Origin of the sequence: Diaphorobacter limosus (assembly GCF_033100095.1) — a bacterium.
Lineage (GTDB): Bacteria > Pseudomonadota > Gammaproteobacteria > Burkholderiales > Burkholderiaceae_C > Alicycliphilus > Alicycliphilus limosus.
The window spans coordinates 32,501-89,905 of the sequence record NZ_CP136921.1 but is presented as its reverse complement, the minus strand read 5'-3'; the positions used below and the strand labels follow the sequence as shown (position 1 = coordinate 89,905).

50 protein-coding genes, 6 tRNA genes, 2 rRNA genes and 1 pseudogene (2 of these 59 only partly in view) are annotated in these 57,405 nt (G+C 64.7%); 31 read left to right on the top strand and 28 right to left on the bottom strand.

Translation table 11 applies throughout. The features are described 5' to 3' along the window. The 11 genes from P4826_RS00465 to P4826_RS00415 all read left to right on the top strand — a co-directional run. Positions 1–523: the end of an efflux RND transporter permease subunit gene (locus P4826_RS00465; protein WP_201395721.1), read on the top strand. 2,597 nt of this gene lie to the left of the window's left edge; only the last 523 of its 3,120 coding nucleotides appear in the window; its start codon lies off the left edge, out of view; the stop codon is at positions 521–523. 52 nt (positions 524–575) lie between these two features. Next, a complete protein-coding gene (locus tag P4826_RS00460; RefSeq protein ID WP_317703676.1) occupies positions 576–1,472 on the top strand; it encodes a LysR family transcriptional regulator in 897 nt (298 codons plus the stop codon). Next, positions 1,472–1,732 (top strand): EexN family lipoprotein, encoded by a 261-nt coding sequence (locus P4826_RS00455; protein ID WP_146913441.1) that lies wholly within the window; start codon positions 1,472–1,474, stop codon positions 1,730–1,732. Before P4826_RS00460 ends, P4826_RS00455 begins: the two co-directional genes overlap by 1 nt. A 223-nt stretch (positions 1,733–1,955) precedes the next feature. Beyond that, a complete protein-coding gene (locus P4826_RS00450; protein WP_201395723.1) occupies positions 1,956–3,953 on the top strand; it encodes a conjugal transfer protein TraG in 1,998 nt (665 codons plus the stop codon). Continuing rightward, positions 3,950–4,426 carry a ribbon-helix-helix protein, CopG family gene (locus P4826_RS00445; protein ID WP_201395724.1) on the top strand — a complete coding sequence of 159 codons (477 nt, stop codon included), beginning with the start codon at positions 3,950–3,952 and terminating at the stop codon, positions 4,424–4,426. Before P4826_RS00450 ends, P4826_RS00445 begins: the two co-directional genes overlap by 4 nt. Beyond that, on the top strand, positions 4,423–5,619 hold the full coding sequence (gene trbJ, locus P4826_RS00440) for a P-type conjugative transfer protein TrbJ (protein WP_317702090.1): 1,197 nt from the start codon (positions 4,423–4,425) through the stop codon (positions 5,617–5,619). Before P4826_RS00445 ends, trbJ begins: the two co-directional genes overlap by 4 nt. 11 nt (positions 5,620–5,630) lie before the next feature. Next, positions 5,631–6,998, top strand: coding sequence for a P-type conjugative transfer protein TrbL (gene trbL / locus P4826_RS00435; RefSeq protein WP_201395730.1), 1,368 nt, complete (start codon positions 5,631–5,633; stop codon positions 6,996–6,998). Positions 6,999–7,028: 30 nt separating this feature from the next. Next, the gene (trbF, locus tag P4826_RS00430) at positions 7,029–7,733 is read left to right on the top strand and encodes a conjugal transfer protein TrbF (RefSeq protein WP_317702089.1); all 705 of its coding nucleotides are present in this window, start codon (positions 7,029–7,031) and stop codon (positions 7,731–7,733) included. Next, a complete protein-coding gene (gene trbG / locus P4826_RS00425; RefSeq protein ID WP_317702088.1) occupies positions 7,730–8,734 on the top strand; it encodes a P-type conjugative transfer protein TrbG in 1,005 nt (334 codons plus the stop codon). Before trbF ends, trbG begins: the two co-directional genes overlap by 4 nt. Positions 8,735–8,736: 2 nt before the next feature. Beyond that, positions 8,737–10,002 carry a TraB/TrbI/VirB10 family type IV secretion system protein gene (locus tag P4826_RS00420; RefSeq protein WP_317702087.1) on the top strand — a complete coding sequence of 422 codons (1,266 nt, stop codon included), beginning with the start codon at positions 8,737–8,739 and terminating at the stop codon, positions 10,000–10,002. Continuing rightward, positions 9,999–10,241, top strand: coding sequence for a DUF2274 domain-containing protein (locus tag P4826_RS00415; RefSeq protein ID WP_019372997.1), 243 nt, complete (start codon positions 9,999–10,001; stop codon positions 10,239–10,241). The genes P4826_RS00420 and P4826_RS00415 overlap by 4 nt, the downstream gene beginning before the upstream one ends. Before the next feature lie 661 nt (positions 10,242–10,902). Here P4826_RS00415 and P4826_RS00410 read toward each other — a convergent pair. From P4826_RS00410 to P4826_RS00365, 10 genes are all read right to left on the bottom strand, one after another. After that, positions 10,903–10,978: transfer RNA gene (locus P4826_RS00410), tRNA-Gly, on the bottom strand. Between the two features lie 165 nt (positions 10,979–11,143). Beyond that, a tRNA-Cys gene (locus P4826_RS00405) sits at positions 11,144–11,217 on the bottom strand. Positions 11,218–11,275: 58 nt separating this feature from the next. Next, positions 11,276–11,351: transfer RNA gene (locus P4826_RS00400), tRNA-Gly, on the bottom strand. A gap of 97 nt (positions 11,352–11,448) precedes the next feature. After that, entirely contained in the window at positions 11,449–13,875 is a 2,427-nt protein-coding gene (gene lon, locus P4826_RS00395; RefSeq protein WP_317702086.1) for an endopeptidase La, read from the bottom strand. A gap of 120 nt (positions 13,876–13,995) precedes the next feature. Further along, a complete protein-coding gene (gene clpX / locus P4826_RS00390) occupies positions 13,996–15,261 on the bottom strand; it encodes an ATP-dependent Clp protease ATP-binding subunit ClpX (protein ID WP_317702085.1) in 1,266 nt (421 codons plus the stop codon). Between the two features lie 100 nt (positions 15,262–15,361). Beyond that, positions 15,362–15,970, bottom strand: a complete 609-nt coding sequence (gene clpP, locus P4826_RS00385; protein WP_317702084.1) for an ATP-dependent Clp endopeptidase proteolytic subunit ClpP — start codon at positions 15,968–15,970, stop codon at positions 15,362–15,364. A 122-nt stretch (positions 15,971–16,092) separates the two neighbouring features. Further along, a complete protein-coding gene (gene tig / locus P4826_RS00380) occupies positions 16,093–17,406 on the bottom strand; it encodes a trigger factor (RefSeq protein ID WP_317702083.1) in 1,314 nt (437 codons plus the stop codon). Positions 17,407–17,476: 70 nt separating this feature from the next. Further along, positions 17,477–17,563 (bottom strand) — tRNA-Leu (locus P4826_RS00375). A 106-nt stretch (positions 17,564–17,669) separates the two neighbouring features. Next, positions 17,670–20,807: an efflux RND transporter permease subunit gene (locus P4826_RS00370; RefSeq protein WP_317702082.1), complete on the bottom strand. Its 3,138-nt coding sequence runs from the start codon at positions 20,805–20,807 to the stop codon at positions 17,670–17,672. Between the two features lie 9 nt (positions 20,808–20,816). Next, positions 20,817–22,010 carry an efflux RND transporter periplasmic adaptor subunit gene (locus P4826_RS00365; protein ID WP_317702081.1) on the bottom strand — a complete coding sequence of 398 codons (1,194 nt, stop codon included), beginning with the start codon at positions 22,008–22,010 and terminating at the stop codon, positions 20,817–20,819. 91 nt (positions 22,011–22,101) lie between these two features. Here P4826_RS00365 and hpnC point away from each other — a divergent pair, with 91 nt between their 5' ends. From hpnC to P4826_RS00340, 5 genes are read left to right on the top strand one after another with little or no spacing between them, the layout of a single operon-like run. Further along, a complete protein-coding gene (gene hpnC / locus P4826_RS00360) occupies positions 22,102–22,989 on the top strand; it encodes a squalene synthase HpnC (RefSeq protein WP_317702080.1) in 888 nt (295 codons plus the stop codon). Then, positions 22,990–23,916: a prenyltransferase gene (locus P4826_RS00355; protein WP_317702079.1), complete on the top strand. Its 927-nt coding sequence runs from the start codon at positions 22,990–22,992 to the stop codon at positions 23,914–23,916. Positions 23,917–23,965: 49 nt separating this feature from the next. After that, entirely contained in the window at positions 23,966–24,808 is an 843-nt protein-coding gene (gene hpnD, locus P4826_RS00350) for a presqualene diphosphate synthase HpnD (RefSeq protein WP_317702078.1), read from the top strand. Next, the gene (gene hpnE / locus P4826_RS00345; RefSeq protein WP_317702077.1) at positions 24,805–26,088 is read left to right on the top strand and encodes a hydroxysqualene dehydroxylase HpnE; all 1,284 of its coding nucleotides are present in this window, start codon (positions 24,805–24,807) and stop codon (positions 26,086–26,088) included. The genes hpnD and hpnE overlap by 4 nt, the downstream gene beginning before the upstream one ends. Positions 26,089–26,090: 2 nt before the next feature. Further along, positions 26,091–28,094 (top strand): DUF3482 domain-containing protein, encoded by a 2,004-nt coding sequence (locus P4826_RS00340; protein ID WP_317702076.1) that lies wholly within the window; start codon positions 26,091–26,093, stop codon positions 28,092–28,094. Between the two features lie 82 nt (positions 28,095–28,176). On the opposite strand, the gene P4826_RS00335 is transcribed toward P4826_RS00340, so the two are convergent. Continuing rightward, complete coding sequence (locus P4826_RS00335; RefSeq protein WP_317702075.1) at positions 28,177–29,469, bottom strand: YihY family inner membrane protein; 1,293 nt, start codon at positions 29,467–29,469, stop codon at positions 28,177–28,179. Positions 29,470–29,490: 21 nt separating this feature from the next. Between P4826_RS00335 and P4826_RS00330 the strand changes: the two genes are divergently transcribed. From P4826_RS00330 to P4826_RS00295, 8 genes are all read left to right on the top strand, one after another. Continuing rightward, positions 29,491–29,919, top strand: coding sequence for a DUF2069 domain-containing protein (locus P4826_RS00330; RefSeq protein WP_317702074.1), 429 nt, complete (start codon positions 29,491–29,493; stop codon positions 29,917–29,919). Beyond that, positions 29,916–31,355 carry an FAD-binding oxidoreductase gene (locus tag P4826_RS00325; protein WP_317702073.1) on the top strand — a complete coding sequence of 480 codons (1,440 nt, stop codon included), beginning with the start codon at positions 29,916–29,918 and terminating at the stop codon, positions 31,353–31,355. The genes P4826_RS00330 and P4826_RS00325 overlap by 4 nt, the downstream gene beginning before the upstream one ends. 192 nt (positions 31,356–31,547) lie before the next feature. Then, on the top strand, positions 31,548–32,381 hold the full coding sequence (locus P4826_RS00320) for a thymidylate synthase (RefSeq protein WP_317702072.1): 834 nt from the start codon (positions 31,548–31,550) through the stop codon (positions 32,379–32,381). Between the two features lie 25 nt (positions 32,382–32,406). Continuing rightward, entirely contained in the window at positions 32,407–32,757 is a 351-nt protein-coding gene (locus P4826_RS00315) for a hypothetical protein (RefSeq protein ID WP_317702071.1), read from the top strand. Positions 32,758–33,135: 378 nt separating this feature from the next. Further along, on the top strand, positions 33,136–33,462 hold the full coding sequence (locus P4826_RS00310; RefSeq protein ID WP_317702070.1) for a hypothetical protein: 327 nt from the start codon (positions 33,136–33,138) through the stop codon (positions 33,460–33,462). 36 nt (positions 33,463–33,498) lie between these two features. Then, entirely contained in the window at positions 33,499–33,828 is a 330-nt protein-coding gene (locus P4826_RS00305; RefSeq protein ID WP_317702069.1) for a toxin-antitoxin system TumE family protein, read from the top strand. Next, positions 33,825–34,226: an HVO_A0114 family putative DNA-binding protein gene (locus P4826_RS00300; RefSeq protein WP_317702068.1), complete on the top strand. Its 402-nt coding sequence runs from the start codon at positions 33,825–33,827 to the stop codon at positions 34,224–34,226. The genes P4826_RS00305 and P4826_RS00300 overlap by 4 nt, the downstream gene beginning before the upstream one ends. Positions 34,227–34,400: 174 nt before the next feature. Next, positions 34,401–35,342, top strand: a complete 942-nt coding sequence (locus tag P4826_RS00295; protein ID WP_317702067.1) for an IS1595 family transposase — start codon at positions 34,401–34,403, stop codon at positions 35,340–35,342. Between the two features lie 120 nt (positions 35,343–35,462). Here P4826_RS00295 and P4826_RS19690 read toward each other — a convergent pair. Further along, a pseudogene (locus P4826_RS19690) lies at positions 35,463–35,678 on the bottom strand (HepT-like ribonuclease domain-containing protein); the annotation flags it as partial. A gap of 47 nt (positions 35,679–35,725) precedes the next feature. Then, complete coding sequence (locus P4826_RS00285) at positions 35,726–36,016, bottom strand: nucleotidyltransferase family protein (RefSeq protein WP_317702066.1); 291 nt, start codon at positions 36,014–36,016, stop codon at positions 35,726–35,728. 243 nt (positions 36,017–36,259) lie between these two features. Between P4826_RS00285 and fusA the strand changes: the two genes are divergently transcribed. From fusA to P4826_RS00270, 3 genes are read left to right on the top strand one after another with little or no spacing between them, the layout of a single operon-like run. Beyond that, positions 36,260–38,308, top strand: a complete 2,049-nt coding sequence (gene fusA, locus P4826_RS00280; protein WP_317702065.1) for an elongation factor G — start codon at positions 36,260–36,262, stop codon at positions 38,306–38,308. Between the two features lie 33 nt (positions 38,309–38,341). Then, on the top strand, positions 38,342–38,836 hold the full coding sequence (locus P4826_RS00275; protein ID WP_317702064.1) for a dihydrofolate reductase: 495 nt from the start codon (positions 38,342–38,344) through the stop codon (positions 38,834–38,836). Between the two features lie 13 nt (positions 38,837–38,849). Further along, positions 38,850–39,077 carry a hypothetical protein gene (locus P4826_RS00270; RefSeq protein WP_317702063.1) on the top strand — a complete coding sequence of 76 codons (228 nt, stop codon included), beginning with the start codon at positions 38,850–38,852 and terminating at the stop codon, positions 39,075–39,077. A gap of 4 nt (positions 39,078–39,081) precedes the next feature. Here the strand turns inward: P4826_RS00270 and lipA are convergent, their stop codons facing one another. Then, on the bottom strand, positions 39,082–40,131 hold the full coding sequence (lipA, locus tag P4826_RS00265) for a lipoyl synthase (protein ID WP_317702062.1): 1,050 nt from the start codon (positions 40,129–40,131) through the stop codon (positions 39,082–39,084). 284 nt (positions 40,132–40,415) lie between these two features. Between lipA and P4826_RS00260 the strand changes: the two genes are divergently transcribed. The 4 genes from P4826_RS00260 to xth all read left to right on the top strand — a co-directional run bounded on the left by P4826_RS00260 (position 40,416) and on the right by xth (position 43,406). Further along, complete coding sequence (locus P4826_RS00260; protein ID WP_317702061.1) at positions 40,416–41,738, top strand: NAD(P)/FAD-dependent oxidoreductase; 1,323 nt, start codon at positions 40,416–40,418, stop codon at positions 41,736–41,738. Between the two features lie 13 nt (positions 41,739–41,751). Continuing rightward, the gene (locus P4826_RS00255) at positions 41,752–42,108 is read left to right on the top strand and encodes a DUF5368 domain-containing protein (protein WP_317702060.1); all 357 of its coding nucleotides are present in this window, start codon (positions 41,752–41,754) and stop codon (positions 42,106–42,108) included. A gap of 36 nt (positions 42,109–42,144) precedes the next feature. Continuing rightward, complete coding sequence (locus P4826_RS00250; RefSeq protein WP_317702059.1) at positions 42,145–42,519, top strand: DsrE family protein; 375 nt, start codon at positions 42,145–42,147, stop codon at positions 42,517–42,519. 110 nt (positions 42,520–42,629) lie between these two features. Continuing rightward, complete coding sequence (gene xth, locus P4826_RS00245; RefSeq protein WP_317702058.1) at positions 42,630–43,406, top strand: exodeoxyribonuclease III; 777 nt, start codon at positions 42,630–42,632, stop codon at positions 43,404–43,406. A 72-nt stretch (positions 43,407–43,478) separates the two neighbouring features. Here xth and ntrC read toward each other — a convergent pair whose 3' ends face one another. The 14 genes from ntrC to P4826_RS00175 form a co-directional block, all read right to left on the bottom strand. Then, positions 43,479–44,921, bottom strand: a complete 1,443-nt coding sequence (gene ntrC, locus P4826_RS00240; protein ID WP_317702057.1) for a nitrogen regulation protein NR(I) — start codon at positions 44,919–44,921, stop codon at positions 43,479–43,481. Between the two features lie 22 nt (positions 44,922–44,943). Beyond that, positions 44,944–45,966: a nitrogen regulation protein NR(II) gene (glnL, locus tag P4826_RS00235; protein WP_317703675.1), complete on the bottom strand. Its 1,023-nt coding sequence runs from the start codon at positions 45,964–45,966 to the stop codon at positions 44,944–44,946. A 63-nt stretch (positions 45,967–46,029) separates the two neighbouring features. Further along, on the bottom strand, positions 46,030–46,533 hold the full coding sequence (locus P4826_RS00230) for a hypothetical protein (RefSeq protein WP_317702056.1): 504 nt from the start codon (positions 46,531–46,533) through the stop codon (positions 46,030–46,032). A 206-nt stretch (positions 46,534–46,739) separates the two neighbouring features. Then, positions 46,740–48,155 (bottom strand): type I glutamate--ammonia ligase, encoded by a 1,416-nt coding sequence (glnA, locus tag P4826_RS00225; protein ID WP_317702055.1) that lies wholly within the window; start codon positions 48,153–48,155, stop codon positions 46,740–46,742. 106 nt (positions 48,156–48,261) lie between these two features. Continuing rightward, positions 48,262–49,083 carry a competence/damage-inducible protein A gene (locus P4826_RS00220; protein WP_317702054.1) on the bottom strand — a complete coding sequence of 274 codons (822 nt, stop codon included), beginning with the start codon at positions 49,081–49,083 and terminating at the stop codon, positions 48,262–48,264. Further along, a complete protein-coding gene (locus tag P4826_RS00215; RefSeq protein WP_425605194.1) occupies positions 49,080–49,988 on the bottom strand; it encodes an EI24 domain-containing protein in 909 nt (302 codons plus the stop codon). Before P4826_RS00215 ends, P4826_RS00220 begins: the two co-directional genes overlap by 4 nt. A gap of 15 nt (positions 49,989–50,003) precedes the next feature. Beyond that, positions 50,004–51,008 (bottom strand): sterol desaturase family protein, encoded by a 1,005-nt coding sequence (locus tag P4826_RS00210; RefSeq protein WP_317703674.1) that lies wholly within the window; start codon positions 51,006–51,008, stop codon positions 50,004–50,006. A gap of 10 nt (positions 51,009–51,018) precedes the next feature. Beyond that, complete coding sequence (locus tag P4826_RS00205) at positions 51,019–51,876, bottom strand: polysaccharide deacetylase family protein (RefSeq protein ID WP_317702052.1); 858 nt, start codon at positions 51,874–51,876, stop codon at positions 51,019–51,021. Beyond that, complete coding sequence (locus P4826_RS00200) at positions 51,863–52,810, bottom strand: YncE family protein (RefSeq protein ID WP_317703673.1); 948 nt, start codon at positions 52,808–52,810, stop codon at positions 51,863–51,865. The genes P4826_RS00205 and P4826_RS00200 overlap by 14 nt, the downstream gene beginning before the upstream one ends. Before the next feature lie 162 nt (positions 52,811–52,972). After that, on the bottom strand, positions 52,973–53,710 hold the full coding sequence (locus P4826_RS00195) for a 16S rRNA pseudouridine(516) synthase (RefSeq protein WP_317702051.1): 738 nt from the start codon (positions 53,708–53,710) through the stop codon (positions 52,973–52,975). 73 nt (positions 53,711–53,783) lie between these two features. Then, positions 53,784–53,896: ribosomal RNA gene (gene rrf / locus P4826_RS00190) — 5S ribosomal RNA — on the bottom strand. A gap of 126 nt (positions 53,897–54,022) precedes the next feature. Beyond that, positions 54,023–56,897, bottom strand: a 23S ribosomal RNA gene (locus P4826_RS00185). 342 nt (positions 56,898–57,239) lie between these two features. Beyond that, a tRNA-Ala gene (locus P4826_RS00180) sits at positions 57,240–57,315 on the bottom strand. Positions 57,316–57,345: 30 nt separating this feature from the next. Further along, a tRNA-Ile gene (locus P4826_RS00175) sits at positions 57,346–57,405 on the bottom strand; it runs 17 nt beyond the window's last position.

The window sequence follows — 57,405 nt, the reverse complement described above, 5'->3', positions numbered from 1 at the left end:
GGCCAATGCGCGCCTGAAGGTCGTGGTGCCGGCCACCTTATTGATCATCTTCATCCTGCTGTACCTGACCTTCGGGCGCGTGGACGAGGCGAGCTTGATCATGGCCACCTTACCGTTTGCTCTCACAGGGGGTATCTGGTTCCTGTATCTGCTGAACTACAACCTGTCCATCGCCACAGGGGTCGGGTTCATCGCGCTGGCGGGTGTAGCGGCGGAGTTCGGCGTGGTCATGCTTATTTATCTGAAGCACGCCCTGGAGGAACGCTGCCCTGATGGCCGCAGGCCGACGCTGCCAGAACTGCTGGACGCGATTCGGGAAGGCGCCGTGCTGCGCGTGCGACCCAAGGCCATGACCGTAGCGGTCATCCTGGCGGGCCTGGTGCCCATCGTCTGGAGTAGTGGCACGGGCTCGGAGGTCATGAGCCGCATTGCGGCGCCTATGCTCGGAGGCATGGTGACGGCACCATTGCTGTCCTTGTTCGTGATTCCCGCTGTATATGTGTTGATGCGCAAGCCGCGCTAGCTTGAAATACCAGCAGGATTGATTCATGTAATTACGCCACCTTCGCTGCTTTATCGCAGTCGCAGAGGAACTTCACTTTGCTCGCGCGGCCGAGAAATTGCATATCGAGCAATCACCGTTGTCGCGCGCAATCAAGGAGCTGGAAGAAGAACTGGGCGTGATGCTGTTCGCCCGCACTACGCGCAGCACTCGGCTGACTCGCGCTGGAAGGTTGTTCCTGGAGCATGTGCAGCGTGTCTTCACCGCTTTGGAGCAGGCGCGCGACAGTGTGCAAGCCGCAGCCAACGGGTTCGACGGTCAGTTACGTATCGCCTTGTCCGACGGCATCACTCCTTCACGTCTTCCGGCCTTGCTCGCGCGCAGCCGCGAAGAAGACCCGGAGGTGGAAATCCGGCTGTTCGAGGTGCCTTTGGCCCAGCAGATCAAGGGGTTGCATGACGACCTGTACGACGCCGGATTCTCGATGGCCGAGGATGCGGGCGATGGCATCCTTGTAGAACCAGCCTGGGACGATCAGCTGATGGTGGCGGTGCCGGCACGCCACCCCGTATTGGCCTTCAAACGTATCCCTTTGGATGAGGTTCTGCGCTACCCATTGGCATTGGGTGATCCGGCAAGCTGCGAAGGGCACGCGCGCCAGGTGGATCGCTTCCTGCGCCAGCAGACAGCGCAGGAGCCGCTGATCGCGCAACGGGTGGCGACGTTCGAGGTCATGATGACGCTGGTTTCCGCTGGGCTGGCCCTGGGGCTGGCAGGCGCTGCGCACATTGCATCCAGCCGCGAACTGAACGTGGTGGCCCGCCCCTTGGCAGGCAGGCCACCGATGTTGACTACTTACCTGCTGCGTCGGGATACTGAACCGACTCAGGTGCTGGCGCGCTTCATCGAGCGGTTTCAGCTTATCGGCTCGACAGGCGGTGATGCGGCCACCATTCGGGGAGGTGTGTGATGCGTGATTCAGTGATGCTTGCGGCATTCGCCGCCATTGTTCTTGTCGCCTGCGGTAAACCCGAGTCAGCCGCGATGGAAACTGTGGAATCGCTGGCTGCCAATCCAGAGCGCCTCAAGACGCTGCGCGAGCAGTGCAGGCTGGAGAGGGCCAAGATGGGTGATGAGCTGTGCAATCGTGTCTCGGAGGCGACGCGAAAACGCTTCTACGGGAATGGCAACGTACCCTACACACCGCCGAAAGAACCACCCAAGTTCTAACTGCCCAATTGCCGATCGTGACCGGTGGGCCACGCACCATTCGCTTTTTGCTTGACACGCCGCAATGCGCCCGCGCTTGCGGCGGTTTTACGTGCTGCGCCCCGGCGCGAATTCTTGCTTTTTTCTCGACCGTTCTCACGATAACAGTCTTTGACCGGCACTCCCTGCGGCACTGATCCTGATGCCTGCGGCACGTCGTTGTGTCGTAAATGGAGGCAGGGGCATGCAAGGGACGAATGTGCTGTTCGGTCAGATCGCCGTCGTGTTCGGCATCGTGATCGCTGGCGTGTGGGCAGCCACACAATGGACGGCAGCGGCCCTGGGCTATCAGCTACGCCTTGGCTCGCCTTGGTTCGATTTCTTCAGCACGCCGGTCTATCACCCTTGGCGGTTGTTCGAGTGGTGGTTCCTCTTCGACGCCTACGCGCCGCGCGTCTTTGACACGGGCGGCGCCATCGCGGGTGGCAGCGGCTTGCTGGGGGTGGTGGTCGCCATCGGCATGTCGATCTGGCGCTCGCGGCAGTCGCGTTTGGTCACGACCTACGGATCGGCCCGCTGGGCGAGTGCGCAAGACGTTCGCAAGGCCGGCCTCACGCAGTCGACCGGCGTGTTCCTTGGCCAGCACGATCGCCAGTATCTGCGCCATGAAGGCCCGGAACACGTCCTGACCTTTGCGCCCACGCGCAGCGGCAAAGGCGTCGGTCTGGTTGTGCCGACGCTTCTGTCCTGGCCCGCGTCCGCCGTCATCCACGACATCAAGGGCGAGAACTGGAGCATCACCGCCGGCTGGCGCTCGCGTTTCTCGCACTGCCTGCTGTTCAACCCCACAGACAGCCGGTCGGCCGCCTACAACCCGCTGCTGGAGGTGCGGCGCGGCGCGCATGAAGTGCGCGATGTGCAGAACATCGCGGACATCCTGGTCGATCCCGAGGGCGCGCTGGAGAAGCGCAACCACTGGGAAAAGACCTCGCACGCGCTGCTGGTCGGGGCCATCCTGCACGTGCTCTACGCGGGCGAAGACAAGACGCTGCGCGGCGTGGCGAACTTCCTGTCCGATCCGGCCAGTCCCTTCGAGCTGACCCTGCACCGCATGATGACCACACACCACCTGGGCGATGGGCCGCATCCGGTGGTGGCCTCGGCGGCGCGCGAAGTGCTCAACAAGAGCGACAACGAGCGTTCCGGCGTGCTGTCCACGGCCATGTCGTTCCTCGGCCTGTACCGCGACCCCACGGTGGCGGAAGTCACTTCGTGCTGCGACTGGCGCATCGCCGACCTGATCGCGGCCGAATCCCCCGTATCGCTGTATCTCGTGGTGCCGCCTTCGGACATCTCGCGGACAAAGCCGCTCATTCGCCTGATCCTCAACCAGATCGGGCGGCGCCTCACCGAATCGCTCGACGGCTCCGACGGCATCAAACGCCGCCACAAGCTGCTGCTGATGCTCGACGAGTTCCCGGCACTCGGACGTCTGGACTTCTTCGAGACGGCGCTGGCCTTCATGGCCGGCTACGGCATCCGCAGCTTCCTCATCGCGCAGTCGCTCAACCAGATCGACAAGGCCTACGGCCAGAACCACTCCATCCTCGACAACTGCCATGTCCGGGTGACGTTCGCCACCAACGACGAACGCACCGCCAAACGGATTTCCGAGACGCTGGGCACCGCGACCGAACTGCGCGCGCAGCGCAACTACGCGGGCCACCGACTGGCGCCGTGGCTGGGGCACCTCATGGTGTCGCGCCAGGAAACGGCCCGTCCGCTGCTGACGCCGGGCGAAGTGATGCAGCTTCCGCCGGATGAATCGGTGGTGATGGTGTCCAGCCTGCCACCGATCAAGGCCAAGAAGCTGCGCTACTACACGGACGCCAATTTCAAGTGTCGCGTGTTGCCGCCGCCTTCGCTTGCGGATGGGCACTACGCCGACGTGCCTCCCTCGCGGCTCGACGACTGGAGCGGGCTGGCGCTTCCCGCCGTGCCGGTCGCACCTGTTGCCGATGCCGCCGAAGGCTTCGCTGCCGCATCCGACGGCGGCCCACGCCGTCAGCCCGAGCTAACTGAGGCCGTCGCCTACGACCCCGGGCTGGCCGCTCCCTCCACCGACCTCGCGCTGCTCGACGACGACGACCTACTACTTCCCCTTCCTCGCCAGCTTGATCCGGCCATGCAGCGCACGGCCCGGCTGGCTTCCCTCGACCCCAACGACGGAATCGAGCTATGAGCCAGCACCGCCTGAATCTTTTTATTCAACCTGAGCACGCCAGGCGTCTGGACGAACTGGCCGCCAAGAAAGGCGTGTCCAAGTCGTCCATCGTCGCAGCGGCACTCGCATCGTGGCTGTCGCCCGATGCCGCCGACCAGCGCGAGGCGGCGATTGCCAAGCGGCTGGATCGTCTCTCGCGCCAGGCTGAGCGCCTGGAGCGCGACCAGAACATCCAGATCGAAACGCTGGCGCTGTTCATCCGCTACTACCTGACCGTGAGCACGCCGGTTCCCGAGGCGCATCAAGAGGCCGCCCGCGCCCAGGGCAAGGCGCGGTTCGAGCAGTTCGTGGAGCAGTTGGGTCGCCACCTGCTGCGCGGGCGCAGCCTGGTGCGCGACGTGGTGGAGGAGCTGCACCCCCAAGTTCACGAGTTCGGGATGCGGATGGAGGACGCGGCGGCGGTTGCGCAGGCGCGGGAGCGTGCGTCATGAGCGCCCGCATTCCCATTGAAGGGCAGTCCATGACCGCCACCTCGCTCAACCGCCGCATCCAGATGCTGCGCACGGCGATGGGGCCGCTGATCGCCGCTGCACTTGAAGACCCGGACGTGGTGGAGGTGATGCTGAATCCCGATCGCACCCTTTGGGTGGATCGGCTTTCCTCGGGCCGTGCGCCGATGGGCGTGGAACTGTCCGAAGCGGACGGCGAGCGAATCATCCGTCTTGTGGCCGCCCACGTCGGCGCAGAGGTGCATCGCGGGCAACCACTGTTGTCCGCTGAATTGCCAGAAACCGGCGAACGCTTCGAGGGCATCTTGCCGCCTGCCGCTCCGGGGCCGGCCTTCGCCTTGCGCAAGCGCGCCGTGGGCGTGATCCCACTCTCGCGCTACATCGAAGACGGCATGATGACGGCTGAACAGGCGGGCTTTCAGGTGCGGGCCGTGCGCGAGCGCCAGAACATCCTGATTGCCGGCGCGACAAGCAGTGGCAAGACCACGCTCGTCAATGCGCTGCTGGCGGAGATTGCCGCCACGGGCGACCGCGTGCTGGTGCTCGAAGACACGGTGGAGTTGCAGTGCGCGGCCCGCGACCATGTGCCACTGCGCACGCGCCGGGGCGTCGTGTCCATGCAGGAGCTGGTGCGCTCCTCCAACCTGGCCAGCCTGCCGTTCAGCGTAGTGAGCCGCCTGCGCAGTAATCTGGCGCTGACCCAGCGGCTGATCGAGCAGGCCAAGGGGCTGGCTTACGACGTGGCGAATCTGGACAAGGAGTTCAAGCGCCTGTATCCCGAGCAGTACGCCGCCACGGTGAGCGGCAATCAGATGTACCTCGATGCGCAGGAGCGTTGGAAGAACACGCTCAATGGTCTGCGAACCACCATGCAGATGCAGGCTCAGGCGTCGCAGAACCTGAGTGACGACGAAAGCGTGCTGGCTGACCTCGTGGGTAAGAGCCAGTCGGCCGAGGGCGCGCTGCAAGCGATGCAGGCCATGAACCAGCTGCTGGCCTTGCAGGCCAAGCAGTCGATCCAGACACAACGGTTGCAGATCACGCAGGACCGGGCGGCCTCGCTGGAACTGGCGCGGCAGGCGGCGGCTGCGGAACGCGGGCGTGAGGTGCGGCGACGTTTTCTTGGCACGGGCACGCCGTACACGCCGCAGACCGTCAACTTCTACGGCAACTGACGAGCCGGGTCATGAATGACGTGACGGTCATCGACCGATTTCTCGACACGTTCTCGCGCTACATCGACTCGGGTTTCGGTCTGCTGCAGGGGGAGGTGGCTTTCCTCACGGCGACGCTGATCGTCATTGACATGACGCTGGTGGGCTTGTTCTGGGCCATGGGTCATGCCAGCGGCCAGGGTGAGGACGTCATGGCCAAGCTGATCCGCAAGGTGCTCTACGTGGGCGCCTTCGCTTACATCATCGGAAACTTCAATACCCTGGCGGGCATCGTGTTCCGGTCGTTTGCTGGGCTGGGACTGACGGCCAGCGGTTCGACCCTGAGCATGGGTCGCTTCCTGCAACCGGGGTGGCTCGCAAAGACAGGGCTGGATGCGGCAGCGCCCATCCTTCAGCAGATCGGTGATCTGGCAGGCTTCCCCGAGGTGTTCGTCCACCTCGACATGATCGTGGTGCTGTTCTTCGCTTGGCTGGTGGTCATCGTCAGTTTCTTCGTGCTGGCGGTGCAGCTCTTCATCACGCTGATCGAGTTCAAGCTGACCACGCTGGCCGGGTTCGTGCTGGTTCCGTTTGCGCTGTGGAACAAGACTGCGTTCCTGGCCGAGAAGGTACTGGGCAATGTGGTGTCGGCGGGCATCAAGGTGCTGGTGTTGGCCGTCATTGTGGGCATCAGCTCGGGGCTGTTCGCCGAATTCAGGATTCCGCCTGGCTCCGAACCTTCCATCGACCGGGCGCTGGTCATCATGCTGGCCTCGCTGTCCATGCTGGCCCTGGGCATCTTTGGGCCGGGCATTGCCACCGGACTGGTGTCGGGCGCGCCACAGCTTGGCGCTGGCGCGATGGCCGGGGCCGCGCTGGGTGCGGCCGGCGCTGCCGTTGCCGTGGGTGCTGCGGCCACGGGCGTCGGCGGTGCGGTAGCCGCCGGGGCACGCATGGCGCCCGCAGCCGCCAGGCTGGCTGGTAGCGGCGCGCGGGTCGCCGCTGGAGCCGCCAGCAGCGCGCGGTCGGCGTTCCAGGCCAGCTCCGCATCCGCCGGCGGCGGCCTCAAGGGCGCCGCCGCTGGTGTAGGCAATGTTGCCAAGACCGGCGCGCAGGCGGCCGGGCAGAAGGTGGCCTATGGGGCGCGCTCGATGAAGGAGCGTGTCGCTGCCGCCTTCCGGCCCGATGAAGCTGCCTCGGCACCCGGGGCTGGTGCCGAGGCGCAGGGCGCCAGCAATGCCACCGCTTCATCCCCATCCACCGAGCAACCCGCCTGGGCCAAACGTCTGCATCGCCGTCAGCAACTCGCCCATGCCGCGACCACTGCCGCCCACACGCTGCGCGGGGGCGATGGCGGCGGCTCGGGACAAGGGCCGAGCTTGCGTAGTCCAGATGAATGAAGCGATTCCTGATCCTCAAGGAGAACCCCCATGCGATTCAAACGACCGCAGGTGCGCTACGCCGATACGCCGCAGCCTGCCACCCCGTACCAATCCGCGGCGCAAGTCTGGGACGAGCGCATCGGTTCGACCCGCGTGCAGGCCAGAAACTGGCGTTTCATGGCCTTTGGCTGCCTCACGCTGGCGGTGTTGATGGCGGGCGGCCTGGTCTGGCGCTCGGCCCAGTCCATTGTCACGCCTTATGTCATCGAGGTGGATAACGCGGGCCAGGTGCGTGCTGTCGGCGAAGCCGCCACGCCCTACAAGCCGAGCGATGCGCAGATCGCCTACCACCTCGGCCGCTTTATCGGCCTGGTGCGCTCGCTGTCCATCGATCCCATCGTTGTGCGGCAGAACTGGCTCGATGCCTACGACTACACGACCGACAAGGGCGCCGTGGTGCTCAACGAGTACGCCCGCGTGACCGATCCGTTCGCGCGCATCGGCAAGGAGTCGGTGACGGTGCAGATCACCAGCGTAACCCGCGCCAGCGACACGTCTTTCAACGTGCGCTGGACGGAGACGCGCTTCGTCAATGGCGTGCTGGATCGCACTGAACGCTGGAACGCAGTGATTTCCACGGTGCTGCAAGCCCCGCGCACCGAGCAGCGCCTGCGCAAGAACCCTCTGGGCATCTACGTCAACGGCCTGTCGTGGAGCCGCGAACTGGAAGCGAATGAAGGAGCAAAACCATGAATGATCTTTTCTGTAAATCTGCCTTGCCGGTGGCGCTGTTAGCTTCGACGGTGCTGTTCTCTGGCTGCGCCACGCAGGGCAAGCCGCCGCCGACCATTTCGCTCGATGAGCCGGTGCAGGCCCAGCCGCTGCCGGAGCCGCCTGTGCCCGTGGAGGTAGTAGCCGTATCGCAGGTGCTGCCGATGCCGGCGCAGATGAAGCCTGTGCCGGATGCCAAGCCCGCCGCAGAACCTGCCGATGAAACCGTGCGCGTTTCGCGCGCCAATGCCGAAGCGCGCATTGCGCCTACGCGCGAGGGCTATGTCAACGCGATTCAGGTCTGGCCCTTCACCGATGGCGCGCTGTACCAGGTCTACGCGGCCGTGGGCCGCGTGACCGTGATCGCGCTCCAGCCAGGCGAGGAACTGGTGACGGTGGCGGCGGGCGATACCGTGCGCTGGATCGTGGGTGATACATCGAGCGGCAGCGGCGATGCGCTGCGCGTCAACGTGATGGTCAAGCCGATCCGCTCGGGCCTGAAGACCAATCTGGTCATCACCACCAGCCGCAGGACGTACCTGCTGGAACTGACTTCGACCGAGAAGACATGGATGGCATCGGTGTCCTGGGAGTACCCGAAGGACAAGATGCTGGCCCTGCAGCGCCAGTCGCAGGCGGCCAGCGCCGCCGCGCCGGTCGATAGCGGCCTGTCGCTGGAGAAGATCCGTTTCCGCTACGCGGTCAGCGGCAGCAATCCGCCGTGGAAGCCGCTGCGCGCCTTCGACGATGGCGAGAAGGTCTACATCCAGTTCCCCGCCGGCATCGCACAAGGCGAGCTGCCGCCGCTGTTTGTCATCGGCGCGCAGGGTGACGGACAACTGGTGAACTACCGTTTCCGCTCGCCGTACTACATCGTGGATCGGCTGTTCGGCGCGGCCGAATTGCGCCTGGGCGGCGACAAGGGCGACGTGGTGCGCATTGAGCGCACAGACGGTGTCTCGGGTGGCACGCGGAGGAACTGACCATGAGCCAGGACGATTCCCCTGACCTTGCGCCGCAAACGGGCAAGGTCGCGCCCGAGGCGGTGGCGCTGCGCGCCCAGCCGCGCCCGGTCACGCGCCTGAACCGGCGCACCTTGGCCATGCTCACCGGCGGCCTGTCGGTCGCCGTGCTCGGGGCCACGATCTGGTCGTTGCAGCCGCATCGACGCGGTGCGGGCGAGCAGACCGAGCTGTACAACGTGGATCGCATGTCGAAGTCCGAAGGGCTGGACGGCCTGCCGTCGGATTACTCCAAGCTGCCGAAGGTGCCGGAGCTGGGGCCGCCGCTGCCGGGCGACCTTGGCCCAGCCATCGTGAAGTCGCAGCAACCGATGGCGCCGACGTATGCGCCACCGGGCCACGACCCGGAGGATGCACAGCGCAAGGAGGCCGAAGCAGCCGCAGCTTCTTCGGTGTTCTTCCGCTCGGGCACTCCCGGCAAGGGCGCAGCGCCAGGCACGGCGCAAGTCGCTGCGACTGGCTCGGCATCAGGCTTGGCGGGCTTCGACCCGCTGGCCGCTGGCCCGGCCTCGACGGCGGCCCAGCCCGCCGACCCGACCGCCGTGCAGAACCGGCAAGACCAGAAAGAGGCGTTCCTGAAAGGCGGTTCTACGGAAACCCGTAATTCCGGCAATCTGCAAATGCCGTCCTCGCCGTACCAGGTCATGGCCGGAACGGTGATCGCCGGGGCACTGGTGACGGGCATCAAGTCGGACTTGCCGGGCGACGTGATCGCCACGGTGACGGAGCCGGTCTATGACACGGCCACGGGCAAGTTCCTGCTGATCCCGCAGGGCTCGCGCATCCTGGGCAAGTACAACAGCCAGGTGAGCTACGGGCAAAGCCGCGTGCAGGTGGTGTGGAACCGCATCATCCTGCCAGACACGTCGTCGCTGAAGCTCGACAACCTCGCGGGCACCGATCCGGCCGGCTATGCCGGGCTGGAGGATGGTGTCGATTGGCATTGGGATCGCGTCTTCGCGGGTGCGGCGCTGACGACCCTGCTGGGCGTGGGCGCCGAGCTGGCCGCGCCGGAGAACCGGCAGGATGGCAACCGCATCGTGATCGCCGGGCGCGACAGCGCGCAGGACAGCATCAATCAGGTCGGCCAGGAGATGACCCGGCGCAACATGAACATTCAGCCGACCTTGACCGAGCGGCCGGGCCTGCCGGTACGGATCATCGTGAACCGTGACTTGGTTTTGCGACCGTACCAACCGCTGTTCTTCAACAGGGGGGCGATGCGATGAACACGACCAAGAAGCTGCGGCTCGGGCCGCTGCCCAAGACCGAAAGCGTCAAGCTGACCTTTGCCTGCCCGGCCAGCCTGAAAGCCGACCTCGACCGCTACGCCGCGCTGCACGCGCAGGCATACGGCGAGGCAGTAGATGCCTTGACGCTGATTCCGCACATGTTGGAAGCCTTCATGGCTGGCGATCGGGGATTCAAGCGCACACAACCCAAGAACGGAAAAGCCGCCCCTGCGTAAACGGGGGCGGCTCTGGATTGGTGCCCGAGGCCGGAATCGAACCGGCACGCCTTTCGGCGAGGGATTTTCTTACCACTTCGACTTTCGCCGCCAGCGCACACGCGCTGTTCGTGGTCTGGAGCACGCCTTCACCATAGCCTTGCGGCCGTAGGTGCCCGCCGTCTGCTCTCTACACCTTCCCAAACTGTAGCTTGGGCTTGGCTCGGCGTTGGCTCGGATGCCGAAGCATCCAGGGCTTTCGCCGATTTTGACGGGCTTCACTTCAGGCGTTTCCCCCCGAAGGCTCAAATTGTTCAAGTCCCTTGTGTCTACCGATTTCACCACTCGGGCGTAGTGCGCAATGCGCAGGAACACCTACTTCCATCTACTGGCGCCTAGTTGGCCCCTAACCGCCAAGCCAAGCTATGAAGCTGCATCTTGAATGCTCGCAAACCGTTGTCACTATTGACCTTGTGACTCGTTGGCGCAAGCAGAGAAGACTTGACAAAACAGATTTTAAGTCCGCAGTGTCTACCAATTTCACCATCGGGGCGCCGGCCGCCAGGCAAGCGTCGGGGCAGCGTAACCGTAGCAGCACTTCAACGCAAGCCACGGACACATTCACCACCTCACAGCCGCTTTTGCCAAGAAAAAAGGGAAGCCTAAGCTTCCCTTTCAATTTTGGAGCGGGAAATCGGTCTCGAACCGACGACCTCAACCTTGGCAAGGTTGCGCTCTACCAACTGAGCTATTCCCGCAAACTCTCTACGCACGCCATTCAATGCATACGTTTCAAACAATCTTGCATTCTACTATTGATTTCAGCCGTCATGCAAACGAATACCGAAACCTGCACGAGGCAGACAAAACCCAAGTTAGCAGCCACCACACCAACACATCACATGCATTGCACATTGATGAACTGGAGGCGCGGGCCGGAGTCGAACCGGCCTCAACGGATTTGCAATCCGACGCATAACCGCTTTGCTACCGCGCCAAATCTGACCTCTTGGCAAAAAAGGGGGAAGCAAAAGCTTCCCCTTTTTGCCGAAAAGTGGAGCGGGAAATCGGTCTCGAACCGACGACCTCAACCTTGGCAAGGTTGCGCTCTACCAACTGAGCTATTCCCGCATTTTACCGAAGCCTGCCATTATATGGCGTTTCGCATCGACGGGATAAATTGTAGTCTACTTTTTGAGTCCCACAAGAAAAAAGCCGACTTTTTTCATCAGTGCTTCACAGAGCCCTGCACCACCTCACCGCCGGGCGCCACAGCAACCGCAGGCGTTACTTCGTGATCTGTCAGGGCAGCTGGCTTGCGCTCCAGCGCTACCTCAAGCACCTTGTCTATCCACCTCACGGGCACGATCTCCAGGCCACTCTTCACGTTGTCAGGGATCTCCTGCAAGTCTTTCACGTTTGCTTCAGGGATCAGCACTGTCTTGATCCCTCCGCGCAGGGCTGCCAGCAGCTTTTCCTTCAAGCCACCGATCTCGGTGACTTCGCCGCGCAATGTGATCTCACCGGTCATGGCGACATCGGCACGCACCGGTATGCCAGTGAATGCAGAGACGATGGCCGTGGTCATGGCAATACCAGCGCTGGGTCCGTCCTTGGGCGTAGCGCCGTCAGGCACATGCATATGCAAATCGCGTTTGTCAAACACCTCGTCCCGAATACCCCACAAATGCGCTCGGCTGCGCACCACCGTGCGTGCGGCCTCAATAGATTCCTTCATCACATCACCAAGCGAGCCTGTACGCGTAATGTTGCCCTTGCCAGGCATGGTGGCCACCTCGATGGTCAGCAAATCACCTCCCACCTCGGTCCATGCCAGGCCGGCCACCAAACCCACCTGGTTCTGCTTCTCTGCATGCCCATAGCTGAACTTGCGCACCCCCAGGTATTCGGACAAGTTGTCGGCCGACACCTCGACCTGTGGCTGCAACTTCTTGAGCTGCAAGCCCTTGACCGTCTTCCGGCAGATCTTGGACAGTTCACGCTCCAGCGAGCGCACGCCAGCCTCGCGCGTGTAGTAACGCACTATGTCGCGCACAGCCGACTCGGTGATTCGCAACTCCTCATCCTTGACGCCGTTGTTCGTCATCTGCTTGGGCAGCAGGTATTTGATAGCGATGTTGGTCTTCTCGTCCTCGGTATAACCCGATAGGCGAATCACCTCCATGCGATCGAGCAGAGCTGGCGGGATGTTCATCGAGTTGCTGGTAGCAACGAACATGACATCTGACAGGTCAAAATCAACCTCGACATAGTGATCACCGAACTTGTGGTTCTGCTCAGGGTCGAGCACCTCCAGCAGGGCGCTCGACGGATCCCCTCGGAAATCCGTACCCAGCTTGTCGATTTCATCCAGCAGAAACAGTGGGTTGCGCGCGCCAACCTTGTTCAGGCTTTGCAATACCTTGCCCGGCATGGCGCCGATGTAGGTGCGGCGGTGACCACGAATTTCGGCCTCGTCACGCATGCCTCCCAGCGCCATACGCACGTATTTGCGCCCAGTCGCCTTGGCAATGGACTGGCCCAGCGAGGTCTTGCCCACCCCCGGTGGCCCCACCAGGCACAGGATGGGCGCCTTCACCTTGTCCACGCGCTGCTGCACAGCAAGGTATTCCAGGATGCGATCCTTCACTCGATCCAACCCGTAGTGGTCTTCGTTCAATACATCTTCAGCGTACGCGAGATCGTGCTTGATCTTGGTCTTCTTGCTCCAGGGCATGCTGGTAAGCACATCGATGTAGTTGCGCACCACCGTAGCCTCGGCCGACATGGGAGACATCAGCTTGAGTTTTTTCAACTCACCCTCGGCCTTCTTGCGTGCCTCGGCGGGCATCTTGGCGGCCTTGATCTTTTTCTCGATCTCATCGATGTCTGCGCCATCCTCGCCCTCTCCGAGTTCCTTCTGAATGGCCTTGACCTGCTCGTTCAGATAGAAGTCGCGCTGGCTCTTTTCCATCTGGCGCTTCACACGGCCCCGGATGCGCTTGTCCACGTTCAGTATGTCAACCTCGCGCTCCAGCTGCTCAAAGAGGTTTTCCAGACGCAGCTTCACATCCGCCAGATCGAGCACACGCTGCTTGTTTTCCAGCTTCAACGGCAGATGTGCCGCAATGGTGTCGGCCAAACGGCCAGGATCGTCGATGCTGGCGATCGAAGTAAGAATCTCGGGCGGAATCTTCTTGTTCAGCTTGACGTACTGGTCAAACTGCTGCATCACCGCACGGCGCAGCGCCTCGATCTCGCTGGACTGGTCATCCTCGGACTCGACCTCGCCCGGCACGGGCGTTGTCGTGGCAGTGAAGTGTGACTCGGCCTCATGCACTGCATCCACCAGGGCGCGCTGCTGGCCTTCGACCAACACCTTCACCGTGCCATCGGGCAGCTTGAGCATTTGCAGGATGGTAGAAACGCAGCCGACTTCAAACATGTCGGACACCTGCGGCTCATCTTTAGCGGCCGCCTTTTGGGCCACGAGCATGATCCTGCGATCGGCATCCATGGCCGTCTCCAGGGCCTTGATGCTTTTGGGACGGCCCACGAACAGGGGGATCACCATATGGGGGAATACCACCACATCGCGCAGCGGCAGCAATGGCAGATCCAGGGGTGTAGCGGGCAGGGGCGTATGTCCAGACATGGGCATTCCTCAGGTAAGTCCATGGCATATGGTCCATGGACAGCGTTTTTCAACCCGGCGACACCACTGTCAGGCGCGCATGGCGCCAGTGGTCGCCGCAGCGGGACAAACTGGCGAGCCTCAGGCTGTCTTGACCGCCTCGCGGTAGAGCAACAGAGGCGCCTTGTTCTCTTCGATGGTGGCCTCGTCCACCACCACCTTTTCCACGTTGGAAACGTTGGGCAGGTCGAACATGGTGCCGATCAGGGATTGCTCCAGGATGGAGCGCAGCCCCCGCGCGCCCGTCTTGCGGGCAATGGCCTTGCGGGCAATGGCTTTGAGTGCGGCCGGGCGTATCTCCAGATCGACTCCCTCCATGCCCAGCAGCTTGCTGTACTGCTTGACCAGCGCATTCTTGGGCTCGGTCAGGATTTGCACCAGCGCATCCTCACCCAGTTCGGCCAGGGCGGTCACCACCGGCATGCGCCCCACGAGTTCGGGAATGAGACCGAACTTGATCAAATCCTCGGGCTCGATGTCCAGGTACACCTCTGTCAGCGAACGCTGCTTCTTGCTGCGCACGGCCGCACCAAAACCAATGCCCGAAGCCTCGGTACGGTTTTCGATGACCTTTTCCAGCCCCGCGAACGCGCCACCGCAGATAAACAGGATGTTGGTGGTGTCGATCTGCAGAAAGTCCTGGTTCGGATGCTTGCGTCCACCCTGAGGCGGCACGCTGGCCATGGTGCCTTCGATCAATTTCAGCAAGGCCTGCTGCACGCCCTCGCCCGACACGTCGCGCGTGATGCTCGGGTTGTCACTCTTGCGGCTGATCTTGTCGATTTCGTCGATGTAGACAATACCGCGCTGCGCGCGCTCGACGTCGTAGTTGCAGCTTTGCAGCAACTTCTGGACGATGTTCTCCACGTCCTCGCCCACATAGCCGGCCTCGGTCAACGTGGTGGCATCGGCCATCACGAAAGGAACATCAAGCTGACGCGCCAGGGTCTGAGCCAATAGCGTCTTGCCGGAGCCGGTGGGGCCGATGAGCAGGATATTGCTCTTGGACAACTCGACATCATCCTTGCCGGCCTTGTCCTTGTGGCGCAGGCGCTTGTAGTGGTTGTACACGGCCACGGCCAGGGTACGCTTGGCCTTTTCCTGGCCAATCACATAGCTGTCCAGGTTGGCCTTGATCTCGGCGGGCGTGGGCAGATCGCCCCGACCCTCGCGCGCAGCTTCACCCGCGGGTTGTTCGTCACGGATGATTTCGTTGCACAGGTCAATGCACTCGTCGCAAATAAAGACGGAGGGTCCGGCGATCAGCTTCTTTACTTCATGCTGGCTCTTGCCGCAAAAAGAGCAGTAAAGGGTTTTCTCGCTGGAGGAGCCTTTTTTATCGGCCATGGAAGCAATGCCTTATCACTGGGGAAGTCGGGAAGATGATAACGAAATAAAAACGGCGCTTCCCGCAGGGGGAAACGCCGCATCCGGGCAAATAAGGCCCTCAGGGGCGCTTGGAGATCACCTGATCAACGATGCCATAGTCCATAGCTTCGTCAGCGGTCATGAAATAGTCGCGCTCGGTGTCCGCCTTGACCTTCTCAATGGGTTGTCCAGTGCGCTCGGCGAGGATGCGGTTCATCTGATCCTTGGTGCGCAGGATATCCCGTGCGTGGATCTCGATGTCGGTCGCCTGCCCGCGCGCGCCGCCCAGCACCTGATGGATCATGATCTTCGAGTTGGGCAGGGAAAACCTCTTGCCCTTGGCACCGGCCGCCAGTAAAAACGCTCCCATGCTGGCCGCAAAGCCGCAGCACAGCGTGGACACGTCCGGCTTGATGAACTGCATGGTGTCGTAGATCGCCATACCAGCCGTGACACTGCCACCGGGGGAGTTGATATAGAACGAAATGTCCTTGTCCGGGTTCTCGCTCTCGAGGAACAGCAGCTGCGCCACCACCAGGTTGGCGGTCTGGTCATTCACCTCACCCACCAGGAAAATCACGCGCTCCTTGAGCAGGCGTGAATAAATGTCGTAAGACCGCTCGCCGCGGCCCGACTGCTCGATGACCATGGGAATCATGCCCAGGGCCCGTGTTTCCAATGCGCTCATGTATGTCTCCAGTCAGGCGGATACCGTATTCAGAAAAATAACATGGGGCCTGTGCCGCAAAGCACAAGCCCCGCAAAGCTTCACCGGTGGCGCGCCTCCATCAGGCGGACCACCTGCGTGTATCAGGCCTGCTGGCCCATCAGTTCGTCGAACGACACCGCCTTTTCGGTGACCTTGGCCCTGCCCAGGACGAAATCGGTGACATTGTTTTCAACGACCACGGCCTCCACCTCGGCCAGGCGTTGGCGGTCGCTGAAGTACCAGCGAATCACGTCTTCCGGCTTTTCGTAGCTGGCAGCCAGCTCGTCCACATGGGCCTTGAGCTGCTCGGGCTTGGCCTGCAGCTCGTTGGCGCGCACCAGCTCGGCTACCACCAGGCCCAGGCGCACGCGGCGCTCGGCCTGGGGACGGAAGATGTCGTCGGGGATCTCGGCCTTGTCGGCGTCCTTGATGCCGCGCTGCTTCAGGTCGGCGCGGGCGGATTCCAGCAGGCGGGCAACCTCGGCCTGGACGCTGGCGTTGGGCAAATCCAGCTCGGCCTTGGACACCAGGGCGTCCATCACTGCCGCCTTGTTGCGCGCCAGCAGGCGGAACTTGACTTCACGCTCCAGGTTTTTCTTGATGTCGGCGCGCAGGCCTTCGACGGTGCCGTCGGCAATACCTAGCGACTTCGCCAGCTGCTCGTTCACTTCGGGCAGGTGGGCGGCCTCTATCTTCTTCACGGTGACCAGGAAGTCGGCCGTCTTGCCGGCCACGTCCTTGCCGTGATAGTCCTCAGGGAAGGCCAGCGGGAAGGTTTTGCTTTCGCCAGACTTCATGCCGCGCACGGCGTCTTCGAATTCCTTGAGCATCTGGCCTTCGCCGACCAGGAACTGGAAGTCCTCGGCCTTGCCGCCCTGGAAGGGTTCGCCGTCAATCTTGCCCTCAAAGTCCACGGTCACGCGGTCGCCATCCTCGGCGGGCGCACCCTGGGCGCGCTGGGCAAAGCTGCGGCGCTGCTTGCGCAGAATGTCCACGGTCTTGTCGATAGCGACTTCGGTCACTTCGGCGGAGACCTTTTCCACCTCTGCCTCGGACAGGTCGCCGATCTTGACCTCGGGGAATACCTCGAACACGGCGTCAAAGCTGACCTGGCCCTCGGGGGCGCCATCCTTTTCGGTAATGCGCGGCTGACCGGCCACGCGCAGGTTGGCCTCGTTGGCGGCCTGGGCAAAGGCTTCACCGACCTTGTCGTTCAGCACCTCGTACTGCACCGAGTAGCCGTAGCGCTGGGCCACGACGCTCATCGGCACCTTGCCGGGACGGAAGCCGTCCATCTTCACGGTGCGGGCCAGGCGCTTCAAGCGCGCATCGACTTCGCTCTGGATGGTGGTGACAGGCAGGCTCAGCGTGATCTTGCGCTCGAGCTTTTCAAGAGTTTCAACCGTTACGGCCATGATGGTTCCTAGTGTCAGGGATGTGGATCGTGCCGACCTTGACGGCGCTGCGCTGCATCAAGGTCTCACGTGGTGCGCGGGGGGGGACTCGAACCCCCACACCATTGCTGGCGTCAGGACCTAAACCTGGTGCGTCTACCAATTTCGCCACCCGCGCGGTTCTTCAAGCCACCCGGATGGCCCCCTTGTTCAAGGCCACCCCGGTGAAATAGGTCAAACGTTGGATTTTACCTTGTCGCAAACCCGATTCTGTTTCGGCGGTCTCATTCGGGCTCCGAATCCGGTTTTTTCACCCGGAACCAGGCCGCGTACATGGCCGGCAAGGCCAGCAGCGTGAGCACCGTGGCGACGATCAAGCCACCCATGATGGCCACGGCCATCGGGCCCCAGAACACGTTGCGCGACAGGGGAATCATGGCCAGCACGGCGGCGGCGGCTGTCAGCGCGATCGGGCGCATGCGCCAGACGGCGGCGGTCACGATGGAGTCCCAGGTGGAACGGCCAGCGGCGCGGTTGAGCTCGATCTGGTCAATCAGGATCACGGAATTGCGCTGGATCATGCCCATGAGCGCAATTACCCCCAGCAGCGCCACGAAGCCGAACGGCCGGCCCAGCAACAGCAGCGCCCCGGCCACACCGGCAATGCCCAGTGGCCCGGTCAGAAAGACCAGCATGGAGCGGCTAAAGCTGTGCAGCTGCAGCATGAGCAGCGTGAACACAATGAACAGCATGATGGGTACGCCAGCCACGATGGAGGACGAGCCCTTGCTGCTCTCCTCCACCGCGCCCGCGACCTCGATACGCACGCCGTTGCCGCCGGTGGCCTGCCAGCGCGCCTCGAGCGTGCGCAGCTCGGGCAGCAACTGCTCGGTGATGGTGGCACCCTGCATGCCTTCCACCAGGTCGCCCTGCACGGTGATGGCGTAGTCGCGGCCGGAGCGCCACATCACCCCGGGCTCCCAGCTGAACACCGGCCGGGCGATCTGCGTGAGCGGAATGGAGCGCCCAGAGGCCGTGGGCAGATAGGCGTTGGCGATGCCGGAGATGGTGTCGCGCTCGTCCTGGCTCTGGCGCAGCACGATGTCGATCAGGCGATCACCCTCACGGTACTGGCCGACCGTGGTGCCGGTGAACATGGTGCGTGCCGCCTGGGCGATGGACTGGCTGCTCACCCCCAGGGCGCGGGCCTTCTCCTGGTCGATCTCCAGGCGCACGGCCTTCACCGACTCGTTCCAGTTGTCGTTCACGCCGATCATGTGGGTGTTGGCGCGCATCACGGTCTTGACCTCGTCGGCACGCTGGCGCAATACGGCCGGGTCGCTGCCGATCACGCGAAACTGCACCGGATAGGGCACGGGCGGGCCATTGGGCAGCAGCTTGACGCGGCCGCGCGCCTCCGGAAACTCGGTGGCCAGCAGCGCCGGCAGGCTGCGGCGCAACTGCTCGCGCTCGCCCAGGCTGGCGGCCTGCACGATGAACTGCGACACATTGCTCTGCGGAAACACCTGGTCCAGCGGCAGATAAAAGCGCGGCGTGCCCGAACCGACCCAGGTGGCCACGTTCTTCACCCCGGCCTGCTGCAACAGGCGCTGCTCCACGCGCAGCGTCACCTCCTCGTTGGCGGCAAACGAGGTGCCCTCGGGGTACCACAGCTCCACCATCACCTCGGGCCGGCTCGAATCAGGGAAGAACTGCTGCTGCACCCGCCCCATGCCCACCAGCCCCAGCGCAAAAATGGCCAGGGTGATGGCCAACGTGGTCCAGCGACGGCGCACGCACCAGTCCACCGTACGGCGAAAACGCGCATAGAACGGCGTGTCGAAGACCTCGTGCGGAGGCGCATCGGGGTCGTGCGGCTTGACCCGCAGCAGCAGCGTGCCCAGGTAAGGCACGAAGTACACCGAGACGATCCACGACAGCACCAGCGCGATCACCGTCACGGCAAAGATGGCGAAGGTGTATTCGCCGGTCACCGACTTGGCGATGCCGATCGGCAAAAAGCCGGCCGCCGTGATCAGCGTGCCGGTCAGCATGGGCATGGCCGTGATGTCGTAGGCAAAGGTGGCGGCACGCATCTTGTCGTAGCCCTCCTCCATCTTGCGCACCATCATCTCCACGGCAATGATGGCGTCGTCCACCATCAGCCCCAGGGCAATGATGAGCGAGCCCAGCGACACCTTGTGCAGCCCTATGCCGAAGTAATGCATGGCCAGAAAGGTGACGGCCAGCACCAGCGGGATGGTGATGGCCACCACCAGGCCCGGCCGCCAGTCCACGTACCAGCCAAAGCGCCCGCCCTTGTGCAGCCCCAGCGACACAAAGCTCACCGCCAGCACGATGACCACGGCCTCGATCAGCACCTTGACAAAGTCGTTCACCGACGCCGCCACGGCCGCCGGCTGGTCTTGCACCTGCGCCAGCTCCACGCCGGCGGGCAGGCGCTGCTGGATGTCGGCCACGGCGGCGCGCAGCGCCTTGCCCAGGGCGATGATGTCGCCGCCCTTGGTCATGGAGATGCCCAGCGCGATCACCTCCTGGCCCTGGAAGCGCACCTTGACGTCGGGCGGATCGACATAGCCGCGGTGCACCTCGGCAATGTCGCCCAGGCGCAGCTGGGCCTGGGACTGGGGTGCGCGAATCGGCATGGCGCGCAGCTGCTCCACGCTGGTGAACTGCCCGGCCACGCGCACCTGCACCATGTCCTGCGGCGTCTGTATGGTGCCGGCGCTCTCCACCGCGTTCTGGCTGCCCAGCTGCTGCAGCACGCCGGCCTGATCCAGCCCCAGCTGCGCCAGGCGCTTTTGCGAGACCTCGATCCAGATCTTCTCGGGCTGCACGCCGAACTGCTCGACCTTGGCCACGTCCTTCACGCGCAGCAGCCGCTGACGCGTGTCGTCGGCGAAGTCCTTCAATTCGGCGTAGCCGAAGCCCTCGCCGCGCAGCGCGTAGATCACGCCGTACACGTCGCCAAACTCGTCGTTGAAGAACGGCCCCTGGATGTTGCCCGGCAGGGTATGGCGCATGTCACCGATCTTCTTGCGCACCTGGTACCAGGTGTTGGCGACCTCGGCCGGCTTGGAGGAATCCTTGAGCTCGAAGATCACCTGCGACTCGCCCGGCTTGCTGTAGCTGCGGATCTTGTCGGCGTAGGGCACCTCCTGCAGCGTGCGCTCGATCTTGTCGGTGACCTGCTCGGCCACCTGCTGCGCCGTGGCGCCGGGCCAGTTGGTGTGGATCACCATGGCGCGGAAGGTGAACGGCGGATCCTCGTCCTGCCCCAGCTGGAAGTACGCGGCAAAGCCCAGCAGCATCAGCACCACCATCAGGTAGCGCGTCAGCGGCACATGTTCCAGCGCCCAGCGCGAGAGGTTGAAGCCCTTCTTGGGTTCCAGCAACGCCATGGCCTGCCCTCAACGCACCGCGGCAGGCGCCGCAGCTTTATCATTATTGATAGCTGCCGGCGCTTTATCTGCGGGCGTTTTGTCGAATTTTGGCTTGTATACCGTGACCTTTTGCCCAGGCGTGAGCACATGCACCCCCGAGGCCACCACCTGCATGCCGGGCGCCAGGCCGGCGGCGATCACGGCCTCGTTGCCGTCGGCCGTGGCCACCTGCACCACCTGCGAGCGCACCGTACCGCCGCCGCCGCCGCCGTCGCCCGGCTCGTACACCCACACCGCCGTCTCACCGCCCTCTTGGCGCAGGCTGCTCGTGGGCAGCTTGATGGCCTGCAGGCCCTCGGCCGCATGCCATTGCGGCGTGACATAGACCGTGGCCCCCAGCGGCGGCACATCCTTGGCCTGCACCGCTACCTTGACCAGGAAGGTGCGCGTCACCGGGTCGGCGCTGGCCGCCACCTCGCGCACCTCGCCCGGCATCAGCGTATCGGCCGACCAGGCACGCACCTGCACCGGCAGGCCCACGCGCAGCTGGCCCACCCTATCCTCGGGCACGAAGAACACCGCATCGCGCGGGCCGTCACGCGCAATGCGCACCACCGGCGTACCGGCCGCCACCACCTGGCCGGGCTCGGCCTCTATGCCCGTCACCACGCCGGCGGCATCGGCCAGCAGGCGCGTGTAGTCGGCCTGGTGGCCCTGCGTGGCCAGTTGCGCGCGCGCCTGATCAAGCTGCGCCTGGGCCGACTTGAGTTGCGCTTCGCGCCGATCCAGCTCGGCGCCGCTGATGAAGTTCTGCGCCTTGAGCTTGGAGAAGCGCTCAAAGTCCGCCGCCGCCAGATCGCGCTGCGTGGTCGCCGCCGCCACCTGGGCGCGCGCGGCCTGGGTGGCCAGGGCATAGTCGCTCACATCCAGGCGCGCCAGCAACTGGCCGGCCTGCACACGCTGGCCCAGCTCGGCCTGGCGCTGCACGATCTTGCCGGCGACGCGAAAACCGATGCGCGACTCGATGCGCGCGCGCACCTCGCCCGCATACTCCAGCTGCATCTGCAGCGCAGACGGCCCGACGGTCACGAGCTTGACGGAACGCACCGGCTCGGGCGCAGGCTCATGGCGCGAGCAGGCCGTCAGCAGCGCCACGCAGGCGGTCAGACTGCACAAAAAAAGCCCCGAACGGGGCCGCGTCAGGGCAGGAAAGCTTGGCATGGAACGAAGCGCGCCCAACGGCGCTTAATGACTGATCGGTTAGTAATTGGTTGGTAATCTATGTGAAACCTATTTTCACTGTCAAGCGACAATGCCGGCCGTGAACCCCAGCCCCTCATCACCCGACACCCTCGCGCCAGCCATGGCTGCGCCCGTCACGCATTACGAAAACTTTCCCGTCGCCTCGCTGCTGTGCCCGCCGGGGCTGCGGCAGCCGGTTGCCGCCATCTACGCCTTTGCGCGCACCGCCGATGACATTGCCGACGAAGGCGAGGCCACGGCCGGCGAACGCCTGTCCGACCTGGCCGCCTACCGCGCCGAACTGCGCGCGGCAGCCGCGGGCCAGGCACCCGGCGCACGCTGGGCCGGCGTGTTCGGGCCGCTGCAGGTCGCGCTGCAAAGCCACCGGCTGCCCACGGCGCTGCTCAAGGACCTGCTGGACGCCTTTGCCCAGGACGTGGCCATGACCGAGGCCGGCGCCTGCTACCCCGACCGCGAGGAGCTGCTGGACTACTGCCGGCGCTCGGCCAATCCCGTGGGGCGATTGCTGCTGCACCTGTACGGCGTGCAGGACGACGCTGCGTTGCGCGAAAGCGACGCCATTTGCAGCGCCCTGCAGCTCATCAATTTCTGGCAGGACCTGAGTGTGGACCTGCCACGCGGGCGCCACTACCTGACCGACGCCGACTGCGCCGCCCACGGCGTGGCGCGCGCCGACCTGGCGGCGCGCCAACGCTCGGCCGCCAGCGACCGCCTGATCCTGGACTGCGCCGCCTGGGCCCGCGCCCTGATGCTGCAGGGTGCCCCCCTGGTGCATCGTCTGCCGGGGCGAGCCGGCTGGGAGCTGCGCCTGGTGGTGCAAGGCGGCCTGCGCATCCTGGACAAGGTGGACGCGCTGCAGGGTGCCAGCCTGTGCCAGCGCCCGGTGCTGCGGCCGCTGGACTGGCTGCGCATGGCGGCGCGCGCGCTGGCGATGTAGATGGCGGGCAGCACACCCTCCCCGGCCCTGCTGTGGCGCATGACGCGCCCGGCGTTCCTGCTGCTCACCGTGGTCGCCTGCCTGCTGGGCACGGCCACGGCCGCCGCCTGTGGCTGTGGCCTGGACTGGTGGCTGGCGGCCGCCGCCACGCTGCTGGCGGTGCTGGCCCATGCAGCCGGCAACCTGCTCAACGACCTGCACGATGCCAAAAGCGGCGCCGACGCCGCCAACCACCAGGGCATCTACCCCTTCACCGGCGGCTCGCGGCTGATCCAGCGCGGCCTGGTCACCGAAGGCCAGACCGCGGCCCTGGCCCACACCCTGCTGCTGGTGCTGGTACCCGCCGGCCTGCTGCTGGCCGTGAAGACCGCCGGCGGCGTGCTACTGCTGGGCCTGGCCGGGCTGCTGCTGGTGTGGGCCTATTCGGCCCCGCCGCTGCGCCTGATGGCGCGCGGGCTGGGCGAGCCGGTGGTCGCGGGCGCCTGGTTTCTGGTGGTGCTGGGCAGCGACTATGTGCAGCGGCGCCAGTTCTTCATCATCCCGGCCAGCGCGGCGCTGAGTTTTGCGCTGCTGGTGGCGGCGCTGCTGCTCATCAACGGCTGCCCCGACGCCGATGCCGACGCGCGCGTGGGCAAGCACACCCTGGCCGTGCGTCTGGGGCCGCTGGGCGCGGCCTGGGCCTACCTGGGCCTGGTGCTGGCCGCGCACGGCTGGCTGGCGGCCAGCGTGTGGCTGCTGATACCGCCAGCCACGGCGCTGTGGGGGCTGGTGTCCCTGCCCCTGTCGCTGGCCGCAGCCAGCCTGCTGCTGCAGCGGGCGCATCAGCCCCAGCGCCTGAAACCGGCGCTGGCCCTCACCGTGGCGGCCACCCTGCTGCATGGTGTGGGCATGGCCGCGGGTTTTGCCCTGGTCGCGCTGCAGCATTGAGCCCGTGGCGCACATGGGACAATCGCCGCCCAGCCACCCCCGCCCCGCGATGAGTACCCCAGAACAATACGCACAGGAAAAGGCTGCCGCATCGGGCAGCAGCTTTTATTACGCCTTCCTGTTCCTGCCCAAGGAACGGCGCGCGGCCATCACCGCCTTTTATGCCTTTTGCCGCGAGGTGGACGATGTGGTGGACGAAGTCAGCGACCCCGGCGTGGCCCAGGCCAAGCTGGCCTGGTGGCAGGACGAGGTGGCCAAAGCCTTCGCCGGCCAGCCCAGCCACCCCGTGATGCAGGCACTGATGCCGCATGTGCCCGCACATGGCCTGCGCCAGGATCAGCTGCAGGCGGTCATCGAAGGCTGCCAGATGGATCTGGAGCAGGCGCGCTACGCCGACTTTCGCAGCCTGCAGCGCTACTGCCACCTGGTGGCCGGCGTGGTGGGCGAGGTGGCCGCGCAGATCTTCGGCCAGCAAGACGCGCACACCACGCAGTATGCGCACAAGCTGGGCCTGGCCTTCCAGCTCACCAACATCATCCGCGACGTGGGCGAGGACGCCATGCGCGGGCGCATCTACCTGCCGGTGAGCGAACTGCAGCAGTTCGAGGTCACGGCCAATGAAATCAGCAACCGCACATATTCCGACCGTTTCACCTCCCTGATGCGTTTTCAGGCCGAGCGCGCCCACCTGTTCTACGACCAGGCCCTGGCCCTGCTGCCCGAGGTGGACCGGCGCACGCAAAAGCCCGGCCTGATGATGGCCAGCATCTACCGCACGCTGCTGCGCGAGATCGAGGCCGACGGCTTTCAGGTGCTGCACCAGCGCACCAGCCTGACACCGCTGCGCAAGTTCTGGCTGGCCTGGAAGATGCAGGCACTGGGTCTGATGTGAAGGTTGCCGTCATCGGCGCCGGCTGGGGCGGCATGGCCGCCGCCGTGCAGGCGGCGCAGGCCGGCCACGCTGTCACCGTCTTCGAGGCCGGCCGCGCGCCGGGCGGGCGCGCCCGCGCCGTGGCCGCGCAGCGCGCCGACGGCACGCCGGTGCTGCTGGACAACGGCCAGCACATCCTGATAGGCGCCTACACCGAATGCCTGCGACTGATGCGCGCCGTGGGCGTGGACCCCGACCAGGCCCTGCTGCGCCTGCCGTTGCAGCTGGTCTTTCCTGACGGCGCCGGCCTGCAGCTGCCCGATGTTCCACCGCCCTGGGACGCGCTCACCGGCATCGCCCGCGCACGCGGCTGGAGCCTGGGCGAGCGCCTGGCGCTGCTGGCGCGCGCGGCACGCTGGCGCCTGGCCGGCTTTGCCTGCCCACCGGGCACCAGCGTGGCCGGCCTGTGCGCCGGCCTGCCGGGCAGGCTGATCGATGAATTCATAGACCCGCTGTGCGTCTCGGCCCTGAACACCCCCGCTGGCGCGGCCTGCGGCCAGGTGTTCTTGCGCGTGCTGCGCGACAGCCTGTTTGCCGGGCGCGGCGGCTCCAACCTGCTGCTGCCGCGGCGCGACCTGGGCGCGCTGTTCCCGGAGCCCGCAGCGCGCTGGCTGCAGGAGCGCGGCCACGCCGTGCATCTGGGCCGGCGCGTGCAGACCCTAGCGCGGGGCGGCGCAGGCTGGCTGGTGGACGACGAGCCATTCGATGCCGTGCTGCTGGCCAGCGGCAGCCACGAGGCCGCGCGCCTGGTGGCGCAGGCCGGTACCACTGCGGCCCTGCAGTCCTGGGCCGCCTGCGCACAGGCCCTGCGCCATGGCGCCATCGCCACCGTCTATGCCGAACTGCCCGGGGCCCCCGCCGCCCTGCTGGCGCGCCCCATGCTGGCGCTGCGCCCGCGCGCCGGGCGCCCGGCGCAGTTCGTCTTCGACCGCGCGCGGCTCGATGGCCAGCGCGGCCTGCTGGCCTTCGTGGTCAGCGCCTTCGAGGGCGAGCGCGCCCAGCTGGAGCGCGAGGTGCTGGCCCAGGCCGCCGAAGACCTGGGCCTGCCCGGCCTGCGGGTGGTGCAAACCGTGGTGGAAAAGCGCGCCACCTTTGCCTGCACGCCCGCCCTGGCGCGACCGCCGCGCCACATCGCGCCCGGCCTGCAGGCCTGCGCCGACTATGTGGCCGGCCCCTACCCTGCGACACTGGAGGGCGCCGTGCTGCATGGGGTGGCCGCGGCGCAGGATTTGAAAGGGTAGCCATGCACCTGAGCTGGCAAGAACTGCGCACCGTGACGCTGGCCCAGGCCCTGGAGCGGGCCGACACCGAACGCACCCTGGTCAGCCAGATCGAATGGGACGAGGCCACGCGCCAGGCGCTGGCCGCCGCACGCGAGCGCGGCGCGCAGCGCGTGGGCGTGGCCGAGGTGGTGCTGGAGCGATCGGCCGCCGTCGTCGCCCGGGCCGCCGGGCGCAACGCCGGCGTGGCCGCGCTGCAGCAGCCGGGCGCGCTGCTCTGGCTGGCGCGCGGCCTGCCGCTCCTGGCCCTGCTGCTCGGGCTGCTGCTCGACCGCATTGCCAACGCCCACCGGGTGGATCTGCTCTCGCCCCCACTGCTGGCGGTGCTGGGCTGGAACCTGGTCATCTACGCCGTGCTGGCCTGGCGCGCCCGGCGCTCGGGCAGCGCCCCCACCGCGCTGGCGGCGCTGCAGCAATGGCTGCTGCGCCGCCAGGCCCATGCCGGGCCGGCCGGGCGCAAAAGCCTGGCCACACGCATTGCCGCCGACTTTGCCGCGCACTGGGCGGGCCAGACGCACGCACGCTTTGCCCGGCAGGCCGCCGCCGTGCTGCACCTGTGCGCCGCCGCCTGGGCTGCGGGCATTGCCCTGTCGCTGCTGCTGCGCGGGCTGGTGGTGAGCTACCGCTTCGGCTGGGAGAGCACCTTTCTGGATGCCAGCCAGGTACACGCCATCGTCAGCCTGCTGTTTGCGCCGCTGACGCTGTTTGGCCTGGCGCCGTTTTCGCTGCAGGACATTGCCGCCACGCAGAACTTTGCCGGAGAAGGCGTGGCCGGCGCCCGCTGGGTGTGGATGTATGTCGGGCTGCTGGCCCTGGTGGTGGTGCTGCCGCGCCTGTTGCTGGCGGCCTGGGCCGGCTGGCAGCAGGCAAGGCTGGCGCGGCAATGCACGCTGGATACCGAGGGCCGCGACTTCGACGCGCTGCGCCAGGCGCTGCCGGCCGACCTGCACATCGGCCTGCTGTGCACCCACCCCATCCAGCCCGAGGCGCTGCACGCCCTGCTGGCGCCGCACGCCGGGCATGGCGCCATGGATAGCCCCCAGGGCGACCGGCTGCACCTGGCCCCACCCAGCGAACCGGCCGGCCCCGTCGATGCCGTGATCGCCTGGGGCGACGCACCCGCGCCCGAGGCGCCCGCCGCCTGGCAGACGGCCCCGCGCGGACGCCTGGGCGCGGCGGAGTTTGGCGCCAGCTGGGTGCAGGACGGCGCGCTGTTCGCACGCCTATCCAGCCTGCTGCCCGAGCGGCGCCAGGCCCTGCAGCGCCTGGGCGACGCCTGGCAGGCGCGCAACGAGGCGCTGTTCACGCAATCACTGCAGGCCCTGGCCCAGCACCTGCACGCCTGCGCCGCCCTGGGTCCGGGCGTGGATGGTGCGGGCCGCCATGCCCAGCTGCTGCAGGCGCTCGATGCCCGGCTGGCCGAGTTGCACGGCCTGGGCGCGGTTGTCCGGCCGCTGCCCGCCCAGCTGCCCCCGCCCGCGCAGCCGGCGCAGCAGCGCGGCAGCGACAACAAGGCCCTGGCCGTGGGCACATCGGCCGGTGCCGCCGCCGGTGCCGCCGCCGGCGCCAAGGTGGGCGCGATGATCGATGTGGGCACGGGCGGCCTGACCCTGGGCCTGGGCACGGCCCTGGGCGCGCTGCTGGGCGGCGGCACCGCCTGGGCAGTGCGCAATCTGCAAAAGAAGGACGCGCAGCTGGAGGGCGCGCAAGACCTGCTGCAGCACATGGCCGAGGCCGCCTGCACGCGCTACCTGGCGCTGGCCCACCTGGGGCGCGTGCCGGCCGAACAGGCGCAGGAACTGGGCGCGCGCTGGCAGGCCGAGGTCACCGGCACGGTGGCCGCGCATTGGAGCGAGCTGAACACAGCCCTGCGCGCCGATCCCCCAACCAGCGACCCGCTGCAGCCGCTGCTGGGCAGCATGCTGCGCGGCATCTTGCAGCGCAGCTTTGTCGCCGAGGCGCCCTGATGGGAACGCCGGCACCTTGCGGGCAAGATGCCAAAATATTAATCAAGTAGGCATCTAGCGCTTACCCATCAAGCGTAATCAGCTATTTTTTCAATAGTGACTGCGGCGGCATGCCAGGCGCCTGCGGCCGCTCCAGCACATCGGCCAGCCGCAGCACCTCCAGGCCGGTATGGCCCCAGAAGCGCTCCAGCGCCTCGGTGCGCGTGAGCAGCAGGCGCTGCACCAGCGGCTCCATGTGCGTCGTGGCGGGGTCGGCCAGCAGCACATAGCGCGCATCCACCGAGCCGGGCGCGCCGGTGGCGGCCTCATTCACCTGCACCACCCAGTCGAGGGCCGTGAGCGCGTCCAGCACCGGCTCCAGCTGCAGCACCTCGACGCCCAGGCGCTGGGCCAGCTGCGCGGCCGTGAGGCCATGCGCGGCCTGGCCGCGTGCGCCATGCAGCTGCTGCAGCGCCTCCACGGCCAGCAGGAAGGGCCAACCCTGCCCGCCGGCGCGCCGCGCCACGCCCGCCAGCAGACTGGGCAGATAGGCGGCCACCACCGCGCCCAGCAGCACGATGACCCAGGCCATGTAGATCCACAGCAGCAATATGGGCAGGGTGGCAAAGGTGCCGTAGATCACCGAATAGGTGGGCACCTTGGCCAGGTACAGGCCCAGGCCCTTTTTGGCCAGCTCCATGGCCAGCGACACGAACAGGCTGCCGGCCCAGGCGTCGCGCCAGTGCACCTGGGTGTTGGGCACATAGCGGTACATGGCGGCCACGCCGGCGGCCAGCAGCAAAAATTCGATCGCGTCCAGCAATAGGCGTGCGCCGCCGGGCAGCGTGGCGCCCAGCTCGCGCGAGGCGGCGCCGGCGATGGCCGTGGTCAGCGCCAGGCTGGCCGCCAGCACCAGCGGGCCCAGCGTCATCGCGGCCCAGTAGATCAGCACGCGCTGGCCCAGCGGGCGCAGCCGGCGCACGCGCCAGATGCCGTTGAGCGTGCGGTCTATCGTCAATATCAGCGCCAGCGCCGTCACCATCAAGATGGAAAAGCCCGCCGCCCCCAGCCCCCCGGCCTTGGCCGCGAACTGCGTCAGATAGCCCAGCACCGGGCGCGAGATGCTGTCGGGCACCAGGCTGTCGATGAGCCAGCGCTGCAGCATCAGCTGCATCTTGCCAAAGATGGGAAAGGCCGCGAACACCGCCAGCGCCACGGTGAAGAACGGCACCAGGGCCAGCAGCGTGGTAAAGGTGAGGCTGCTGGCGGTGACGCCCAGCCGGTCCTCGCGAAAGCGCTCGCGCAGCATATGGGCCGTGGTACGCCAGGGGAAATGCGACAGTTGAACCCACCACGCCTCAAGGCTCTGCGCAGTGGCATTAAGGGAAAACGCCATGGCCGATATGATGCCAGCCCCATGCAGTCAGAAACCGCCCCCCCGCCCTCTCCCATCCTCCCCGATGTCAGCACCGATGTCGCCGCCACGCGCTGGCTGGCCGTGGGTAGCCTTCTGGGCCTGATCCTGCTCTGCCTGGCCTGGGAGCTGTGGCTCGCCCCCCTGCGCCCGGGCGGCACCTGGCTGGCCCTCAAGGCCCTGCCGCTGGCCCTGCCGCTGGCGGGGCTGCTCAAGCGCCGCATGTACACCTACCGCTGGGTCAGCCTGCTGGTGTGGCTGTACTTCACCGAAGGCGTGGTGCGCGCCTGGAGCGACCCGGCCCCCGGCAACTGGCTGGCCGGCGCCGAAATCCTGCTGTGCCTGCTGCTGTTCACCGCCTGCGCCATGCATGTGCGCCTGCGCCTGGCGGCGGCCAAGGCATCTACCCAACCTGCCACGGAGCCCACATGACCACCGCCCTGCTCGACACCCTGCGCCAGATCGTCGGCGCCGCCCATGTGCTGACGCACGAAGACCCCACCACCGACCTGACGGCCTATGAGCAGGACTGGCGCAAGCGCGCCACCGGCCGCGCCCTGGCCGTGGTGCGCCCGGCCTCCACCGCCGAGGTGGCCGCCGTGGTCAAGGCCTGCGCGGCGGCGCGCACTGCCATCATCCCCCAGGGCGGCAACACCGGCCTGTCGGTGGGCGGCACGCCCGACGCCAGCGGCACCCAGGTGGTGCTGAGCCTGACGCGCATGAACGCGGTGCGCGCCATCGACCGCGACAACCTGACCATGACGGTGGAGGCCGGCTGCATCCTGCAGACCCTGCAGGAAACCGCGGACAAGGAGGGTCTGCTGTTCCCCCTGAGCCTGGCCGCCGAGGGCAGCTGCACCATAGGCGGCAACCTGGGCACGAATGCCGGCGGCACCCAGGTCGTGCGCTACGGCAACGCGCGCGAGCTGTGCCTGGGCCTGGAGGTGGTCACGCCCCAGGGCGAGGTGTGGGACGGCCTGTCCGGCCTGCGCAAGGACAACACCGGCTACGACCTGCGCAATCTGTTCATTGGCAGCGAGGGCACGCTGGGGGTGATCACCGCCGCCACCATGAAGCTCTATCCGCAGCCCGCGGCCCAGCTCACGGCCTGGGCCGCCGTGCCGGACATGGCGGCCGCCGTGCGCCTCTTGGGCCTGGCACACCAGCACCTGGGCGCGGGGCTGACGGGCTTCGAGGTCATGGGGCAGTTTGCGCTGTCGCTGGTGATCAAGCACATGCCCCAGCTGCGCGTGCCGTTCGCCGGATTGAAGGGCGCGCCGCCCTACTACGTGCTGCTGGAAAACAGCGACAGCGAATCCGAACAGCATGCGCGCGAGCGCTTCGAGACGCTCCTGGAGCTGGCGTTTGAAGACGGCTGCGTGCTCGACGCCGTGGTGGCCGAGAGCCTGGCCCAGGCGCACGAGCTGTGGCATATCCGCGAGAGCATCCCCCTGGCCCAGGCCGAGGAAGGCCTGAACATCAAGCACGACATATCGATTGCCGCCTCGCGCATCCCGGCCTTTGTGGAGCACACCGACGCGCTGCTGGCGCGCGAGATTGCCGGCGTGCGCCTCGTCAACTTCGGCCACCTGGGCGACGGCAATCTGCACTACAACGTGCAGGCGCCCGAGGGCGGCGACGCGCGCGATTTCCTCGCCACCCAGGAGGATCGCGTGAACCAGCTGGTCTATGACGCGGTGGCGCAGTTCGGCGGCTCCTTCTCGGCCGAACATGGCGTGGGCCAGCTCAAGGCCGATAAGCTGGCGCAGTACAAGTCGCCCGTGGCCCTGTCGATGATGCGCGCCATCAAGCAGGCGCTGGATCCGCAGGGACTGATGAACCCCGGCTGCATTCTTCAAAAACAATAGCTTCCTGCGCTTGAAAGATAAGCGCTAGAGCCACTTTAAATACCAGAATTGTCATGCTGTGCAAGCCCCTCACCCCTCCCTCTCCCCAAAGGGGCGAGGGCGACCGGTCGCGCCCCGGTCTTTCTCCCTCTCCCTCTGGGCAGAGGGCGGGGGTGAGGGCCAGCCACCCTAATCCCAAACATGCCACCCACCATGACCCCACCCCCCATACGCAGCCAATACGAAGACTTCATGCGCCATGTGTTCGAGCATGGCGTCAGCAAAGGCGACCGCACCGGCACCGGCACGCGCAGCGTCTTCGGCCACCAGATGCGCTTTGACCTCTCGGAAGGCTTTCCGCTGATCACCACCAAGAAGGTGCACCTGCGCTCCATCATCCAGGAGCTGCTGTGGTTCCTGACCGGCTCCAGCAACAATAATTGGCTCAAGGATCGCGGCGTGACAATCTGGGACGAATGGGCCCGCCCCGACGGCGACCTGGGGCCCGTCTACGGCGTGCAGTGGCGCAGCTGGCCGACGCCCGACGGCGGCCACATCGACCAGATCGCGCAGGTGGTGCAGCAGCTCAAGACCAACCCCGACAGCCGCCGCATCATCGTGAGCAGCTGGAACGTGGCCGAGCTTGACAAGATGGCGCTGATGCCGTGCCATGCGTTCTTCCAGTTCTACGTGGCGCCATCGCAGGTGGCCGGCGAGCCGGGCAAGCTAAGCTGCCAGCTCTACCAGCGCAGCGCCGACATATTCCTGGGCGTTCCGTTCAACATCGCGTCATATGCCCTGCTCACCCACATGCTGGCCCAGCAATGCGACCTGGCCGTGGGCGACTTCATCTGGACCGGCGGCGACTGCCATATCTACAGCAACCACTTCGAGCAGGTGCAAACCCAGCTCGCGCGCGCGCCCTATGCCTACCCCACGCTGAATATCAAGCGCCGGCCGGCGTCGATCTTTGATTACGAGTACGAGGATTTCGAGGTGCTGGGCTATGAGTGCCATCCGGCCATCAAGGCGCCGGTGGCGGTGTGAGCCCTGATCATTCAGCGAGAATTTCATGGACCTGGCACAAAAATCCGACGCGGAAATCCTGGCCGTGGTAGACCCCATCATGGACAACCTGATGGACGCCTCCACGGCCATCGACTATGACCGGCATGTCCGCGACTTCACCGACCGCGCCAGGAGTGTCATGCCCAGGGAGTTGCTGCAGGCCATCTGCAAGGACTATCAAGCGTCCAAGGGCTTCTTTACCAGGCGCGAGTTCGTCGCTGTATTCAGACGCACGGACTCCGTCGCGGTCGTGTGGCGGCAGTGGTTCACCAAACAGCCCGGCGAGTTCGTGGCCGAGCTGGTGTTGGTGCAGCGTGACGGCAGGTACCTCGTCGATCACGTCATGGTCTTTTAGCTTGCCTCACCGCGCAGATCAACAACGGTATAGCGAAGCTGCACTCCCTGATCCGCGTTTGTGCGACACATCATCTGTCGCATCAACTGATTTACGACAATCAAACTGTCGCAATCCTGCCTCCCCCCGGCACAGCCTCGTCCATACCACGCATCACCCCTCAGCAAGAGTTGGCGGCAGAGATCGCCGACCCGTGCGAGCAGGCCTTCTCTTTGGTGATGCACCTGCCCTACCTGCAGCCCTTTGAGGACGTGAACAAGCGCGTGTCGCGGCTGGCGGCCAACATCCCGTTCATCCGCCACAACCTCTGCCCGCTGTCCTTCATCGACGTGCCGCAGCAGGCCTATGTGGATGCCATGCTGGGCGCGTACGAGCTGAATGCTGCGCGACATGTTTGTGTGGGCCTACGAGCGCTCATGCCAGCAGTACGTCGCCGTCCAGCAGCACCTGGTGCCACCGGACATCTTTCGGATGCGCCACCGACTGGCACTAGCCGAGGTGATTGCCGCCATCGTGCGACAAGGAGTGGCGGCAACGGAGCAGACCGTGAGGGGCAAGATCCAGTCTTCGGTACCGGCAGCCGAGCACGCGCATTTCACGGCCTTGGTGCTGGCCGAATTCGCCACACTGCACATGGGCAACGCGGTGCGGTTTGGGTTCATAGAACGCGCGCTGGCATTGGCGAACGCACGGACTCGGCCTTGACTGCAGGGTTGATCTGATAGATCATTCCTGCGGCCGATGAAAGCTTCCAAGATCCAAGAAATTTATGCCCCAAAGGATGTAACCATTCCGACAAGGCTGGGCGGCGGATTCCTGAAGGAGCGGGGCATCCGTGAGTTGCAGTCCAAGAAGGCCATCAGTTACGCGCTGGCCTACATCAACCCACTGATCTTCAGCGGCGACAACGGCCGGGTGCTAGGGTATGACAACAGCCACGGCTACTCGCATCGGCACTACATGGGTGCCATCAGGCCGGAGCCCTTCACCAGCTACGAAGAGCTTTACGACCGGTTCGAGCAAGAGTGGCAGGCGATTGCCGTCAAATTCGTCAATGGAGAAGAGGTATGACGAAGCAAACGATCACGCTGGCGGATTTCGCCAAAAACCCCGTGCTGCAGGAGCATTCCCGCAAAAGCAAGGCTGTTGCACGCGCGTTAGACAAAAAAGCGGACAGGCTGCCGTATTCCAAGACCTTCACCAGCTTCGAATTCGAAGACTTCCTGAGCCAGCTCACGCCCAAGCGGTTCGAGTTGCTGCGACTGGCCAGCAAAGGGCGGCTATCCATTGCAGAGTTGGCGACTGCAGCCCACCGCGACCAGAGTGCCGTCTCGCGCGACGTTGCCAAGCTGAGCCAACTGGGCTTGGTCGAGGTGGAGGTGGTTACTAATGAAGGGCACGGGCGAAAAAAAATCGTGCTGCCTGTCGCCGCCACAATCTCCATCAACGCGTCGATTGCAGCGGCTTAAGTTATTCGACGGCATCGCCACCACCGCCTCGGCCTGGCCGTGGACTCCAACGGTCAGGGCTGGTTTGCCTTAGGCTCTTTTCGCGAAACGTATGGATGAGATCTTTATTCCAGCCCGTTAGCCCCCAGCTGAAGTACATGGCGCACGTGCGCCTTCCACGTACGGGAGCCGAACATGAAGCGACCCAAACTTCATCAGTTGATGCAGGCCATTGCCCGGTTGAGCTGGCGCCAACGCAGGGTGCTGCAGGCCCAGCTGGCCGCGCTGCAAGCGCGAGAGGCCTCCATTGAAACCATCGAATCGCAAGCGCCTGGCCGCTGCCCCCATTGCGGCGGCACGCACTTCGTCAAGAACGGCTTCGCCCGAGGCCTGCAGCGCTTTCTGTGCCGTGGCTGCGCTCGCACCTTCAACGCGCTGACAGGCACGCCGCTGAGCAAGCTGCACCTGCGGGGCAAATGGCTGGCGTACGCCCAGGCGATCGACCAGGGCCTGAGCATTCCCCAGGTGGCACAGCAGCTGGACATAGCCTGGAGCACTGCGTTTCGCTGGCGCCACCGCTTCTTGCAGCTGCCCAGTCAACGGCAGGCCTGCGCGCTGCACGGCATTGCCGAGGCGGACGAGTCCTACTTCCTCGAATCGTGCAAAGGCCAGCGGGCGCTGGCGCGCAAGGCGCGCCGGCGTGGCGGCAAGGCCAGCCAGCGCGGCGTGAGCAAGCAACAAATACCCGTGCTCATGGCGCGCGACCGCGCGGGCGCCACCGCCAACATCATCGTGGCGCGCACCAGCGCTGCCGAGCTCAGCGCCGCACTGGCGCCCCTGTTGCCCAAGGACACCGTGCTGTGCACCGACAGCAGCAGCTCACTGGCGGCTGCGGCCCAGTTGTTGGGCGTGCAACACCACAGCATCAACGTCAGCGCCGGCATTCGCGTCGATGGGCCTTGGCATGTGCAGAACGTCAATGCCTACGTCAGCCGCTTGCGCGGCTGGATGCGCCGCTTCAAGGGCGTGGCCACCAAGTACCTGGCGTCGTACCTGGGCTGGTTTCGCATGCTTGACTGCACCCCTGGGGCAGCCCCGCAGCCCGCGTCGGTGCTGGCTTTGGCTATGCATGGGTGAGTCCATCCATACGTTTCGCGAAAAGAGCCTTGCCTTATCGGCCTGCTGGCGCACGGCAGGCAAAAGCTTCAGCAATTCTGGCAGCGCCGTTTGCACGGTGTCCCACACAACGTCCAGATTGATGTCGAAATCGCCGTGGGCAATGCGGTTGCGCATGCCGCGCATATTGCGCCACGGCACCTGTGTTTGTGCCTGCACAAAACCGGGGTAGCCGTCCATCACCTTGGTGGCGGAACGCCCAAGATGATGAGGCTCATGATGACGGCCTGCTGGGTAACGCTTTTCCTGGCGGAAATCTTCCTGTGCCAGCCCTTCGACGAAGGCGCACGCGTCCATGGCCGCCTGCTGCATGTGATCGAGATAGTCTGCCAGGCGGTTTTCGTTCATACCGGCTGCGCCTGCGCCAGCACCTGGGCACGAAACCTGGCCGGCAAATCAGCCGGGGTCAACACGTCGACCTGCACTCCAAGCACGGTTTGCAGTTCGTCCTGCAGGCCGCCCAGATCGAACAGGGTTGCACCGGGCAGGGCGTCCACCAGCAAATCGAGGTCGCTGCCCTCCTGGTCGTTGCCGTGCAGCACCGATCCGAAGACACGCGGGTTCGCAGTGCGGTAGCGGGCCGTCGCTTCCCGCACCAGGGCACGCTTGAGAGTGAGCGCATCAGAGGGGCGCATGGGCATCCTTTCGTTTCTGCTCAAGCCTGGAAGCATTTTCACTTCCGTCCATCAACGCTGGCAATTCAGCGGGTGCAACAAGCCAGTCAAAGCAAGATAACAGAAGCCCGAAACCGCAACAGAAATCTCTCTTCGGTTGCGGGCCGTGCCCCATAGACCGTCTTCAGGGGCTTGGGTGCCCCGCCCCCAGTAGACATCCTTGAAACTACCTGCGAAGCTGCCCCCTTCGAGGAGCAATCAACGATGACCACATCCGACGCCACATCCATCGAAACCATCCGCAACCTGGCCCTGGTCGGCCCCACGGCGGCCGGCAAGACCACCCTGGCCGAGGCCCTGCTGCTGCACAGCGGCGCCATCACGGCGGCCGGCAGCGTGGAGCGCGGCAGCACGGTCAGCGACCATGACCCGCTGGAGATCAAGACCCAGCATTCGCTGCAGGCCTCGCTCATGCATGCCGCGCATGGCGGCTGCCGCATCCATTTGATCGACACCCCCGGCCTGCCCGACTTCATAGGCCAGAGCCTGGCGGCGCTGGAGGCGGTGGAGACCGCGGCCATCGTCATCAGCGCCGCCGCGGGCATAGAGCCCATGGCGCGGCGCATGATGGAGTACGCCGGGCAGCGGCAGCTCGACCGCCTGATCATCGTCAACAAGATCGACGCCGAGGGCGCCGACCTGCCCGCCCTGCTGGCCGACATTCAGGCCACGTTTGGCAAGGAATGCCTGCCTTTGAACCTGCCCGACGCGGGCGCGACGCGGGTGGTGGACTGCTTCTACAACCGCGCCGGCCACAGCGACTTTGGCGCTCTGGCGGACGCCCACCGCGCGCTGGTCGAGCAGGTGGTGGAGGTGGATGGCGCCTTCGTCGATCGCTACCTGAACGACGGCGACGTGGATGCCAGCGAGCTGCACGCGCCGCTGGAGCAGGCGCTGCGCGAGGGACATCTGATCCCGGTGTGCTTTGTCTCGGCGCGCACGGGCGCGGGCGTGGCCGAGCTGCTGGACGTGATCGCCCGGCTGCTGCCCAACCCCGGCGAGGGCAATCCGCCCGACTTTCTGAACGGCGAGGGCGACGCCGCCAGGCTGATGCACGCCAGGCCCGACCCGGCGGCCCATGTGCTGGCCCATGTGTTCAAGGTCAGCATTGACCCTTATGTCGGCAAGCTGGGCTTTGTGCGCGTGCACCAGGGCACGATAGGGCCGGCCACGCAGCTGTACGTGGGCGACGGGCGCAAACCGTTCAAGGTGGGCCACCTGTACCGGCGCCAGGGCAAGAACCAGACCGAGGTGGCCAGCGCCGGGCCGGGTGACATCTGCGTCATCGGCAAGGTGGACGAGCTGCAGTTCGACGCCGTGCTGCACGACGCCGCAGAGGACGACCATATCCATTTGAAACCCCTCCCCTTCCCCGTGCCAGTGCACGGCATCGCCCTGCTTCCCAAGCGCCGTGGCGACGAGCAGCGCATGTGGGAGATCATGAACAAGCTGGTGGCCGAAGACCCCTGCCTGCTGATCGAGCATGTGCCGGCCACCAACGAAACCATAGCCCGCGGACTGGGTGAGCTGCACCTGCGCGTGCTGCTGGATCGCCTGCGCGAGGTCTACAAGTTCGACGTGGACACGCGCGCCCCGCGCATCGCCTACCGCGAGACCATCACCCACGGCGCCGCGGCGCAATACCGCCACAAGAAGCAGAGCGGCGGCGCCGGCCAGTTTGGCGAGGTGCATCTGCGCGTCGAGCCTTTGGCACGCGGCGCGGGCTTCGAGTTCGTGGACCAGGTCAAGGGCGGCACGATTCCGGGCCAGTTCATGCCGGCGGTCGAGAAAGGCGTGCGCGAGGCGCTCAGCGAGGGCGTGATCGCCGGCTTTCCGGTACAGGACTTGCGCGTCATCGTCTACGACGGCAAGCACCACGCGGTGGACAGCAAGGAGGTGGCCTTTGTCACCGCCGGCAAGCGCGCCTTCCAGGCGGCGATACGCGAGGCCGCCGCGGTGGTGCTGGAGCCGATTGCGCGCCTTTCGGTCAGCGCCCCGGAGAGCGCCATGGGCGCCATCACCGGCGACCTGTCGGCGCGCCGCGGCATCGTCAGCGGCACCGACAGCGACCGGCAGGGCCAGCTGACCATCCTTGGCGAAGCGCCCCTGGCCGAGCTGGCCGACTACCAGAACCGGCTGAACGCCATGACCGCCGGCCAGGGCAGCTACACGCTCGCCCTGTCGCACTACGAGGCGGTGCCGCCCGCGGTGCAGCAACAGCTGGTGGGGCAGTACAAGGTGCAGGAGGAATGACGGCTGTGCCGCCGGCGTTATGCTCGCCGCACCATGGAAATCGCTCTCATCTATGCCCGCGCCGCCAATGGCGTGATCGGCCACAACGGCACCATGCCCTGGCACCTGCCGGAGGATCTGGCGCATTTCAAGGCGCTCACCCAGGGCCACCCGGTGATCATGGGGCGCAAGACCTGGGATTCGCTGCCGGCGCGCTTTCGCCCGTTGCCGGGGCGCACCAACATCGTCATCACACACCAACCAGATTGGCATCAAAACGGCGTACAGCGCGCATCCAGTCTGGGCGAAGCACTATTATTTGCAGAGCAAACTGATACGCCAACGGCATGGGTCATGGGTGGCGCCCAGATCTACGCCCAGGCCCTGCCGCTGGCCACGCGCATCGAGATGACTGAAATCGCACAGGACTTTGCCGGCGACGCCCACGCACCCACACCCGGCCCCGAATGGGTGGAGTCGGCGCGCAGCAGCCATGTGGCGGCCAGCGGCCTGCCATACCATTTCGTCACCCTGCGCCGGCAGGGCTGAATACGGGGGAGCGATGCGCAGCTTTGAAACCCCCGACGGCCAGCACTGGCAGGCCGCGCTGCTGGAGGCCTCCTACGGCCAGGTGCTGCTGATCTTCAGCACCGACGCTGCGGGCGATCTGCGCCAGCACAGCATGCCGGCCGAACACCTGGCCGAGGCCACCGAACAGCTGGCGGCGCTGGACGATGCCGGGCTGGCCGCCCTGCTGACCCAGGCCGCGCCCTGGCAGCCCGGGGGTTAGCGCCTTAGCAGCGCAGCGACGCGCCGGCCGAGTCGCGTATGCCTTCCAGCACCTCGGGGTTGACCGCATCCAGCCCCAGGTTGTTGCCCTCCAGCACGCGTTCGGCGCGGTAGCTGGAGCGCACGAAGGGGCCGGCCACGGCCTCGACGAAGCCCAGGCCCAGGGCGTACTCGCGGTACTTCTGGAACTCGTCGGGCGTCACGTAATGCTGCACCGGCAGGTGGTTCTTGGTCGGGCGCATGTACTGGCCCATGGTCACCACGTCCACGTTGGCGGCGCGGATGTCGTTCAGCGCGCGCTCGATCTCCTCGTCGCTCTCGCCCAGGCCCAGCATCAGGCTGGTCTTGGTGATGGTCTGCGGCGCGTGGCCCTTGGCAAACTTCAGGATGGCGAGCGTCTGCGCGTAGCCCGCGCGCGCGTCGCGTACCGGGTGCGTCAGGCGCTCCACGGTCTCCAGGTTCTGCGCGTAGGTGGCCAGGCCCGCGTCCAGCACCTGGGCCACGAGGTCGTGGCGGCCCTGGAAGTCGGGCGTCAGCGCCTCCACCGCGGTGTCGGGCATGCGCTCGTGGATGGCACGCACGCAGGCCGCGTAGTGCGCGGCGCCGCCGTCAGCCAGGTCATCGCGGTCCACCGAGGTCAACACCACGTATTTCAGGCCCATCAGCGCAACGGCCTCGGCCACCTTGGCGGGTTCGTCATGGTCCAGCCAGCCCTGCGGGTTGCCGGTGCTGACCGAGCAGAACTTGCAGGCGCGCGTGCACACCGAGCCCATCAGCATCAGCGTGGCCGTGCCGCGGCCCCAGCATTCGGAGATGTTGGGGCATTTGGACTCGGCGCAGACGGTGGACAGCTGGCGGCTCTTCACGATCTCCATCACCTCCTGGTACTTGGCGCCCGAGGGCAGCTTCATGCGCAGCCATTCGGGCTTGGCATGCTTGTCGGGCACCAGGGTGATGGGGCTGACCTTCACGCCATCCTTGATGGCGCGCGTGCCCTGCGGGCTGACAAACTTGGCGCCCGGTACGGGGCGCAGGGGAATGGTGGGCTCACTCATGGTCTGACGGTCCTTGCACCGTGGATAGCGCCGGTCGCGGCGGCGATCGTGATGAAAACGGCACCCGGGCCAGGCCATGCCGGCCGGGGCAAGGGCAGCATTATCGGGCTTGGGGCAATTCACGCCTTGATCCAGGGCCCATGGGCGGCACTTCGTGCGCCCGCCAAAGGCCTGCCCGGCGAGGGGATGTCGGATCACCAACATCCTGTTTCCATTTCTCCCTGAATGCACTACCATGACAAATATTAGATTGTTCTAAATTTAGAATCATCGGAGGTACTGCCATGCCACTGCCATCCCTGCAACGCCGCCAGCTGCTGGCACTGGGTGCCGCCAGCGCCGCCGCCACGCTGGCCAGCCCCGCCGCCCAGGCCCAGCAGCCACACAAAACCCAGGCACGCATCGTGATCGCGGGTGCGGGCGCGGCGGGACTGGCCGCTGCATCGCGCCTGGCGGCGCTGCTACAGGGCGCGCCCATCACCCTGATCGACGCGCGTCGCGAGCATTTCTACCAACCGGGCTTCACCCTGGTGGGTGGGGGCATCAAGCCGGCCACCTATGTCACCTCCAGCACCGCGGACTATCTGCCACCAGGCGTGGAGCTGCTGACCGAGCGCGTAGCCGAGTTCGACCCCGATGGCAACCGCGTGGTGACCGAGAGCGGGCAGGCCATCGCCTACGACTTTCTGATCGTCGCCGTGGGCCTGACGCTAGAGTACGGCCTGATCGAGGGCATGAGCCCGGCGCTGATCGGCAAGCACGGCATTGGCAGCATCTACCACAGCCCGGCAGCGGCCGAGGCCACCTGGCAGGCGATGTCGGCCTTTGCCGACCAGGGCGGGCGCGGCGTGTTCCTGCGCCCGGCCACCGAGATGAAATGCGCGGGAGCACCGCTCAAATACACCTTCATCACCGAGGATCACCTGACGCGACGCGGCAACCGCGGCAAGGCCGAGCTGGTCTATAACTCGAACAACAACGCACTCTTCAGCGTGCCCATCGTCTCCGAGAAGGTGCGCATGCTCTACCAGGAGCGCGGCATACAGGTGAACTACGGGCGCGTGCTCCAGTCCATAGACCCGGGCCGGCGCCTAGCCACCTTCAAGACGGCCGAGGGCAGCGAGGAGCAGCCCTATGACTTCATCCACGTCATCCCGCCCATGCGCGCGCCCGAGGCCGTGCGTAGCAGCCCCCTGCCCTGGACGGCCGACAAGAACAAGGCCTGGGCGGCAGAGGGCTGGCTGGAGGTGGACAAGGGCACGCTGCGCCATCTGCGTTACGCCAACGTGTTCGGCGTGGGCGACATTGCCGGTGTACCCAAGGGCAAGACCGCCGCCAGCGTGAAGTGGCAGGTGCCGGTGGCGCTGGATCATCTGGTGGCCGAGATTGCCGGCAAGACCTCGAATGCCCTGTACACCGGCTACACCTCCTGCCCGCTGATCACGCGGCTGGGTCGGGCCATGCTGGTCGAGTTTGACTACCAGAACAACTTGGTGCCGTCATTCCCCGGCGCCATTGCGCCGCTGGAAGAGCTGTGGGTGAGCTGGGTGATGAAGACCATGGCCCTCAAGCCCACCTATATCAGCATGCTGCGCGGCCGCGCCTGAAAGGAGCGTCACCATGAAAGAACTCGATCCCCTGGTGTTCCTGGCCGTGTTCCAGGAGATGCTCGGCCCCTGGCTGTGGGTGCTGCTGGGCCTGGCCGCGTTGACCACGGCGGCCTTCATCTGGCTGCTGCTGCGCCAGCGCGGCATTGCGCCGCGGCGGCTGGTGTTCGCGCAGCTGCTGGGCCTGGCAGGCGGCGCCCTGGCCCTGGTGCTGATGGCCAAGGTGTCGTCCTCGGGCTTTACCGACGCCGCAGGGCCGGCCGACTGGATACTGATCACCCTGGTGTTTGCGCTGGGTGCCATTGGTGCGACCATCGTCACCTACACCACCCTCGGCTGGTGCAGGCGCAGCCGCAAGCAAGCGGGCTGAAATACCCCCACTTTCCTCCACATCAAGGAACTACCCATGGTGCAGACAACCGACTACGTGGCCACCGTTTTTGATGGCAAGAGCAACCCCGCCAAGGTCACCGTGACCTTCACCATGGCGCTGAACGCCGCCCTCAAGGGCCACAGCGCCACCGTCATCCTGATGGTCGAGGCCGTGGAGTTGGGCGTTCCCGACGCCACCCAGGGCATGGACGTGGGCAAGCCCTTCGAGCCCGTGCAGCAGCTGCTGCACAAATACCTAGCGCTGGGCGGGCGCGTGGCCATCTGTAGCTCGTGCATGATCCACAACGGCTTTACCGCCGAGCAAATGGATCCGCGCTTTGCCATCATCACCGCGCCCGAAGTCATCGACCTGCTGATGAACGCCAAGGGATCGTTGCAAATCACCTGAGCATCGTGCATCGCCCATAATCGGGCCCCGCGCCAGGGGCCCGGCATGCACCACGCATGCCGCCAGATGGTTCTGAAGCCCCGGCCCCACAGCCACTGCTCTCAAGAACCATGCAAATCGCCACCTGGAACGTCAACTCCCTATCCGTGCGCCTGCCCCAGGTGCTGGCCTGGCTGGCCGCCAACCCCGTCGATGCCCTGGGCCTGCAGGAGCTCAAGCTGGTGGACGATAAGTTTCCGCACGACGCCTTCGAGGCCGCCGGCTACCACGCCGTCTGCTTTGGCCAGAAGACCTACAACGGCGTGGCCATCGTCAGCCGCACGCCGGCGCGCGGCGTGGTGCGCAACATCCCCGGGTTTGGCGACGAGCAGGCGCGTGTCATCGCCGCCACGCTGGATACCGCAGATGGCCCGCTGCGCCTGGTCAACTGTTACTTCGTCAACGGACAGGCGCCGGGCACGGACAAGTTTGCCTACAAGCTTGAGTGGCTGGCCGCGCTGCAGGACTGGCTGCGCGACGAGCTGGCAGCGCACCCGCGCCTGGCGCTGGTGGGCGACTTCAACATCGCGCCCGAGGATCGCGACTCCTACGACCCGGTGGGCCTGAAGGACACGATTCACCACACGGTGGAGGAACGCGCGCATTTCCAGCGGCTGCTGGACCTGGGCCTGACGGATGCCTTCCGCCTGTTCGAGCAGCCCGAGAAGAGCTACTCATGGTGGGACTACCGCATGCTGGGCTTTCAGAAGAACCGCGGCCTGCGCATCGACCATATCCTGGTCAGCCAGGCCCTGCGCGCCGGTGTGACCGCCTGCCATGTGGACCGCGCGCCGCGCAAGAACCCCCAACCGAGCGACCATGCGCCCGTGGTAGCCACGCTGGGCTGAAGCAGAACAGGGCACCAATCACTACATTTTATATAGCTGTTGACGCCCACCAATAGGGCGCTACAACCATTTTTACTCCTCACTTGGGGCATCCAGACCAAGCTCCTGGATCTTGCGCGTGATGGTGTTGCGGCCTATGCCCAGGCGCTGCGCGGCCTCCATGCGCCGGCCCTGCGTGGCCTGCAGGGCGGTGGTGATCAGGCGCGACTCGAAGCGGCGGGTGAGCAGATCCCACACATCGCTGCGGCCGCTGGCCAGCAGCTGGCCGGCCTCGCGCTCCAACGCGCTCTCCCAGCCCTGGCTGTTGCCGGCTTGCGTTTCCGGGGCTGCGCGCGCGTCCGGCGGCGCTTCGCCGGCCGGCAGCACCTCGGGCGGCAGATCCTGCTCGGAGATGACCTGCGCCGGCGCCATCACGGTGAGCCAGTGGCAGATGTTCTCCAGCTGGCGCACGTTGCCGGGAAAGGCAAAGCGCGTCAGGCGCGCCAGCGCCGCGTCCGAGATGCGCTTGGGCGCCACCGCCAGCTGCGCCGCGCTGCGCTGCAAGAAGTGACGCGTGAGCATGGGCACGTCCTCGCTGCGCTCGCGCAGCGCAGGCAGGCGCAGGCGGATCACGTTCAGGCGGTGCAGCAAATCCTCGCGAAAGCTGCCGTCCTTGACGCGCTGCTCCAGGTTCTGGTGCGTGGCGGCAATCACGCGCACATGGGCCTTGACCGGGGCATGGCCGCCCACGCGGTAGAACTGGCCATCCGAGAGCACGCGCAGCAGCCGCGTCTGCAGGTCAAACGGCATGTCGCCAATTTCGTCGAGGAACAAGGTGCCGCCCTCGGCCTGTTCGAAGCGCCCGCGCCGCTGCGCCTGCGCGCCGGTGAAGGCGCCGCGCTCGTGGCCGAAGAGTTCGCTTTCCAGCAGGTCCTTCGGAATCGCTGCGGTGTTGATGGCCACGAAAGGCCCGCCCGCCACCGGCGAATGCTTGTGCAGCGCACGCGCCACCAGCTCCTTGCCGGTGCCCGATTCGCCGGTGATGAGCACCGTGACCGCGCTCTGGCTCAGCCGGCCGATGGCGCGGAACACGTCCTGCATGGCGCCGGCCTGGCCCAGCATCTCGGGGGTGGCGGCCAGCTGCTGCTCGGCCACCTCCTCGCGCTGGCTTTCCTGCACGGCGCGGCGGATCAGCTCCACCGCCTTGGGCACGTCAAACGGCTTGGGCAGGTATTCAAAGGCGCCGCCCTGGTAGGCCGAGACGGCGCTGTCCAGGTCGGAATAGGCGGTGATGATGATCACCGGCAGGCCGGGCAGGCGCGCGCGCAGCTGCTCCAAGAGCTGCAGACCCGAGCCGCCGGGCATGCGTATGTCGCTGACCAGCGCCGCCGGGCCCGGCTCGCCGGCCTCGGCCAGAGCGTCCAGCACCTCGCGCGGCTGGGTGAAGCTGCGCGTGGGCAGGTGTTCGCGCGCCAGCGCCTTTTCCAACACGAAGCGGATGGAGGCGTCGTCGTCCACGATCCAGATCGGCTTCATGCGTGTAGTTCTCTATGACTAATCATGGCAATGGAATGAGGATGCGAAAGTCCGTACAACCCGGCCGGCTCTCGCAGTCGATCATGCCCTGGTGGTGCTGCACAAAGGCCTGCGCCAGCGGCAGGCCCAGGCCCGAACCGCCACCCCGGCCGGTCACCAGGGGATAAAAGATGCGCTCCTTGATGGCCTCGGGCACGCCCGGGCCGTTGTCGATGACATGCAATTCCAATGCCAGCCTGTGCCGCTGGCGCCCCAGGGTGACCTGCCGCGCCACGCGCGTGCGCAGCGTGATCTGCGCATCGCCAGCGGCCATGCGTTCGCCCAGCGCCTGGGCGGCGTTCTGCACGATGTTCAGCAGCGCCTGGACGAGCTGCGCGCGGTCGCCGCGGAACTCGGGGATGGAGGTGTCGTAGTCGCGCTGGATCACCAGGCCGCGCGGGTGCTCGGCCAGCACCAGGCGGCAGACATGCTCGCAGACCTCGTGGATATTCACATCGCCCACCAGGCGCGGCTGGCGGTGCGGTGCCAGCAGCCTGTCCACCAGATGCTGCAGCCGATCGGCCTCGTGGATGATGACCTGGGTGTATTCGGCAAGCTCCGGGCTGGCCAGCTCCAGCTGCAGCAACTGGGCCGCGCCGCGTATGCCGCCCAGCGGGTTCTTGATCTCATGCGCCAGGTTGCGTATCAGCTCTTTGTTGGCCTGGGCCTGCTCCAGCAGGCGCTCCTCCCTGTCCTGGTGCGCCTGGGCCAGAAGCGGCCACAGCTCGACCACCTGTTCTCCAGCGTGTTCGGCCGGGGCGATATGCGCATGCACCGGCAAGGGTTCTTGCTGCGGGCGACGCAACGCGGCCTCGCAGCGCATCTGGGCATAGTCCTGGGCGCGCACCGCGGCCAGGGCGGTCTGCACGGTGGCCGGGTCGCCAAACAGCGCAGCAAAGTCAGCACCCAGCAGCATCCGGCGCGACAGGCCCAGGGCGTTTTCCAGGGCGGCATTCACATACAGCACCCTGCCCTGCGCATCCAGCACGGCTACGAGCGTGGACAGCAGATCCAGCGCCTGGTAGCGCGGTGGTGCGGGTGGCGCTGGAATGACGGTGCCCCTGGGCGCTTAATTTCCCAGACGCCCCAGTTCGCGCTTGATGCCGGCCACATCGGCCTCGGCGCGGGTGACGGCAGCCTTGAGCTCGGCGGTGCGCTCGATATAACCCTGCGGGTTGCGCAGTTCCAGGGCCGAGCGCTGCGGCGCGCCGTCGTTGTACTCCTTGCGCAGATCGGCCAGGCGGCTTTCGGCCTTGCGCAGCTCATCCTGCAGAATGGCGCGCGCATCGGCGTCGCGAGCGCGCTGTTCGGTCGCCGCGACGCGGGGTGCATTCGGGGGCGAGGCTGCGGCCTTGCTGGCCGATGGTGCGGCTGCACCACCCGCGGGAGCGGCTGCGGGGCGCGTGCCCTCGACCACCGTGACGTTGCCGCCCTCGACCAGCTTGCAGCCGCGCTCCTTGGCCTGGGCGGCGTTGTTGGTGTACTCGTTGCCGCAACGGTAGATGCGATCCTGCGCCCAGGCAGGCTGCAGCATGGCGGCAATGACGGTCAGGGCGAACAGGCAGTGTTTCATCGAGATCCTTACAGGGCATGCGCCAAGCATGCACGATGGCGGCGAGTATCCAGCAATCACCGCATGGCACCCATTGTGCCGCCATGCGATCAGCTCAAAAGACCCGAGATGGCGCCAAATGTTCCGGCTGTTGCCAGCCATCATCCAGAAACGACCAAGGCGGCCGCAGCCGCCTTGGTGCCATGGGCCGCAAGCCCCGCTGCGACTTACAGCGAGTAGTACATGTCGTACTCAACCGGGTGCGGCGCCATGCGGAAGCGCTGCACCTCGCCCATCTTCAGCTCGATGTAGGCGTCCAGCATGTTGTCGGAGAACACGCCGCCCTTGGTCAGGAAGCCGCGATCCTTGTCCAGCGCCTCCAGCGCCTGATCCAGGCTATGGCACACGGTGGGCACCAGTTTGTCCTCTTCGGGCGGCAGGTGGTACAGATCCTTGGTGGCGGCCTCGCCCGGATGGATCTTGTTCTCCACGCCGTCCAGGCCGGCCATCATCAGTGCCGAGAAGCACAGATAGGGGTTGGCCAGGGGATCGGGGAAGCGCGCCTCGATGCGGCGGCCCTTGGGGTTGGCCACATAGGGGATGCGGATCGAGGCCGAGCGGTTGCGCGAGCTGTAGGCCAGCTTCACCGGTGCCTCGTAGCCGGGCACCAGGCGCTTGTAGCTGTTGGTGCCGGGATTGGTGATGGCGTTCAGCGCGCGGGCGTGGTGGATGATGCCGCCGATGTAGTACAGCGCAAAATCCGACAGGCCGGCGTAGCCGTCACCCGCGAACAGGTTTTTACCGTCCTTCCAGATGGACTGGTGCACATGCATGCCCGATCCGTTGTCGCCGGCATAGGGCTTGGGCATGAAGGTAGCCGTCTTGCCATAGGCGTTGGCCACGTTCCACACCACATACTTCAGCACCTGGGTCCAGTCGGCGCGCTCGACCAGGGTGGAGAAGCGCGTGCCGATCTCGTTCTGACCAGCGCCGGCCACCTCGTGGTGGAAGACTTCGACCGGAATGCCCAACTGCTCGAGGATCAGCACCATCTCGGCGCGCATGTCCTGCGTGCTGTCCACCGGCGGCACGGGGAAGTAGCCGCCCTTGGTGGTGGGGCGGTGGCCGCGGTTGCCGCTTTCGAACTTGGTGCCGCTGTTCCAAGGGGCTTCGTATTCCTCGATCTCGAAGAACACCTTGCCCGGTTCGTTGCTCCAGCGCACGCCGTCAAAGATGAAGAACTCGGGTTCGGGGCCGAAGTAGGCCGTGTCGCCCAGGCCGGAAGCCTTCAGGTAAGCCTCGGCGCGCTTGGCGATGGAGCGCGGGTCGCGGTCGTAGGCCTTGCCGTCGCCGGGCTCCACCACGTCGCACTGCAGGAACAGCGTGGTTTCCTCAAAGAAGGGGTCGATGTTGGCCGTGCTCGGGTCGGGCATCAGCTGCATGTCCGAGGCCTCGATGCCCTTCCAGCCGGCGACGGACGAGCCATCAAAGGCATGGCCGGAACTGAACTTGTCTTCATCGAAGTGAGAAACAGGCACCGTCACGTGCTGCTCCTTGCCGCGCGTATCGGTGAAGCGCAAGTCCACGAACTTGACTTCGTTCTCCTCCACCATCTTCATCACGTCTGCAACGGTCTTGGCCATCAGGTTTCTCCAAAAATAAAGGACTCATCCACAAAGATGAACATTGGTAAGCAGCTTGCGTGCCAGCGCTGCAGCACCCAGGCAAGCAAGGCGCGTGATTCTAAGATTACAAATGACGCACCGTTTCGGGGCCCATCACTGCACCAAACTGGTGCAATGCTTGGTGCATCTGCTGCCACGCGGCAGGCACCAGGGCTGCGGCGCCTTTCACGCCCAACTCGACATGCCTGCCATGCACCGGGTGATCGACGCTGGGCAGGCTGAACACCTTGATGCCGGGGTGAGCCGCCTGGATGCCCTCCATGAGCGGGGTGAGCGTGGCCTCCATGGCGCCATATAGCACGACGGAGTGCTCGGTCTGCGGCTGGCGGTTGAACCACTGAGCGCAGTAATGCTCCAGCGCCCACTCCACCATGGGCCAGGCCATGACCGGAAAGCCCGGGACGAAATGCACCATGCCACCGCCGGGGCCGTCGCAGCTAAACCCCGGGATCTTGTTGTAAGGGTTGGGAATGATGCGTGCGCCTTGCGGAAACACCCCCATGTTCAGGCGGTGCAGGTTGTCGGCGCGCCCGGGTTCATACGGCTGGCCCTGTTCGCGCGCAACGTCCTGCATGCGCTCGCGGATCAGCGCCGCTGCTTCAGGGTGCAGTTCCAGGGGCTGGTTGAGTGCCGCCGCCGCGCACTGGCGCGTGTGGTCGTCGGGCGTGGCACCAATGCCGCCGCAGCTGAAGACCATATCGGACGCGGCAAACGCCCGTTGCAGCGTCGCGGTGATGCGCGGGCGGTCGTCGCCCACATAGTCGGCATAGCCCAGCGCCAGCCCGCGCGCGGCCAGCAGTTCGATGACCTTGGCCAAATGCTTGTCCACGCGCTTGCCGGAGAGGATCTCGTCGCCGACGATGATGAGGCCGAAGTTGGGAGTCATGGGAGCTGTGGGCCTGAAGACGGGGGAGCGGCCAGTGCAGGCGGTGCGCTGGTGGCGATGACCGGTGGGGCCGGCACGGCTCTGGCTCCCGCATCACCGCCCTGCTCGCGCAGCCGCTGAAGCGCTGCCAGGCAATAGTGCGTGAACCACAGCGAGGAAAAGGCAAATACCAGCGTGTAGATCCAGATCGCCACCGGCACCAGCACAAAGAAAGCCGCCGCGAACACCACCCCCGAGGCCCAGACGATGCCTGGCGCGGCGCCCAACAGCCCGGTCAGAATGCCTATGGCCAGCAGGCTGAGGCGGTGGCGCTTGAAGATCTCCTGCCGCTCTGGCTTGCTGGCATGCTCGGCCAGCGCATCAAAGGCCATCACCCGATAGGTCAGCCAGCCCCAGATCAGCGGCGGCAGCACTAGCACCAGGGGCGGAACCAACCACAGCGGCATGGAAAGCACCAAGGCCAGGATCGCCGCCAGGGTGGAGCCAAGCGACCACAGCACGCTGATGAACAAGGTGCCGCCGCGCTTGCGCTCCAGTTGTTCGAAGCGCCGCTGCGCAACCAATGACACGATGGAGGGCGCCATCAGCACGGCCACGACCAGCACACAGACAATGACGATGATGGGTATGGCCAGCATGAGCACCAGCAGCGGCGCCAGCATCACGGGCAGGTTGTCCACGCCAAAGTGGTGCAGCCAGCCCCACAATAGCTGGAGCCAGTTGGCACCCTCCAGCTGGGCCTGTGTCCAGGCCACGGCCGCTGCCCAATAGAAATGCGCCCCGCCTGCGGCCACCAGGGTGATCAGGATCAGTGGCAACAACGATAGCGCAATGATGCGCGGCATCAGGCAATAGCCCACGGCGCGCCAGAAAGAATCTAAGAGTGGCCCCATACCCGCAAGCATAGCGCGGCTGCCCGCTCAGCCACGCCCCGCCAGGCGCAACAGGCCGCGCCATTGCTGCGCCCAAAAGCCTCGGCCGTAGTCGCGCAAGCGGCCATCGGCCCCCGGTTCGAGTTGGTCGCGCACCCCCGTGGGCTCATAACGATGCTCGAAGTTGGCCGTGCCAAACAGCATGTCCCACCAGGGCAGCAGCACGCCAAAGTTGCGCCCGCCCAGGGCCATGCTGCCCGTGCCCGGCCCTGCGGGTGCAAGCGATTCATGGCCCACGCCGACGGCATGGTGCAGCCGGTGAAAACGCGGGCTGATCCACAGGCGCTCGCCCCAGTGGCCAAACCACAGGCGCAGGTTGGCATGGTGCAGGTTTTCGCTGAGCTGCGTCAGCGCGACGATGGCCACGAACTGCCCCGGCGCCACGCCTATGCACTGCGCCACGCTGACGATGATGGCGTCGCGCAGCAGGTCGTCCAGCAGGTGATTGCGGCTGTCGCTCCACTGGGTCATCTGGCGCTGTGAATGGTGCAGGGAATGCAGGCTCCACCACCAGTCGAAATGGTGTTGGCCACGATGTATCCAGTAATCCAGCAGATCGAAAACCAGCAGATACAGCAGCAGGCTGAGCAATGGCTGGTCGGTCACACCGGGCCATAGCGCGTCGAGCTGCCAGGTTTGCCAGCCATGCGTGCGCAGGGCACCAAACAAACCATCCCAGAGCACGGCGGTGGCGAAAAACAGCACTACACGTACCAGGCCCAGACGATGGATCAAGGTGTAGATCACATCGGTCCGCACCGCCGCATGATCGCGCAGCGGCTCCACCGGGCGCCAGCGCTCCAGCGGGGCGATCACGACCAGCATCACCGCCAGTTGCAGCAAACCCACGAGCAGCCAGCCGGTGGCGGCGTACGCATCCTCCAGCACGCTGGCCTGGCCCAGCGCAAACAGCAGGGGCTGCACCAGGGCTTCGAACAACCACTGCTGAGCGGTGTCGAACCATTGACTCGGCCAGGACAGGGCGTTTGCCATCAATCGGCCCTCATCGACGCCCGGAACCACTGCGGGCTGCGTCATCAGAGGTCAGCCCGGCCTGAAAGCGCGGATGCTCACGCAGGGTACGAAAACACAGGCCACGCTCCTTCAGGCCCTGGATCAGGGGTTCGAGCACGGCCGGCGCCCAGGGATCCTTGCGCGACCAGATGCCCAGGTGTGCAAGCAGCACGTCGCCATCGTGAATAGCGCGCAAGGCTTGTTGAAGCAGCTGGGCGTTGCTGTAGCGCTCGCTCGGCAGCTCATCACCCAGGAAACCGGCAGGCGTCCAGCCCACATGGTGGTAGCCGCAGGATTGCGCCACGCGCAACAGGCGCGGCGAGGTCTTGCCACCCGGTGCACGAAACATCGGCAACGGCTCCTTGCCGGTGATGGTGCGCAGCCGCTGCGTCGCGGCATCGATCTGTGCACAGTATTGCGCCGCCGTCAGGGTCAGGTTCTGCCCGGCCTGGGGGCCGGCGGTGGGCCTGACCCTGAAGGACGGCTGCCGGGCCGTACCCGCGTCGCCACGCCAGTACACATGGTGCATCGTGTGCGAGGCGAACTCGTGCCCTTCGGCCACCCGCGCGCGCCACCAGGGGGCCCAACGCTCATCCAGGCTGCTGCCTCCGGTCTGGGTATGCTCGTCAGCGGCAAAAAAAGTGGCCTGCACGCCCTGCCGGTGCAGCACTTCGGCCACCAACGAGGCTACGCCCATATGGCCGGTATCAAAGGTCAGGTAGACAGTGCCTTTACAGGCATTTTCCGCCTTTGCGCTTATCGGCAAAGCGCAAACAGCTATTAAGTATATAGCAAAATGAATATAGACCCTGCGTGACGACGGCGAATGGCGGTCAGCGTTTGGCATGTTTCAGCGTCCAGACACCGTGGGGCGACTTGCCCACTGGGATGGATCGTGCCACCTTGCGCTCCACGGTGTCGATCACAAGCAGCTTGCGCGCCCAGCGCGCGCTCACATAGATCCAGCGTCCATCGGTCGAAACATCCATGCAATCGGGCCCACCCGGCGCAGGGTAAGAGTCCACAACGCGCAATGCCTGCATATCGACCTTGCTGATGGTGTTGGCCACCCGGTTGCTGACGAACAGATGCCGTCCGTCGCCGGCGGCGCGAAAGGCGTGAGCGCCACTGCCGGTTTTGATGCGCTGCACGCTGCGTGGCTGCTCGCCCGATATATCGAACACCTCCACGCTGTCGCTACCGGTGAGCCCGACAAATATGCGCTTGCCATCCGGGCTACCGTACACGTCGGCGGGCATGGCGCCGGTGCTGGTGCGCCACAGGACTTTCTGCGTACCGATGTCGATGGCGACCAACTCGTCACTGTCCTGCATGGACGCATACAGTACACGGCTGCCGCTGTCTATCCACAGATGGCTGGGCGTCTTGCCCGTGGGCACGCGCTGCACCAGCGTCAGGTTCTGGCCGTCCCAACGGTAAAAATCGACATGGTTAAGCCGGTTGGCCGCAGTCACCAGCCAATGCATGTCGGGCGAGAACCGCAGGTGATAGGGATCCACAATGCCACGCACCGTGCGCTGCACCTGGGCCGTGGCCGGATCGACAAAGGTCAGGCTGTCGCCGAGAGCATTGGCAACGATGAGCGATTTTTCATCCGGCGTCAGGTAAAGATGGTGCGGCTCCTTGCCGGTGGGGATGCGCGCCGTCTCGACCCAACTCTCCGGGTCGATCACGCTGATGTCGGCCTGCAGGGAATTGAGCACAAACACCGGCGGCTGTGCTGCCTGCAGCCCGCATGCCCAGCAGGCGACCATGAACATCCCGACAGCCCGCAGCATCATCAGTTGTTTCACTCTTGCTCCCTTGAAATTAGCGAGTGCCAACAACCAGCTGCAGCACGCACGCCCGATGAAAGGCCTGATGCATAACGCGCATTCAGTATTCATCGTTGACGCGCTCCCAATCATTGCTGGGAACGCCGACTATGTGAGCAGCGCGATCTGCTGCGCAGTCAGCCACCGCCACTGCCCTGGCTGCAAGTCGTCAGGCAATGACAAGCCACCGATACGGGAACGATGCAGTGCCTCGACGCGATTGCCCACGGCGGCAATCATGCGCTTGACCTGGTGGTACTTGCCCTCTGTCAGTGTCAAGTCAATGCACCGCTCATCCAGCTGCACGCAGGCAGCAGCCCGTACCGGGCGCGGGTCGTCATCCAGTACCACTCCAGCCTGTAAACGTTCAATCTGCGCGGCGGTCACTGGATGTTTGGTCGTCACCTGATACACCTTGGGGACATGCTTCTTGGGTGAACTCATGCGATGAATGAACTGTCCATCATCACTGAGCAGCAGCAAGCCGGTCGTATCCTGATCCAGCCGCCCAACAGCCTGCACACCACTCACCGCGCCCTTGCTCGGCCGCTGCCGCAGTGGCGCCGGCAGTAGCGTATACACACTGGGATAGGCTGATGGCTTTTGTGAACATTCCGTGCCGACGGGTTTATGCAGCATCACATAGGCCTTGGCCTGGTACGGCCAGTCGAAACCCTGGACACGCAGCACCAAATCCTGCGCCTGAAAGTCTTGCGTCGCTTCCAGGCATGTCATCGGCTCCGGAAGGTTCGCCTGATACACGGATACCCAGCCTTGTTGAATCAAACCCGCACAAACACGGCGAGTGCCAAAGCCCTGTGAATAAAGAATATCTTGAAGTTGCATAGAGCTCAAATCAAATCCCCAAAGCAAAACGCCCTCCCACTATGTAAGTGGGAGGGCGGTTTGGGCTGTAATAGCCTGACGATGACCTACTTTCACACGGGGATCCGCACTATCATCGGCGCGAAGTCGTTTCACTGTCCTGTTCGGGATGGGAAGGAGTGGGACCGACTTGCTATGGTCATCAGGCATAACTTGGAGCTATGCAGTCGGTGTGTGACTGCACGGCGAATTCATAGAGTCTGGAATCAGGTGTGTATTTGATTGCGTACTTGGCATAACAGTCTTTGCTCGTGTTGGAGCAATCAAAGTTATAGGGTCAAGCCGCACGGGCAATTAGTACTGGTTAGCTTAATGCATTGCTGCACTTCCACACCCAGCCTATCAACGTCGTGGTCTACAACGACCCTTCAGGGGGCTCAAGGCCCCGGCAGATCTCATCTTGAAACGAGTTTCCCGCTTAGATGCTTTCAGCGGTTATCTCTTCCACACTTAGCTACTCGGCAATGCCACTGGCGTGACAACCGATACACCAGAGGTGTGTCCACTCCGGTCCTCTCGTACTAGGAGCAGGCTTCCTCAAATCTGCAGCGCCCACGGAAGATAGGGACAAAACTGTCTCACGACGTTTTAAACCCAGCTCACGTACCTCTTTAAATGGCGAACAGCCATACCCTTGGACCGACTACAGCCCCAGGATGAGATGAGCCGACATCGAGGTGCCAAACACCGCCGTCGATATGAACTCTTGGGCGGTATCAGCCTGTTATCCCCAGAGTACCTTTTATCCGTTGAGCGATGGCCCTTCCATACAGAACCACCGGATCACTATGTCCTGCTTTCGCATCTGCTCGACTTGTCAGTCTCGCAGTTAAGCACGCTTATGCCATTGCACTATCGTCACGATGTCCGACCGTAACTAGCGTACCTTCGAACTCCTCCGTTACGCTTTGGGAGGAGACCGCCCCAGTCAAACTGCCTACCATGCACTGTCCCCGATCCCGATAAGGGACCTGGGTTAGAACCTCAAACGCACCAGGGTGGTATTTCAACGTTGGCTCCATGTGATCTAGCGACCACACTTCAAAGCCTCCCACCTATCCTACACAGATCCGTTCAAAGTCCAATACAAAGCTACAGTAAAGGTTCATGGGGTCTTTCCGTCTTTCCGCGGGGAGATTGCATCATCACAAACATTTCAACTTCGCTGAGTCTCAGGAGGAGACAGTGTGGCCATCGTTACGCCATTCGTGCAGGTCGGAACTTACCCGACAAGGAATTTCGCTACCTTAGGACCGTTATAGTTACGGCCGCCGTTTACTGGGACTTCAATCAAGAGCTTGCACCCCATCATTTAATCTTCCAGCACCGGGCAGGCGTCACACCCTATACGTCCACTTTCGTGTTTGCAGAGTGCTGTGTTTTTATTAAACAGTCGCAGCCACCGATTTTTTGCAACCCCTTTCGGCTCCCTTTGTACAAGTTCACCTAATCAGGGCATACCTTCTCCCGAAGTTACGGTATCAATTTGCCGAGTTCCTTCTCCTGAGTTCTCTCAAGCGCCTTAGAATACTCATCTCGCGCACCAGTGTCGGTTTGCGGTACGGTCGTCAATAGCTGAAGCTTAGTGGCTTTTCCTGGAAGCAGGGTATCACTCACTTCGTCTGCAAGCAGACTCGTTATCACCCCTCATCTTAGCCCGGCGGATTTGCCTACCAGGCACGACTACAGGCTTGAACCAACTATTCCAACAGTTGGCTGAGCTAACCTTCTCCGTCCCCACATCGCACTATTGATCGGTACAGGAATATTGACCTGTTTCCCATCAGCTACGCATCTCTGCCTCGCCTTAGGGGCCGACTCACCCTACGCCGATGAACGTTGCGTAGGAAACCTTGCGCTTACGGCGAGCGGGCTTTTCACCCGCTTTAACGCTACTCATGTCAGCATTCGCACTTGTGATACCTCCAGCATCCGTTACCAGACACCTTCACAGGCTTACACAACGCTCTCCTACCACGCACAGTAAACTGTGCATCCGCAGCTTCGGTAACTGGCTTAGCCCCGTTACATCTTCCGCGCAGGACGACTCGATCAGTGAGCTATTACGCTTTCTTTAAATGATGGCTGCTTCTAAGCCAACATCCTGACTGTTTTAGCCTTCCCACTTCGTTTCCCACTTAGCCAATTTTAGGGACCTTAGCTGGCGGTCTGGGTTGTTTCCCTCTTGAGTCCGGACGTTAGCACCCGGTGCTCTGTCTCCCAAGCTGTACTCTGCAGTATTCGGAGTTTGCCTTGGTTTGGTAAGTCGCCATGACCCCCTAGCCAAAACAGTGCTCTACCCCCGCAGGTAATACTTGAGGCACTACCTAAATAGTTTTCGGAGAGAACCAGCTATTTCCAAGTTTGTTTAGCCTTTCACCCCTATCCACAGCTCATCCGCTGGTTTTGCAACACCAGTCGGTTCGGACCTCCAGTACCTGTTACGGCACCTTCATCCTGGCCATGGATAGATCACTTGGTTTCGGGTCTACACCCAGCGACTGAACGCCCTGTTCGGACTCGATTTCTCTACGCCTCCCCTATTCGGTTAAGCTCGCCACTGAATGTAAGTCGCTGACCCATTATACAAAAGGTACGCAGTCACCCTTGCGGGCTCCTACTTTTTGTAAGCATGCGGTTTCAGGATCTATTTCACTCCCCTCCCGGGGTTCTTTTCGCCTTTCCCTCACGGTACTGGTTCACTATCGGTCGATGATGAGTATTTAGCCTTGGAGGATGGTCCCCCCATGTTCAGACAGGGTTTCTCGTGCCCCGCCCTACTTTTCTCTAGCTCAGTACCACCAGTCGGTTTTCACATACGGGGCTATCACCCACTATGGCCGGCCTTTCCATGCCGCTTTGTTAACCGTCTGACTATCACTAGAAGGCTCCTCCGATTTCGCTCGCCACTACTTTCGGAATCTCGGTTGATGTCTTTTCCTCGAGCTACTTAGATGTTTCAGTTCACTCGGTTCGCCTCGCAACCCTATGTATTCAGGTTGCGATACCCTTGCGGGTGGGTTTCCCCATTCAGAGATCTCCGGATCACAGCTTATTTGCCAGCTCCCCGAAGCTTTTCGCAGGCTATCACGTCTTTCGTCGCCTATCATCGCCAAGGCATCCACCACATGCTCTTAGTCACTTGACCCTATAACTTTGACTTCTTTTGCAAGAAGCTTCCATTTCGAGTTCAAAGACTTGCGAGGTCTCGCACCTCGCGCGTTATGCCGTAATGTGAATGTTTCTTCGGTTGCGTCTTTCAACGCAGCCTCGAGAACGATTCGTCATTACTTGAACAAAATTGCTTCTGTTCGTTTTGACGCAATCAAATTTAGGTTGCTAGCGGCACGGTGCGCCTTTCGGCGCTTTCCGCTAGCAACGCTGATTCGACTCTATGAATTTTTAAAGAACAGCCGTGTCAATCGATCTATATCGATCAACGCCAAAGCAGCCTCTTGCAAAGCCGCTTTGGTGTTGAACTTCTCTTGGATGGTGGAGGATGACGGGATCGAACCGACGACCCCCTGCTTGCAAAGCAGGTGCTCTCCCAGCTGAGCTAATCCCCCCAGGATTTCTCTATCCTCGCGTTGGACGCTTGGTGGGTCTAGTTGGGCTCGAACCAACGACCCCCGCCTTATCAAGACGGTGCTCTAACC

Coding starts and splice junctions, on each gene's coding strand:
- P4826_RS00445 (WP_201395724.1), top strand. CDS start 3,950: ATGAGCCAGCACCGCCTGAATCTTTTTATTCAACCTGAGCACGCCAGG.
- P4826_RS00450 (WP_201395723.1), top strand. CDS start 1,956: ATGCAAGGGACGAATGTGCTGTTCGGTCAGATCGCCGTCGTGTTCGGC.
- glnA (WP_317702055.1), bottom strand. CDS start 48,155: ATGGCCAAGACCGTTGCAGACGTGATGAAGATGGTGGAGGAGAACGAA.
- ntrC (WP_317702057.1), bottom strand. CDS start 44,921: ATGAAGCCGATCTGGATCGTGGACGACGACGCCTCCATCCGCTTCGTG.
- P4826_RS00315 (WP_317702071.1), top strand. CDS start 32,407: ATGGACCTGGCACAAAAATCCGACGCGGAAATCCTGGCCGTGGTAGAC.
- clpP (WP_317702084.1), bottom strand. CDS start 15,970: ATGAGCGCATTGGAAACACGGGCCCTGGGCATGATTCCCATGGTCATC.
- P4826_RS00305 (WP_317702069.1), top strand. CDS start 33,499: ATGAAAGCTTCCAAGATCCAAGAAATTTATGCCCCAAAGGATGTAACC.
- P4826_RS00340 (WP_317702076.1), top strand. CDS start 26,091: ATGCACCTGAGCTGGCAAGAACTGCGCACCGTGACGCTGGCCCAGGCC.
- trbJ (WP_317702090.1), top strand. CDS start 4,423: ATGAGCGCCCGCATTCCCATTGAAGGGCAGTCCATGACCGCCACCTCG.
- P4826_RS00300 (WP_317702068.1), top strand. CDS start 33,825: ATGACGAAGCAAACGATCACGCTGGCGGATTTCGCCAAAAACCCCGTG.
- P4826_RS00255 (WP_317702060.1), top strand. CDS start 41,752: ATGAAAGAACTCGATCCCCTGGTGTTCCTGGCCGTGTTCCAGGAGATG.
- tig (WP_317702083.1), bottom strand. CDS start 17,406: ATGGCCGTAACGGTTGAAACTCTTGAAAAGCTCGAGCGCAAGATCACG.
- P4826_RS00295 (WP_317702067.1), top strand. CDS start 34,401: ATGAAGCGACCCAAACTTCATCAGTTGATGCAGGCCATTGCCCGGTTG.
- P4826_RS00370 (WP_317702082.1), bottom strand. CDS start 20,807: ATGGCGTTGCTGGAACCCAAGAAGGGCTTCAACCTCTCGCGCTGGGCG.
- P4826_RS00195 (WP_317702051.1), bottom strand. CDS start 53,710: ATGCAACTTCAAGATATTCTTTATTCACAGGGCTTTGGCACTCGCCGT.
- lipA (WP_317702062.1), bottom strand. CDS start 40,131: ATGAGTGAGCCCACCATTCCCCTGCGCCCCGTACCGGGCGCCAAGTTT.
- hpnD (WP_317702078.1), top strand. CDS start 23,966: ATGAGTACCCCAGAACAATACGCACAGGAAAAGGCTGCCGCATCGGGC.
- P4826_RS00320 (WP_317702072.1), top strand. CDS start 31,548: ATGACCCCACCCCCCATACGCAGCCAATACGAAGACTTCATGCGCCAT.
- P4826_RS00250 (WP_317702059.1), top strand. CDS start 42,145: ATGGTGCAGACAACCGACTACGTGGCCACCGTTTTTGATGGCAAGAGC.
- P4826_RS00205 (WP_317702052.1), bottom strand. CDS start 51,876: ATGCCAAACGCTGACCGCCATTCGCCGTCGTCACGCAGGGTCTATATT.
- P4826_RS00200 (WP_317703673.1), bottom strand. CDS start 52,810: ATGTTCATGGTCGCCTGCTGGGCATGCGGGCTGCAGGCAGCACAGCCG.
- xth (WP_317702058.1), top strand. CDS start 42,630: ATGCAAATCGCCACCTGGAACGTCAACTCCCTATCCGTGCGCCTGCCC.
- P4826_RS00455 (WP_146913441.1), top strand. CDS start 1,472: ATGCGTGATTCAGTGATGCTTGCGGCATTCGCCGCCATTGTTCTTGTC.
- P4826_RS00285 (WP_317702066.1), bottom strand. CDS start 36,016: ATGCGCCCCTCTGATGCGCTCACTCTCAAGCGTGCCCTGGTGCGGGAA.
- P4826_RS00210 (WP_317703674.1), bottom strand. CDS start 51,008: ATGGCAAACGCCCTGTCCTGGCCGAGTCAATGGTTCGACACCGCTCAG.
- P4826_RS00325 (WP_317702073.1), top strand. CDS start 29,916: ATGACCACCGCCCTGCTCGACACCCTGCGCCAGATCGTCGGCGCCGCC.
- P4826_RS00335 (WP_317702075.1), bottom strand. CDS start 29,469: ATGGCGTTTTCCCTTAATGCCACTGCGCAGAGCCTTGAGGCGTGGTGG.
- P4826_RS00275 (WP_317702064.1), top strand. CDS start 38,342: ATGGAAATCGCTCTCATCTATGCCCGCGCCGCCAATGGCGTGATCGGC.
- fusA (WP_317702065.1), top strand. CDS start 36,260: ATGACCACATCCGACGCCACATCCATCGAAACCATCCGCAACCTGGCC.
- trbG (WP_317702088.1), top strand. CDS start 7,730: ATGAATGATCTTTTCTGTAAATCTGCCTTGCCGGTGGCGCTGTTAGCT.
- P4826_RS00220 (WP_317702054.1), bottom strand. CDS start 49,083: ATGACTCCCAACTTCGGCCTCATCATCGTCGGCGACGAGATCCTCTCC.
- hpnC (WP_317702080.1), top strand. CDS start 22,102: ATGCCGGCCGTGAACCCCAGCCCCTCATCACCCGACACCCTCGCGCCA.
- P4826_RS00230 (WP_317702056.1), bottom strand. CDS start 46,533: ATGAAACACTGCCTGTTCGCCCTGACCGTCATTGCCGCCATGCTGCAG.
- clpX (WP_317702085.1), bottom strand. CDS start 15,261: ATGGCCGATAAAAAAGGCTCCTCCAGCGAGAAAACCCTTTACTGCTCT.
- P4826_RS00270 (WP_317702063.1), top strand. CDS start 38,850: ATGCGCAGCTTTGAAACCCCCGACGGCCAGCACTGGCAGGCCGCGCTG.
- P4826_RS00310 (WP_317702070.1), top strand. CDS start 33,136: ATGCTGCGCGACATGTTTGTGTGGGCCTACGAGCGCTCATGCCAGCAG.
- P4826_RS00420 (WP_317702087.1), top strand. CDS start 8,737: ATGAGCCAGGACGATTCCCCTGACCTTGCGCCGCAAACGGGCAAGGTC.
- trbL (WP_201395730.1), top strand. CDS start 5,631: ATGAATGACGTGACGGTCATCGACCGATTTCTCGACACGTTCTCGCGC.
- trbF (WP_317702089.1), top strand. CDS start 7,029: ATGCGATTCAAACGACCGCAGGTGCGCTACGCCGATACGCCGCAGCCT.
- P4826_RS00215 (WP_425605194.1), bottom strand. CDS start 49,988: ATGCTTGCGGGTATGGGGCCACTCTTAGATTCTTTCTGGCGCGCCGTG.
- lon (WP_317702086.1), bottom strand. CDS start 13,875: ATGTCTGGACATACGCCCCTGCCCGCTACACCCCTGGATCTGCCATTG.
- P4826_RS00260 (WP_317702061.1), top strand. CDS start 40,416: ATGCCACTGCCATCCCTGCAACGCCGCCAGCTGCTGGCACTGGGTGCC.
- P4826_RS00415 (WP_019372997.1), top strand. CDS start 9,999: ATGAACACGACCAAGAAGCTGCGGCTCGGGCCGCTGCCCAAGACCGAA.
- P4826_RS00365 (WP_317702081.1), bottom strand. CDS start 22,010: ATGCCAAGCTTTCCTGCCCTGACGCGGCCCCGTTCGGGGCTTTTTTTG.
- P4826_RS00330 (WP_317702074.1), top strand. CDS start 29,491: ATGCAGTCAGAAACCGCCCCCCCGCCCTCTCCCATCCTCCCCGATGTC.
- P4826_RS00355 (WP_317702079.1), top strand. CDS start 22,990: ATGGCGGGCAGCACACCCTCCCCGGCCCTGCTGTGGCGCATGACGCGC.